Origin of the sequence: Pontibacter indicus, assembly GCF_900156345.1 — a bacterium.
Lineage (GTDB): Bacteria > Bacteroidota > Bacteroidia > Cytophagales > Hymenobacteraceae > Pontibacter > Pontibacter indicus.
In genome coordinates this window covers 230,687-288,357 of sequence record NZ_FTPP01000003.1, presented here as the reverse complement: position 1 = coordinate 288,357, position 57,671 = coordinate 230,687, and the positions used below count along the sequence as shown (strand labels likewise).

The window sequence follows — 57,671 nt, the reverse complement described above, 5'->3', positions numbered from 1 at the left end:
TTTCGATATTGATGAGCAGCTGCTGATATCGGAGTATAACAAAATGCACCTGCAGGAGCGCCAGCAAAAGCAGCAACGCTCTGGCAGTCCGGAGGACCTGGCAGAAGCAGAGGCCTTCGAGGCAGAGCAGGAGGAAATTCAAAAACCAGCCACCGAAGCCGATAGCCTCAAACGCTACGAACGCGAAATTGTGCGCATGCTGCTCAACTACCCTGATAAAGTGCTAGTGGACGGCCAAAATACCTGCCAGTATATGCTAGAGCAGTTGGAGGACGTGGAGTTCCGTACCCCGCTATACGCCCGCCTGATCGAAGTGGTGAAAGAGAAGCTGCAACAGGGCATTATACCTGCGGCAGATGACTTCATCAACTATCCGGATCAGGAAATACGGACCGAAGCCACCAACCTGCTCTCAGACCCTTACGAGCTGTCGCATAACTGGGAAACCCACCAAATCTACGTGCCGCACGAATCGGATCTGCTGCCCTACGGAGCCGAACGCGCCGTGCTGCGCCTGAAGTGGCGCAATGTGCAGCTGCTGATGAAATCCGAGATGGAGAAGCTGCGCCTCGTGACTGACCCGGCGGAGCAGGACCGCGTGCTGCAGATCATCTTCCAACTCAAATCCTTCGAAAAGCAGATCGGCGATTTGCTGGGTATTGTGGTGAATAAGTAGGAAGGAATACTTCTCTATTAGATTGTGTTATGAAATAAGAAGGCAATGCGGTATAAACTTTTTACCTTTGCAGCGCATTTCATAGTATAGACAATCACCTTGCTGATTACCACAGGTATAGCAGGTATACGGATTAACACATGGAAACTAATTCAACAGAGCCAATCAAGCTCGATTCAATAGAGGACGCGATCGAGGACATCCGCCAGGGTAAGATCATTATTGTGGTGGACGATGATGACCGCGAGAATGAGGGCGACTTTATCTGCGCGGCAGAGAAGGTAACGCCTGAGATCATCAACTTCATGGCGACGCACGGCCGCGGACTGATCTGCGCGCCCATTACAGAGGAACGTTGCGAAGAACTGGGCCTTGAACTGATGGTGGGCCGCAACACAGCGCTGCACGCCACGCCATTTACGGTGTCGGTTGACCTGATCGGGCACGGCTGTACCACCGGTATTTCCGCTTCTGACCGCGCCAAAACCATTCAGGCCCTGGTTGACCCTACTACCGATCCGAATTCGCTTGGCAAACCAGGCCACATCTTCCCGCTGAAAGCGAAGAAAGAAGGCGTTCTGCGCCGTCCGGGCCACACAGAGGCGGCCGTTGACCTGGCGCGTCTGGCAGGACTTGCGCCGGCCGGTGTACTGATCGAGATCATGAACGAAGACGGTACGATGGCCCGCCTGCCTGATCTGGTGAAAGTGGCCGAGCGTTTCAACCTGAAGCTGATCTCGATCAAAGACCTGGTGGAGTACCGCCTGAAAAAGGAAAGCCTCATTGACCGCGAAATTGCCGTAGAATTGCCAACCGATTTCGGAAACTTTGATCTGTATGCCTTCACGCAGCGCAGCAACGGTGCCAAGCACCTGGCTCTGGTGAAAGGGGAGTGGAAAGAAGACGAGCCGGTGCTCGTGCGCGTGCACTCATCCTGCGTAACGGGCGATATCTTCGGGTCTTGCCGCTGCGACTGCGGTCCACAGCTGCACGAAGCCATGCGCATGGTAGAGCGCGAGGGCAAAGGCGTGATCGTGTACATGAACCAGGAAGGACGTGGCATCGGTCTGATCAACAAACTGAAAGCCTACAAACTGCAAGAACAAGGCCGCGACACAGTAGAGGCCAACCTGGAGCTGGGCTTTGGCATGGACGACCGCGACTATGGCGTGGGTGCCCAGATTTTGCGTGACCTTGGTGTGACGAAAATGCGCCTGATTACCAACAATCCGAAAAAGCGCGTCGGTCTGATCGGTTACGGACTGGAAGTGGTGGAGAATCTGCCGATCGAGATCGCGCCAAACCCGCACAACCAGAACTATCTGGCTACCAAGCGTGACAAGCTAGGCCACGAAATTTTGAAAAATACGGTAGTGCGCTAAGAAGCCCTACTTAAGATGAACCCCAAAGCCCGTACCACCAGGTACGGGCTTTTTTTTGCACTGTATTATGTCTCTTCTGGATAAATTTTAGTAAACGGACTATCCCACTTTAGATTTATTACGTTAAGAATTGAGTGTAAACTTATGTATAACAATGTGTTAGGTGGGTGTTGGGAATAGGGTTATTTACATTATTTTAATTTAGGCAGATGAGAATACAGTGGACCAAATATTTTCTTTTTACATTATTTATGGCCTTTGCTTGCAGTAGCAGGTCGGGTTGGGCGCAAGCTCAGGAGGCGTTTGATACAGAGCGCTGGCTCTACGGAAAAGTCGTCATGGCTAGTGGCGACAGTCTGGAAGGGGCTGTGATCTATCACCCAGCTGAGGATGTTGTACAAATTGCATCAGAAGACGGTATTGTCAATTCTTTCTCGGCTGTGAACGTCAGTCATTTCATGATAAGTGGGGTGTATAAAGGCAAACCTCAGATTTTCCGGTCCCTACTGTGGAACAGGGGAAGCCTCGAAAGCGACTTTAAGGTACCCGTGTTCTTTGAGCAGATCAATGAGGGAGAGCTGGTACTGATGAAGCGCTATGTCGGGTTGTCGGCAGCGAGCTCGGACCAGAAGTATGCCACCGCTTCGTTGCAGACGAGCTATTTCCCGCATTTCGCCTCGGAAGGCACAGAGTTTCAGGAAATACTGTACATGCTGCTGCCCAACGGCGAAATTGTGCAGCTACGCAAAAACAAAAAGGATCTGCTCAGACTTTGCGGCGCTTATACCGGAAAAGTGAAGCAGTATGCCAAGTCCAATAAACTCGACTTCAAGCGGTCGCAGGACCTGCTCAGTATTGTAAATTATTATAATACACTACTCTAAAGTCGATTTCCCTACAAATCGCGGAAGCGCACCAGCAGGATAGAGGCGAGCACGAGCAGCGCGATGTAAAACAGGGCAGGTAGCACCGCCCAGGCCGGGCTGAGCGCCATGGTAGGGCTGGTGAGGCCGTCTATAAGCTCCTGTCCGGGCGTAGGAGTGAGGCTGCCAAACACTTTCATGGGCATAAAACGGTCAATGCGATCATCAAGCTGGTAGTGTATGATCGGCTCCACTATTTTGGACCAGGCCAGGAAAGCGATGATGGCCAGGCCACTCTTGCGAATCAGAAAGGCAAAGAACATGGCCAGACACATGTAGCCGACAGCCTGCACGAAGAAGTAGGACAGGTAATCGATTTTACCAAAAATAGCTCCTAAGGTGGTGTCTGAACTGTAGAGAAAGCCAAAAAGAAGGCCTACCACAAACAGAAAAGCCGTCCCGATGGCAGCCAGGCCCAGTGTCACGTAAAATTTTGCTAGCACGGCCTCTGTTCGTGAGCGCCCGTCAATCACCTGCTGCCGGAGCGTGCGGTAACTGTACTCGTCAGTGATCAGCACAATAACCAGTATACCTAGCAGGAGGTTGAAAAAGTAGGCGATATAGGAGAAGCGCATCCACAGATTCGGAAATTCATAAAGCGACTTGCCCAGCGACTGCCCGCTAATCGACAGGTTGCTGCTAAAATAGATCAGCAGTACCTGCAGCAGCACATAAATGGCCATAATCACCCAGAAAGTAGGGTATAGGAGTGTCTTTCTGAGTTCGGTTCGAATCAGGTTCATGCGGGCTTATTTTTGGGTGATTTCAAGGAACTGCGCCTCCAGGCTTTTGCGGCGCACCAGAAGCTGCGAGAGCACGATGCCCTGCACAAACATATCGCGGTTGAGGTCGGTGCTGCTATAGCCTTCGGAAAGTGTGAGGCCGATGTAATTTTTCTCCTGCGCAAATCGCACCACATATGGCAATCGCTCCAGCAACTGCAGCACCGGAGCGAGTTCTTCTGCACTGATCAGCAGTTGGTCCTGTGTAGAGAGGATGTCTCCCACCGGACCGTTGGCCTTGAGCTTACCGGACTGCAGCACCGCCACATGCGTGCATACCTTCTCCACCTCATCCAGCAAGTGACTGGCCAGCAAAATGGTTTTACCCTGCGCCGCGATGCGTGTGATCAGATCGCGCACCTCGGCTATACCTTGCGGATCGAGGCCGTTGGTGGGCTCGTCGAGCACGAGCACTTCGGGGTCGTTGAGCATGGCAGCGGCCAGGGCCAGGCGTTGTTTCATGCCAAGTGAAAAGCCCTTAAACGTAGTATGGCTGCGGGTGCCAAGGCCCACCATATCCAGCATCTTGTTGATGTTCCGATGGTCGGCCTGCTTGGTATCGGCCACTACCTGCAGGTTTGCTTTGGCCGTGAGGTAAGGGTAGAAGTTAGGCGTTTCGAGCAGTGCGCCTACCCGGCGTTTGGTCTCACGGCTCACCGACCGCCCAAACCACAGAAAGTTGCCTCCGCTCGGACGGATCACATCCAGCACCATGCCCAAGGTAGTGGTTTTGCCGCTGCCGTTCGGGCCAAGCAAGCCGTAAATGCTGCCCGCCTCCACCTGCATCGTCAGCCGGTCGACGGCCTGCAGGCTTCCGTATTTTTTAGAGAGTTCGTCCAGGTATAAGACTGTTGCCATAGCGGGAAGTCGTTTAGACAAATATAGCTTTTTTCTGATACTGACAAGAAAGGCCGTTTGATCAGGTATAGCGGGGCTGCTTTTCAAGCTAAATAAGCGCGAATCTTGCGGTCTTTTTGTTAAGAACCTTGGTTAAAAAAGGTTCTTCACCCGAATGCTGGGCCTTTGCTGCTTGCTACCAAGATCCTTACAGGATGACAAAAAGAAAATAACCCCCTACTTTCTGGTGAAATCCAGGTTGTAGAAAAAGCTTAGCTGCAAGGTATGGTTGTGCTCAAACACGGTGCCGCTGGCCTTCTGTACGATCTGGTTCAGGTAGCCCAGCTCCAAAGTGGCGGCATCATTGATCTTATACCCCAGGGCGGCATAAGCCCGGTTCTGGTCGAAAATATTGCGCTGGATGTTGTGGCCAAAGCCGATGAAGATTTCATCATAAGCCGCCAGGAAGGGCTCGCCTGCCTCGATGCTGTTCCCGATGAGCGGCAGGGTGGCCTTGAGCATGTAGCGCGCCCGGTTAAGGTAAGTGGTGGTTTCGGCTCCGGCCGGTTTGATCCAGCGCTGCTCCAGCCGGTAGCGATGCGTTAGGCCCACCCGTGCCAGGCTGTTTCGGAGCTGCAGCTGTTGGTAGATGCGGTGCTCCGGAAAAATGCCCGCCGCCGGATAGTCGCCGTAGGGGTGCGTTTCGATGTAGCCGTAGCCCAGCGTGAACATAGCGGCTGGTGTCAGGTCGTAGTTTATACCTGTGCGGATGAGCAGTTGCTGCGGGTCTTTGAGCACGTTGTGACGCCGCCACTGCAGCTCGGTATGGAGGCCCCATTTCGGCGTTATTTTGTGATCGCCGAAGTACATGTACCAGCCATTGTTGTTAAAATCTTTCACACGCTCGCTTTGCGCTTGTGCCGGCGAGCTCAGTCCTAAAACTATAAGCAAGCCCGGCAAAATCCGGAAGAGTATACCTTTGAAGTCCATGCAAACAAAGTTCATCCGCAGAAAGCTTAAATTCAACTTGAATATGTAGCTGTTTTTCGCTATTTAGAAGAGAAAATTGCCTCATGCAGCTAGAAGAAGAAAAATACAGGAAAACGGAGTTGAGTATTTCTGCCGCAAAGGCCAATGTGCAGGTGCTCGCCTTTGTGGTGCCAATCATGTTGGTTTATGGAGCGGCTTACTTGCTCATCTGGCCAGAACAGTTCTCCGCCCGGAATCTGCGGCAGCTCGCGCAAACACACCAACAGCTGCTGATGCTTTCGCCTGTGGTTATGTTGTTGGTATTTGTGCTGGGGGCGGTAGTGCACGAACTTTTGCATGGACTTACCTGGGCCATCTTTTGCCAAAATGGGTTTCAATCGATTAAATACGGCGTGCATTGGAAAGCGCTCACACCTTACTGTCACTGCAAGGAAGTGTTGCCGCTCAGGCACTATGTGACAGGTGGTATGATGCCGGGACTGGTCATGGGGCTACTGCCGGCCATTGTGGGGATAGCCATGGGGCACTTTCTGCTCTTTTTGTTCGGCCTCTTCTTCAGCATTGCTGCCGCCGGCGACCTGCTTATTCTTTGGATGCTGCGCCACCAGCACAGTTCAGACCTCGTGCAAGACCATCCTGACAAAATCGGTTGCTATGTGTTAAGTAAGCAGGTATAGCCTTAGATCGAGGGCTGTTTCGTTAGATCTGCCCGCTTATACCTATACCTATACCTGCACAGTAATAGTAATTCCCTTAATCCCAGTAATCGGAATTGGGTGATTAGTTACTGTAGGAAAATCAAGCCTTTTCACTATATTTAAGATATGGCTCTCTGGAGCCTTAAGCATCACACTATGAAATATAAGAAACTACTGGGTAGCGGCCTGACCCTGGCGGCGCTGCTTTGCGGTACGCTGCAAGCTTCGGCACAGGACTACAAGCAACTGCACGAAAAGGCGATTGTGGTTGACACACACAACGACGTGCTGATTTCGGTGCTGGAAGGCCTGCGACTGGAAGACGACTTGCGAGGCAAAACGCACTCGGATCTGACCCGCTTTAAAGAGGGTGGGGTGGATGTGCAGGTGTTCTCTGTCTGGAGCGACGAAACGTACGGGAAGGGCAAAGGCTTTAAATTCGCCAACCTGCAAATCGACTCGCTCGAAGCGATTGTGAAGCGCAATCCCGACAAGATGATGCTCGCCCGAACGCCTGCTGACATAGAGCAGGCCGTTGCGCAAAACAAAATGGCGACCATGATTGGGGTAGAGGGAGGCCACATGATGGAAAGCAATCTGAAGTACCTGGAGGCGTTGCACAAACGCGGCACCATCTACATGACCCTGACCTGGAACAACTCCACGCCTTGGGCCACTTCTGCCCTGGATGAAACAAGTGGCAAACTGCCCAAGAACCGCAAGCCAGGGTTAACCCGTTTTGGAAAGCAAGTGGTGCGCAAAATGAATGAACTGGGTATGCTGGTTGACCTGAGCCATGTGGGCGAGCGCACCTTCTGGGATGCCATGGCTACTACCACCAAACCGGTGCTGGTGTCGCACAGCTGCGTGCACCATTTCAACCCGCATTCCCGCAACCTGAAGGATGACCAGATAAAGGCGATTGCCAAAAACGGCGGTGTCATCCATCTTAACTTCTTCTCGGGTTTCCTCGATCCGGAGTATGATAACCGGATGAAGGCTTTCCGGGAGAGACACAAGGCCGAAGTTGATTCGCTCCGCAAGGCAGGTAAAAATTCCATTGAAATATACGACTGGGCACAAGCGAACTTCCCGGAGGAGGCTGCCCAGCTGCGTCCGCCGCTTTCCCTGCTGATGGACCACCTCGACCACATTGTGAAGCTCGTAGGCGTAGACCACGTAGGCCTCGGTTCCGACTTCGACGGTATCACTTCGACTCCCCAGCAGCTCGACAGCGTAGCCGACATGCCCATCATCACCCGCGAACTGCTTGCTAGAGGGTATAGCGAAGAAGATATTAAGAAAATCCTGGGAGAGAACTTCCTGCGCGTGCTCCGCGCGAATGTGGCTTCTTAAGCAGGTGTAACCACATAGCAACCCATCCCTTAGGGCCCCTAGACCAGCGGTTTAGGGGCCTTTTTGCTTTCAGCGCCACTTCTAATGTTGGATTTCTATCCCTTTTGAGGTAGCAACACCGGGTGTCCAAGACTGTTCCGTTTTTGGGTACCTGAAGTGATGCGTAACCGCCTGGTTGTAAATAAGATGTACATATATTTTACATCTTGCGGAGCCTTGGTTTGATTGTTAAGTTTAAGCAAAAAAAGGAGGAACGACATGGACACCAAGATCAGTATCCTGTTCTACGGCAGGAAAGCCAAGACCACGAAAGACAAGCGTTTGACCATCTACCTGCGCGTCACGCTGCAGGGCCGGCGGCTGGAGCTGAGCACCTCCCGCTACGTCTCGCCCGCCCGATGGTCAGCCGAGGCGGGCAAAGTGAAGGGCCGCTCAGCCTTGGCCCGCAGCGTGAACGCTTACCTGGATACCCTCCGGGCGAAGGCCTATGGGCACCACCGGGAACTGCTCGAGGAAAGCAGGCTCGTGACCGTGGAGGCGTTTAAGGAGAAGTGGATGGGGGTGGAGGAGAAGCCGGTGCTGCTGCTGGAAGTCTTCCGCACGCACAACGAGCAGATGGCCCAGCTGGTGGGCAGGGACTACGCTCCGGGCACGCTGGAGCGCTACGCCACCTCCCTGCAGCACACGCGGGACTTCATCCGGTGGAAGTACGGCTTGGAGGACATGGACGTCAGGAAGCTCTCCTATCAGTTTATCACCGACTACGAGTTCTGGTTCAAGACCGAGCGAAACTGCGCCCACAACACCACCATAAAGTACCTGGCCAACTTCAAGAAGGTCATCCACCTGTGCCTCAAAAACGGCTGGCTGGAGCGCGACCCCTTCCTGTGCTACAAGATGAGCATGCGGGAGGTGATTCGGGAGCATCTCACCAAGGCCGAGCTGCAGCGGATGACGGATAAGGAGTTCGCCACCGACCGGCTGGCGCAGGTGCGGGACGTGTTCCTCTTCAGCTGCTACACGGGCCTTGCCTATGTGGACGTGCAGCAGCTCAGGCGGGCGGATATCCAAACGGGAGTGGACGGGGAGCAGTGGATTTTTAAGAACAGGCAGAAGAAGGACACCCCTTCCCGCATTCCGCTCCTGCCGACGGCCCTCACTATTCTGGAGCGTTACCGGGATCACCCGCAGTGTTTGTATGAGGACAGGTTGCTGCCTGTGCCGAGCAACCAGAAGATGAACCCCTGCCTGAAGGAAATAGCAGACGTGTGCGGGATTGAAAAGCCTGTCACCTTCCACACCGCCCGCCACACTTTTGCCACCACTGTCATGCTCTCCGAGGGAGTGCCCCTCGAACTTGTCAGCCAAATGCCGGGGTATTGCAGCCTGAAGACCAACCCGCATTATGCCAGGGGCCTGGACCGGAAGGTGAGCCAGGACATGCAGCAGCTCCGGGAAAAGTTGCGGTTGATGGGGCGGTGAGTAGCCGCTCCGTGAAAGCATCCAGGCTGCAGCGCGGCTACAGGTAGGGCATCCCCTCATCAGCGGGCAGCCACTGCTTCCACGTTGACATTTCCTCCGCTACGGCAGATGGTGACGGATACCCGGTGCTTGTAGCGGACACATCCGTGTCTGCCTGCCAGGCACCCGGGTTTTTTGTGCCACTTGCTTGTCAATATACCTTTTGCGCTACCTACTCGATAGGTACCACCCTGTAAATCGTACCCGGACTCTCTACCGCTACATAAATAAATCCATCCGGCCCCATCTTCACATCCCGCACACGGCCAATGTTCTTCAGTAACTTCTCTTCACTTACAATCTTATTTCCATTCATTTTAAGTTTGCTCAGGAACTGGAATCGGAGCGATCCCACCAATAGGTCGCCTTCCCAGCCTTTGTAGCGGTTGCCTGTCACGAAAGCCATACCGGATGGCGCGATGGAAGGAACCCAGTACCAGAGCGGTTGCTCCATACCTTCTTTTTTAGTCAGTTCGGTGAGGACGGTGCCGTTGTAGTTGATGCCGTAGGAGATGACCGGCCAGCCGTAGTTCTTGCCGCGCTCGGCGATATTCACTTCATCACCACCGCGCGGGCCATGCTCGTTCGTCCAGATGGCGCCGGTGCTTGGGTGGATGGTCATGCCCTGGATGTTGCGGTTTCCGATAGTCCAGATAGAGGCGACGGCGTTTTTTTCGTTCACAAACGGGTTGTCGGTAGGGATAGTGCCGTCGTCTTTGATGCGGTGTACTTTGCCGGGGGCTCTTTCGATAGTCTGGGCATTTTCGTGGTGCTGACCACGGTCGCCTACTGATAGGTATAGCATGCCATCACGACCAAACTCCAGGCGCGAGCCGTAGTGGTGACGTGTGCGTGCCCAGGGCTGCGCCTCGAAGATCACTTTCTGGTCGGTTAATTTGTTGCCTTCCAGTTTAGCGCGCATCACGGCTGTGGTCGATAAAGTTTGGTCCCCTTCTTTTTTGAAAGCAGAGTAGGAGAGGTAGATCAGGTTGTTCTTCGTAAAGTCAGGGTGAAGTTCTACGTCCAGCAGACCGCCCTGTCCCTGTGCCAGCACCTCCGGGGCACCGGCTATTTTCTGCAGCTGACGGCTTCCCTTCGGCAAACGATAAAAAGCTCCGTTGCGGTCGGTGACGAGCATATCGCCGTTGGGCATGAAAGCCATGCCCCAGGGCACTTCCATACCTGTCGCCACGGTGTCGAGGCGATAGCGCAGGGATTCGGAGGTATAGACAGCGGCTGTTTTGACTTCCTCGCTGAAGTCATATTGCTTCACGTTCTGTATGCCTTCCTGAATGTAGGCGACCAGTGCAGTGATTTCCTGGTCCGAAAAGGTTTGCCCGAAGGCCGGCATACCTTCATCCGGGTAGCCGTGTTTGATGGCGGCAAAAAGATTTTCAGGAGTGTTGCCATGCTTCCATTTGCGATCGGTAAAGGCCTCGAGCTTTTCGCCGTGGCAGCCGGAGCAGTAGCTGGCGTAGTTGGTGCGGGCTTTCTCCAGTTGGGCTTCGCTGAGGGCTACTTCCTGAACGGAGTTCTGGGCGATGGTCTGCGTGTTGGTGTCTGTATTGCTCGTGCTTGAACTGGAGCCGGTGCAGCCGTTCAGCGTGATCAGGGCTAGGCCAAGCAGGGGGAGCAGGTTCTGTGCTTTTAACATAGTATAGGTATGGTTCAGTCTTGCGGCTTTACGTGGACTGTAGAATTGTGTATACAAATATAGGCGACTTGAATTATTTATACCTTCTAAAAAGCAAAAGCCACCCGATAAAGGTGGCTTTTGCTTTTTAGAATAGCTTATAAAGGCAGCTTCACATCCTGCATCAGTCGGCCTACCGGGTATAAATTGTGGGTAGGCTCGTAGTGCGGGGAGTTCCGGTACACAAAATCCAGCTGGGCGCGGGCATTTTTGGCAAACTCCGGGTCTTTCTTTTTACGCTCTTCCAACTGCTTGCGCAACTCCGGCTTCTGCTTCAGAATGTCAGCGGCCAGGTCTTCGAACACATAGCTCGAGAAGTATTCTTTCTGCATCAGGATGCTGTCGAAGAAGTTCCAGTTGAAGTAGGAGTCCACTGCCTGCGGCTCCAGGGCCTCTACCAAAAAGCGGTTGGCCTCCTGATTCAGGTATACCACGTAGTCGCCTTTCAGAAACTGACGCGGCATGGTGCGCGTCTCCACCTGCGTGGCAGAGTGCAGGTAATGGCCCTCGTAGGCACGCGGCGATGTTTTGTAGTCGGTGATGTAGTAGCTATCGAGTGTGATGGTGGTGTCGCGCTTGAGCTGGCGCATCTCCACCTTGTTCAGCTTGAGCCGGTCGATCACCTCGCGCCAGGCCTGCGGAATGATGTAGGCTACCGGCTTTTCTACCGTTACAGTTGGGGTATAGGTGTTGTAGTAGTTGATGTTGGTCGAGTAGGGGGCCTTGCGGTCGTAGTAGAGGCGCTCTAGTCCGCTTACCTCGCTTGGCTTATACTTAGCGGCATAGCCCAGGAAGGGGATCTGCTCTACTTTTGTCGTGTCCAGTTGCCAGTCCAGTGCAAAGGTTTTCTGGGTCAGGGTTTCCTGCTTGGCCTTGGCACGTACCTCACCAATCTCTTTGGCGTCGCGGCTCACGGTGCTGATCATGTGCTCCATCAGCTTGTAAGTAGACTGTACGCGCTGGTCGAAAGGCTTGAGCATGTGCGTTTCCGGCACAAAACCGATGGTGTTGTACAGCGCCGTATATCCGGTCGCGTAGCGTGGCGACTCCATGAAGCCCAGTATGCCTTTTTCCGGCGTCTCGCCAATGGTGTTCATGTAAGGTACCATTGGGAATTTGTCCTTCTTCATGCCTTCATACAAAGTAGGCAGCATTTTGCCTTGCAGGTAGCCGGCCAGCGTCGGGTTCAGCTTGTTGTGCTGCGTGGCAATGAGTGTCATCACGTGCTGGTAGTCGGCGCCGTTGGAGGTATGGTTATCCATGAACACATCCGGATCCCAATCGCGGTAGATGAGGTGGAAAGCCTGCGCGTTTTTGGAATCGGTCTTGAGGTAGTCGCGGTTCAGGTCGAGGTTGCGGGCATTGCCGCGGAAGCCATACGTCTCCGGACCGTTCTGGTTGGTGCGGGTATGGCTGTTGCGGTTGAGCGCTCCTCCAATGTTGTATACCGGAATCACGGCCAGCACCACATTATCCAGTTGTTTGCGCTTACTTTTGTCCTGCATGTAGTCGCGGAGAAGCAGCATGGTGGCGTCTATACCTTCCGGCTCGCCCGGGTGGATGCCGTTCTGAATCAGCAGCACGCGCTTATCCTTTTGTTTGATCGATTTCGGGTCAAAATCCTTGTCGGTAGAAACGATGACCAGGTGCAGCAAGCGGCCAGAATCGGTATAGCCGTAAGGCACCATTTTGACTTCGTCATAGGCCGCGTCGAGCTTGCGGTACCAGTCGATGGCCTCGTCGTAAGTGGCGGTCTGGTTCTTGTTGCCTTTCTCGTAGGGCGTTTTGAGATCTGTTTTGTCAGGTGTTCCGGTAGCCAGCAGCGCGGCTAAAAGCAGGGTGGTTAGCATGTGTGGTGTCTACAATTGTTCTTGCAGAGCAATGTTAACCATTTATGCTTAGAAATGGAATTAGAAAAGTGTCAGGACTTCGATTTTATGGGGCGTAGGGGCCGTGACTTAAGCCTGCTGTCGGCTAAAGTTATACCTGAAAAGTCTTCCGGTGCTTGTTTGACGGAAAAAGCATTTTGTCAAGGCTATACCTGCCCGGACCAATGAAATAAAGCGAGAAAAAGAGAATGGCCGCCTCCAAAGCGTGTGAATAACCGCTGAAGCCATCGCCGGCAACCTGGTGGCGCAGGGCAGCGACCAGCATGGTGATGACCAGTAAGATAAGGGTCGGGCGAAAGAAGAGGCCCAGCACCAGCAGCGCACCACCCACTGTTTCGGCAAATGCGGCCATAAAGCCCCAGAACTCCGGCATAAAGTCTATTCCCAGCAGCTGCATGTTCGCCCCGATCTTGGCCCAACGCTCAGGCCCGCCGACCATTTTGGGCCAGCCATGCAGGATGAACATAATGCCGATGCCGATGCGGAGCAGCAGCAGACCGGTGTTTTTATAGCTGTAGCGGGTGCGGAGTAATGACATGACAGCAATAATACAAAATCCGCTTAAATATTACAAAAGTCTAATATATTAAAATGCCCTGCACCAAGGTGTTGGCCGGTACCTGACCGGGCTTTAACTGGTGCAGCAGGCTTTGGTCCAGCTGTTTGGTATCCAGGATAAATGACATCCCATGGGTCTCGCTCACCGCCACAAAGCCTGCCTCGCCCAAGCTGGTGTAGGTGATGGGGAAGTGTTGCGCCACCTCGCTGTATTTCGAGCCGACCCCTATCCCCTGGGCCGTTCTGTAGTCGGGGCTGCGGATGCTGATGCGCCATACCTGGCAGTTGGGCTCGCAGACCTGCTCTACCAGCACACCTCCCTCACTTTCAGGAGAGCTAATTACATAGGCCGTGTACTGCTGGCCCTCGAGCTGCAGGGTGGTGTCCCGGATTTGCTGGCCTGCCGGTACCTGGCTGCGCATTTCTTCGATGGGCATGCCGATGCGCACATGGCCCGCCTGGCCTTTGGCAAGCACCAGATCAGCAGGGTCTGTAACAGCCGGTGATGCGTCAGCTTCCATGGGGTCTGACATCGGGCTGCTCTCGGTCGGACTTGCTGTATTGGAGGCCGCTTCATCGCTGTTGGCCTGGTCAGAAAGGCAAGCTGCCATGCCTACCCCCAACAGGATCGCGTACAATATATTCTTGAGCATAAGGTGAGATTAGAGAATCATTATATTCTGTGTAACCCTGTTACGGCAGCCCGGGTTGTCGTATATTAGCACGAAAACGTAATTCGTTTATTTTGTCATACATCAAATTAAAATAATAAAATGGCTAGACCTTTGATCCTGGTTTCGAACGATGACGGTATCACAGCGCCAGGTATACGCACGCTGGTAAAAGTGGCCCAGACGATAGGAGAAGTAGTAGTGGTGGCGCCGGATGGCCCGCAGTCAGGTATGGGACACGCGATCACGATCGGCAACACACTGCGGCTCGACCGCTCCATTGCCTTCGATGACCTGGGTGTAGAATCTTATGAGTGCTCCGGCACGCCCGCCGACTGCGTAAAACTGGCTAAGTTTCATGTGCTCAAGGACCGCAAGCCCGACCTGGTGGTGAGCGGCATCAACCACGGCTCCAACTCCAGCATCAGTGTGCTGTATTCCGGCACTATGTCAGCGGCCATAGAAGCGGCCATCGAGGGACATCCCGCCATCGGCTTCTCGCTCTGCGACTACGGCCACGAAGCCGATTTTTCCCACACCGAAGAGTTTGTGGAGCTGATCATCCGCCAGGCCCTGCAACATGGTATACCTGAGAATACGGCCCTGAATGTGAACCTACCGAAGAAAAGCGACGAGCCGATAAAAGGCGTAAAGGTATGTCGCCAGGCCCACGCCCGCTGGCAGGAGGAGTTCGACGAGCGCCTCGACCCGCGCAACCGCCGCTACTTCTGGCTGACGGGCAGCTTCGTAAACCACGACAGAGGCGAGGATACCGACGAGTGGGCGCTCCTCAACAATTATGTGTCGGTAGTGCCCTGCCAGTTCGATATGACCGCCTACCACGCCATGTCGACTTTGAATGATTGGGATTTGTAAGGTATAGCCAGGTATAGCAAATAACACAGAAAGCCACCCCGATGCAGCATCAGGGTGGCTTTGCTGTTGTAGTGAAAAACCCTTGGGCCACCAGAAGCAGCGCCAGGGACAACCTAATATTTTGTAATTATTAGCCTACTTATACCTTGTCACCACCACATCAGCGTTTTTTAGGTCTTCTGCTGACGGCTTATTGGCACTTCCTTCGATCACAAACAGTACTTTAATCGTTTGCGACACAGGGACTGGCTGTCCGTCTACCTTGCCGGGGTTCCACATACCTTGTGTGTTGCGGATGGTGCCTGTAATGGCATCATGCAGTTCTTTGCCAATGGCTACCGTAAACATGCTCATGACTTTGCCGTCCTCTTTTACGACTAGGTGCACATCTACAAGCCCTTCAAATGAAGCATCAGCCGGGTAGCGTAGGTTTTTGGCCAGATAGCGCTCAAAGGCCCCTTCTTTGAAGGTCGGCTTTACGTCTACTTCATCGATCTTATAGGAGGCTTTGGTATACTTGGTCATGGTCGGCACACCCATCTTTTCGCTGCCCTGACCCGATTCTGAGCTCAGGAACTGTACCGGCAGTACGACTTCGGCGCCGGCAGGCTGACCACTTTTCAGGGCAGGTTCCCATTGGCCGGATGTGGCTTTTACTGCCGACATCGCCGATTCTGACAGTTTGGCTAGGAGGGCTTTGTTCTGCAACTGGAACGTGGAAGCGTCCATGTAGTCGAGTTCAGAGCCCGGGCCGACCATTTTTTTCAGTTTGGTGCCTTCCAGCCGGACGTTGCTCACCTGTCCCTCGCGGTCCACATAGAACTTCACCATCACACGTGCGTTCAGATTCTCTTTTTTGGCTTCGGCTGGCAAGCTCAGGTGGGCCATCATGGCCTGGTGCATGGCTTCGGTGCCGCCTTTAAAGGCAGGCATGCGGTTCGCTACACTGGCTGTGGCGGCGCGATCACTTTCCTTCAGGGCAAACCGGATCGGTAAGGTATAGCGTACGCGCACCACCTCGCCATTCTGGCGGCCCGGGTTCCACTGGCCACTCAACATATTCACGACCCGTATCGCCTCCTCATCTGTTTCTTTGCTCAGCGACTTCACTGTTTTTACATCGCTGATTTTACCGTCGGCTTCAACCACAAATGTCAGCACCGCCAGGCCCTCCAGCCCGTTGCTTTTGGCAATAGCCGGATACTGGATGTTCGTGCCCAGGAATTTCATCATCTCTTTCTCACCGCCCTTGAACTCGGGCATCTGCTCTACATAGGCGTAAGGCTCTTTTCCGGACTTTTTGCTCTGTGCCAGCACATCCGTCTGTAGTCCGAAACTGAGCAAGAGGGCCAGCAGGGGAGCGGCCAGCCAGATTTTGCGTGTGTTTTTGTTTTTCATGAGAGGTGTTTTTAAAGTTTTGTTAGAGGAAAGAAAAGGCAATAGTTATCCTGTGCCGGTTTTCGGGCCGGGTAGATCAGGTATAAAAAAGGGTGAAAATGTTATTTTATGGCAAAGCGAACAGGCAAGGTATAGCGGACAGGTACAGCCACTCCATTTTGTCTTCCCGGCGACCACTGCCCCTGCATTTTCTCCACCACCCGGATGGCTTCCTTATCGAGCGATTCGTGCAATGATTTGACGACTGCGATGTCCTGCAGTCCGCCCTCCTTGTCTACGACGAAGGTCAGCACAACGAGCCCTTCTGTGCCGGCTTCCTGTGCATCTTTTGAATAGCGGATGTTGCGGCCCATGAACTTCATCATTTCCCCCTCGCCGCCTTTAAACTTGGGCATTTGCTCTACATAGGTATAGGGCTTCTCACCCGGAAACTCTTCTTCTGAAGGAGGGATCGTAACCGCCGGTTTCACGTTTTTGAAATCCTCCTTCTTCACGGTGCTGGCTGTTTCGGTAGCTGCGGGCTTCACTATTGCTTCTGCGGCATCCTGCGCTATACCTGCCTGCTGCTGGTTCCCGACCGGTATACCAGCTTTGCGGGCAGGAGCGGTGATGAGCAATTCCGTCAGCGAGGCCGGTTCTTCTACATTGGGTGTGATGTCGGCGCTTACTTTATTGGCCGAGAAAGCGAGGAGCAACAAGAGGATGACAGGCAGTGCCAGGAACAAACGGGTTTTGCTGGCGGGCTGACCGTGCAGCTGCAGCATGCGCAAACGGCGGAACACCTGGGGTTTCTGGAAGTAGCTGCCTACCGGTATGCCGGCCATAAAGAGCGCTTCTTTGGCAAGCAGCGAACTGTACTCCTGCGGCTGGCAGTTGGTCAGTACCTCGGCATCGGCCTGGAACTCGTGCACGTTGCGCAGCTCTTCTTTCATAAGCCACACCAGCGGATTAAACCAGAGTAGTGCCGTCAGGATTTCATAATAAAGCACATCATAGGTATGGCGGAGGCGCACATGGGCTATTTCATGCAAAAGGATCTGCTGCTGTTCCTGCGGGGAAAGGTGCTGCATGTCGCCCAGAAACACATAGTGCAGAAAGGCGAAAGAAGGAGCCTGGTTCTCGGTCTTAAGCACAGTTGCTGCGGAATCTGGCGCGGGTAGGGGACTGGCAGCAGCGGCCATTATTCGGATGCGCACCATCTGTATACCTAGTCTGATGAGTAGAAACAGCCCCACCATACTGTAAAGCAAGAGCATGAGTTGGTTGATGCTAAACAAAGGCGTTTCGGCAGCAGGCGTGGGACCATAGGCGGTCACCTGCACCTCTTGCAATTGGATGGCAGGTATAACATTGGCCGTGGGAAGCACTGTCTGAAAGGAGAAAGGCAACTCCAGCAGCGGAATAATCAGGGCCACCAAAGGAGCCAGCAACAGGTAGATGCGATTGTAGAGCAGGCCAGGCTGGTTGTGCAGCACGAGCCTGTAAAACACGAAGAGCACCAGTAGCACCAGGGCCGATTGTAGCAGGTAATTAACCATTGTTTCCATCTTGTTGGTCCTCCTCTTTAAGATCGTTTTTTACATGGCGCATCAGTTGGTCCAGTTCTTTCACATCCAGGTTGTTGTCCTTGGCGAAGAACGATACAAGCTTTTCGAAAGAGCCCCCGAAGTAGCCGCTCATAAAGTTTTTCAGAAAGAAGCTCTTATACTTGTCCTCGGCCACCAACGGAAAATACTCGTGCGACTTACCAAAGGCGGTATAGCCCACAAAGCCCTTCTTCTCCAGAATGCGCACGATGGTGGACACAGTGTTATAGGCAGGCCTTGGCTCCGGCATCTCCTCCAGGATGTCTTTAACAAATCCTTTCTCGATTTTCCAGAGGATCTGCATGATCTCTTCTTCGGCTTTGGTGAGTTCTTTCATAAGGCTATTTCTGCTTGGTAGGATAAAGATATAACTAATTACTTAGTTTACAAACTAAAAGTTTAGTTTTTGTGAGATTAAATCAAAAAGAGCTCCTGCGAAGGGAGCTCTTTTTGATTTAAATAGGCACTTGCTGCTTAATAACCAGGATTCTGTGTCAACTCAGGATTTACTTCAATCTGCTGCAGTGGGATAGGCCATAGGTTACGGAAGGCTTGTGCGTTACAGAAGCCAAGTATTTCGCAGGTAAGATTGTAACGGCGCAGGTCCATAAAACGCAATCCTTCACCTACAAACTCAAGGCGACGCTGAAGCAGTATTTCACTCAAGGCCGCTCTGTTGGTGAGAACAAGTAGCGGCCGAAGTCCTGCTCTGGTTCTTACCGTGTTGATGTCAGACAGAACCTGTGGTGATACAGGCAGAATGTTGTCGCCACCATTCGCCGTTTGCCTTACGGCAGCCTCTGCTCTGATCAGGTACATTTCAGCCAGGCGGATGATGATTACGTTGTCAGCGTTGTTCACGGCGTCTTCGTATTTCAGCAAACGCCGGCGGCCGGCAGAGCCTTCAACGCGTGCGGTAGCCTCAAAACGGTCGTCGCCGTTGGCTGCTGATGCCTGCAGCGCGTTGTATGTATCCTCGCTCACATAAAACTTCTGGCCCGGTGTGTTCGGGTTGGTGGCCGAGCCTAAGCTGTTCTGATCGTTTGGTGTAAAATCAATTTCGAAGATAGACTCCGTTTTACCGCCCGCTTCGGTGGTGAAGATGCTGGCGAAAGTAGGCATCAGCGCAAAAGCGCCGCTTTCGATCACTTGGCTGGCTTTAGCTTGTGCCTCTGCGTTGTTACCGTTCTGCAAATACACACGTGCTAGCAAGGCAGTGGCGGCAAGACTCGAGGCACGGCGTGGGTCGCCAGACTCTACCATACTCAGCATGTTCTCGGCAGTGGTCAGGTCGGTAATGATCTGCGTATACACTTCCTGCTCAGAAGAGCGTGGCAAATACTGGATGTCCGACAAGCCAGCTGTGGCATTCAGCTCAAGTGGCACACCACCAAAAACTTTCACCAGGTCAAAATAAGCCAGCGCTCTCAGAAAGTGCATTTCACCACTGATGGCATCGCGCTGCTCAGCCGTGATGGTACCTGCCGCAACCAAGCGCTCTGCCTGAGAAATAACGGTGTTGGCACGGTTGATAGCCACGTAGATGGCCCCCCAGAAACTTTCAATCTGCAGGTTAGACGCAGTTAAAGCGCGTCGGGCTGCTTCGGCATCCGTGGTGAACGTACCAACGAACTGCATGTTGTCGGAGTAGATCTCGTGATAAAGGTTATAGCGGAAGCCATAGTAATCTTCGGACTGCAGGGCACTGTAAACGCCAAGCGCTGCCTTGTCCAGTGAGTTGAAATCAGTTACGGCAACATCTGCTTCTACCTGCGTGGTGGGCGCCACTTCCAATCTATCCTCGCAGCCGGTCAGCACACTTAAACCAAGCACTGCGGCCAATATATAGGTATATTTTTTCATCTTACTAATCGGTTTAAGGATTAAAATCCAACATTAATACCAAATGTAATGGTACGGTTCTGCGGCACGGTATAGAAGTCCACACCCAGCGTGGTGTTACTGGTGCCGGCAAAGTTCACTTCCGGGTCGAAGCCAGGATAATCGGTGAACGTAACGAGGTTCTGCGCCTGGGCGTATACGCGCAGCGTTCTCATTTTCAGTCGCTCGCTAAGCGAAGATGGCAAGGTATATCCCAGCACCAGGTTCTTGAGGCGCAGGTATGAGCCATCGTATATGAAGCGTGAAGAGTTGCTACGGCCGTTGTAGTTCGGGTCATCGTAAGTAGCGCGCGGCACGTCCGTTACGTCCCCTTCTTGCTGCCATCTGCCCAACACGTCTTCCACCATGTTATCGTCGTAGCGGCCCAGGTGCATCTGGTACTCACGCGATGGCATGGCAATGTCGTTGCCATATGAGAACTGGAAGAACACGTTCAGGTCGAAACCCTTGAAGCGCACTGTGTTTGTTAAACCACCGATAAAGTCTGGCTGAGCGTTACCGATTACCGTAAAGTCATCGTCAGTAATGATACCGTCGTTGTTGATATCGCGGTAGTTCACGTCACCAGCCAGTGTGCCGTTAAACTCTGTTTTAGAGGCAGGCACCTCATCTTGTCTGCTGTAAATGCCGTCCGCGATCAGACCATAGAACGTGCCGATCGGATAGCCTTCGCGCAGCACGATAGAGTTACCACCAAAACCGTAGAAAATGTCCTGCCCTTCGTAAAGCGAGGTTACCTTGTTGCGGTTGCGGGCAATGTTAAAGTCTGTCGTCCAGTTAAATCCATCGCCAGGGTTAGAGATGTTTACCGTGTTCAGGGCAATCTCGAAGCCTTTGTTCTCTGTTGAGCCCACGTTGAACTGCACACTCGAGAAACCGCTCTGAGTAGGTATAGGACGGGCAAAGAGCAAGTCGTCCGTCTTCTTCACATAGTAGTCAACGGCCAGGTTTACGCGCCCATTCAGGAAGCCGAGGTCAGCACCTACGTTAAATTGCTTGGTGGTTTCCCACTTCAGGTCAGGGTTTGCCAGCTGCGACGGCGCCAAACCAGACAGATCAAGGTAATTGCTGCTACCTGTATAAAGGGGAAGGTATTGGAAATCGCCGATTTCCTGGTTACCGGTTACACCATAGGAGGCACGGAGTTTCAGTTCACTCATATAGTCCAGGCCAGACATGAAGTCTTCTTCGATCAGTCTCCAGCCGGCAGAAACAGAAGGGAAGTAACCATAGCGGTTGTTTTCACCAAAGCGCGAAGAGCCGTCCGCACGGAAGTTCACACCCAACAGGTACCTGTCTCTGAAGGAGTAGTTGACACGGCCAAAGAACGAAACCAGCGAAGACTCGAACTCTGCACCCGTACCGGCGTTTACACGGGCTGCGCTCGATACGTAACGGAAACGCTCACTGGCAAAGCCCTCGCCTGTCACGCTGGTGCTGCGAATCACGTTATCTTCATTGCTGGCACCGATTACAGTTGATATGCTGTGTACTTCGTTGAATGCCTTGTTGTAAGCAAGTGTGGCTTCCAGTAGGCGCTTCGAAACAGTTGTCGTAGCATTGATCGCCTGACCTTCCTGCTCTAAGAAAGTAGCACCCGGGAAGTTAGCTGCACTATAGCGGCGTTCGTCTACATTCAGCACGTCTATACCGCCCTTCACCTGAAAGTCAAGACCAGATATGATCGTGTATTTGGCAAAGGCATTACCCACGGCGCGCAGGTTGCGTGTTTCGTTATCGTTTTCAAGGCCTTCCGCCACCGGGTTGGTGTAGTAGAAGTTCGGATAAGAGTATGTTCTGGTTTCTGCGTCAGAATAGACGGGCCAGAGCGGAGAGGCTGCCAGCGCATTGGCAAACGGGCTGGTAATGGAGTTGTCGCTGATGATACGGTCGCTGTCAGATTGACTGAGTTGGATGCTGGTACCCAACGAGAACTTGTCATTCGCCTGGTGATCCAGGTTCAGGCGGGTGGAGTAGCGCTGATAACGGCTGCCGATTACAACACCTTTCTGATCGAAGTAGTTACCAGACACATAGTAGCGCGTCTTCGGGTCGCCGCCGCTCAACGAAATCTCATAATTCTGGATACCAGCCTTGCGAGAGATTTCATCTACCCAATCTGTATCAGATATAGGGAAATCAACTTCACCATAATAGAAGTCAATAAACTCTTCGGGTGTGTACTGTCCTTCCGGTGCATAACCATCATTTATAAAGGCCTCCATCATGATGTCGGTATACTGCTGAGCATTCAGAAGCTTCGGCTTTTTCCAATAGTTCTGTGTACCCGCATACATGTTGAAGTTTACCTGCGTCTGGCGGGCAGAGCCGCGCTTGGTGGTAATGAGCACAACGCCGTTGGCAGCGCGCGAACCGTAGATGGCAGCGGCGGAAGCGTCTTTTAGGATGTCGATAGATTCGATGTCGTTGGGGTTGATGTCAGTAACTGCGTTAACAGACTGACCACCAAAGCCCAACTGCGAGAAGTCACCTGTTGTTAGCGGCACGCCGTCCACTACGTAGAGCGGCTGGTTACTGGCTGAAATGGAGGTTGCACCGCGTACGCGCACGGTAATACCACCGCCTGGCGTACCGGAGTTCTGCGAGATCTGCACACCGGCTGCGCGGCCCTGCAGGGCCTGGTCAACACCCACAACCGGCAGGTTCTGAATATCTTCCGATTTAACTTTGGCAGTGGCACCTGTCACCTCACGGCGCTCCTGCGTGCCGTAACCCACAACCACTACTTCGCTCAGCTGGCGCTCGTCGGCAGCCAGCTGCACATCCACTGTAGAGCGTCCGTTTACAGGAATTTCCTGGCGCTGCATACCTATAAAACTAAATACCAACGTAGCATTTGGTTGAACTGTTAGGGTGTATTCCCCATCCACTCCGGTGGTGACGCCGTTAGATGTGCCCCGTTCCAGCACGGTAACACCCGGTAGCGCGGAGCCATCGCTCGCGGCGGTCACTCTACCGGATACGGTTTGGGTTTGTGCCCAGACACTTCTTACAAGCGCCAGGACCAAAAAGAAGCTCAGTAGTATACTCTTCTTCATAGTAGTTAAATTTGATTTGGAATGAAAACCGATATGGCAAAAAAAGGTTGAATAAATTCAAATGAAGGGTTCATTGATTTACTGAATTAAGATAAATAATATTGAAATAATCATATGGTGTATGTTGCAAAAGCATATACGGTAAATGGCACAAAATAGCCGTACCGGGTGTGTCAGTTGTTAAACAAAATATCCTGTGATGATATTAGAATGTGCGTTATGTAAGTGTGAGAACAGCTTTTATACCATGTGTTCTGATGATCTATGTTGTTGATTTTTAGTCCATCTCCAGCATCGTCACACTCAAGAAACCGCTGCCTTCGTGGATGGCCGTCTTCCAGCCCAGGTCCTGCAGGTACCAGCGTATAAAGTTGTTAAGCAGGCCGTGCCCCACCAGAATGACGGGCGGTTTTTGTTCTGCCTGCTCTGCCAGAAAAGAGGCTGCCTCCCGTGCCCGCTGCTTCGCCTGCCTGAACGTTTCTATTCCCCTGTTGTTAAGCCCCATCATCCAAAGCATCCTGGCACTTAGGAGCCAGAGCCGGATGGGGAGCCGCAGCAAAGGCAATGAAAAGATCCGACGCTCAAACTCCCGGAACTCGTGCCTCACCACCAACTCGACCTCCTCACCGAAAATCTGGCGGGCTGTGAGTTGCGACCTCACCAGGGTGCTGCAGTATACCTGCCGGACCTCCCGGTAGGGGATGGCCTCGTGCTCCAGGACAAACTGCTCTACCTCTGCCGCGTCGTAATCATTGATGTAGTTGCTTGCAGCAGCCTTGTTAAAGTAACCCTTCTTCGGTACTACCGGCCGCGCATGGCGGATCAGGAAAATGCGTTTTTTCGTACGGCTGTACTCTGGTGCTCCTTTCAAAATAAGGCTCGCGTGGTTCAAAGTGTTATACGCAAGGTGCCAACCTACGATGCCTGCAGCTCGCCTGGCGGGCAGGATTAGTTCAGCATTTGGGAGCATAGGATACACGGCCGTCGAAAAAACGCAATAAAACCGTAGATCACATTAACGGAATCCGTCTTACACGCGTAATAGAGTGCAAGCCGTTGTACACTGGCAAACCGGCCACAGGCCCACCTTTATACCTGGCCGGTACGCTTACCAATTTCTAGACCTGTCTCCAAGCGCCGTTTTGCAAACCGACGGAGATGGTTTATTGGCCCGAACCAAAACATGATGTATCACATACTTCACCAGAAAAGATAATGAGAACACCCCTTTACCCATCGACGATCCTGATGACTGCCGATACGGTTGGCAGCGTATGGACTTATGCACTGGAACTAACAAGAGCCATGGCGACCCAAGGCACCAATGTGGCGCTGGCCACCATGGGCGAGCCTATGAGCGAAGAGCAGCGCGCCCAGGCGGAGAGCATCCCCAACCTCACGGTATATGAAAGCGAGTACAAACTGGAGTGGATGGACAATCCCTGGGAAGACGTAAAGAAGGCCGGCGAATGGCTGCTACAACTGCGCGACCAGGTACAGCCCGACCTGATCCACCTCAACCACCTGAGCTACGGTAGCCTGGACTGGGGCAAGCCTGTGCTAACGGTGATTCACTCGTGCGTACTGTCGTGGTGGCGTGCCGTTAAGCAGGAGGAGGCACCAAAAAAATGGAACAAGTACCGCGAAATGGTGCGCAAGGGGCTGCAAGCAGCCGACACAGTAGTGGCCCCTACGCAGGCCATGATGCACCAGGCCGAGGAGTTGTATGGTCCGTTCAAACACAGCGCAGTGGTATACAATGGGCGCGGGCAGCAGTACTTCCAGTTCGGACGCAAAGAGCCTTTCGTGTTCAGCCTGGGCAGGGTGTGGGACGAGGCCAAGAACATCCAGATGCTGGCGCACATTGCCTCAGCCCTGCAATGGCCTGTATACATAGCCGGTGAGGGCAGGCATCCGGAAACAGGGGAGGCCATGGAACTGGACAATGTACACTTTCTAGGGCAGCTCACCAACAAAGAGGTAACAGACTGGCTATCCAGAGCATCCATTTACGCGCTGCCTGCCAAGTACGAGCCTTTCGGGCTCACAGTGTTGGAAGCAGCCATGTCGGGTTGCGCGCTGGTAGTGGGCAAGACCGAGAGCATGGCCGAAGTGTGGGGCAACGCCGCCCGATACGTGGACCCGTCCAGCGCGGACGAGCTGCGTGACACAATAGAGAATTTGATTGATGATGAGTTTTGCCGCAACATCATGGCCTGCCGTGCCGTGAAACGCTCGCATGGCTATACCGCCGATCAGATGGCCCAGGACTACAGTTATCTGTACGGGCAGCTGATTGAGGCACCGGTTTCGGTCTCTAAATGAAAATCTAAGCTTATCTTTACCAAAAACTGTCTGACAACGACATGAATATCGTTATACTAGGCCTTTCGATCACGACCTCCTGGGGCAACGGCCATGCCACCACTTACCGCAACCTGGTGCGGGCGCTGAATGCCAACGCCCATCGCATCCTGTTTCTGGAAAGAAAGCCAGCGCAGCGTGTGGCAGCCGACCTGGGCGAACCTGACTTCTGCCAGATCGGAACGTACGCCTCGCTGGAACAACTGCAGCAGTACACAGAGCAGGTGCGCGAGGCCGACATGGTGATGGTGGGTTCGAGTCTGGCTGAGGGCAGTGCCATCGCGAAATGGGTGATCGAGACGGCGAAGGGCATCAAAGCCTTCTACGACCTGGACGCCCCGGCTACCCTCACCGAACTGGAAGGTCAGGGCCCTTCCTACCTGCATGCGAGCCTGATTCCCGCCTTCGACCTCTACCTGTCCTGCACAGGCGGTCCGGCGCTAGCCTTGTTTGAGCAGAAATACGGTGCCCGCATGGCACGACCGCTGTATTTTTCAGTTGACCCGGCACTCTACCACCAGGAGTACCGCGAGATCAAATGGGATCTGGGGTATCTGGGCGCTTATTCAGAAGACCGGCAGTCGATCCTTCAGAAACTAATGGTAGATGCGGCAGCACAATGGCCTGAAGGTCGCTTTGCGGTGGCTGGCACCAAGTACCCCGAGGACATGGGTTGGCCCAGCAACATCAGCATGCTCCATCACCTGACTCCGGTTGAGCACCGCGATTTTTTCAACAGCCAGCGCTTTGCCCTGAGCATAGCCCGAGCCGGCACCAGCAGGTTTGGCTATACCCCGAGCATGCGCCTTTTTGAGGCGGCCGCCTGCTGCACACCTGTCATCTCTGACTATTGGGAAGGTATAGAAACGCTTTTCGAGCCTGAGTCTGAGATACTGATTACCAAGAGTGCCTCTGAAACGCTACGCTACCTGCGCGAGATCTGTACGTCTGAGCGGAAGGCCATCGGCATGCGGGCGCGACGTAAGGTGATGGCGCACCACACGGCCACCCACCGCGCACACGAGCTGGAAACCTATGTAGGAGAGCTCATGATCCTGAACATTTCGGATGAAGAACAGCTGGAAACGATCAGCTGATAAGAAAAGCTTTAATTAAGAGAAGCCATACCTTTGCAGAGAAGCAGGTATGGCTCTTTTTTGTGCGGTAGTCAGCCAACTCTGCACGGATAATTTGCATAAAATGACGAAGAAAGGAATAGAGCGCTGGAAGACGCTCAAATCGCAGGTGGTGTTCGATCACAAGTGGTATACCTTAAGGCGCGACCATGTGGAGCTGCCCAATGGCCATCAAATGGACGATTACTTTGTGAGCGTGCGCCCCGATGTGGTACTCACTTTCCCGATCACGGAGGACGGGCACGTGCTCTTCGTGCGCCAGTACAAACACGCTGCCAGCGATATTTTCATTGAGTTGCCGGGCGGTGTGATCGACGCGCACGAAAACGACCCAAAGGAAGCAGCTCGTCGCGAACTGCTCGAGGAGACCGGCTATACCTCTGATGACATGGAGCTGCTCCTGGAAGTGATCGACAACCCGACAAAAGATACAAACAAAATCTACTTCTTCCTGATGCGCAACGCACGCGAAGTGTCCGCGCAAGATCTGGACGAGAGCGAGCACATCGAAGTATTAAAAGTGCCCCTGCAGGAAGTAGGGCAAATGGTGCTTAGCGGCCAGATACATGTGTCAGGCTCAGTGGCCCTTTGCCTGCTGGCCCTCCGCAAGCTGGGACTTTAATTATCTGGACAAAGGAGCTTTTGGCAAAAGACTTTTGGATATAAGGCTCTAAGTTTTAAGGACAGAAGTCATCTATACCTGATCAGCAAATCGGGGCGGGTGCCTGTATGCAGAACACATTCAAGAAGTGACTCTTTCTATCCAGCCTTCCTTTGTCTTTTGTCAAAAAGTCCTTTGTCCAAATCGCTTCGTCCTCAACTTACCTGCCATGCCGTAGCGGCTATGATGTTGGTGCCTTTCCAGTGCAAGGTATAGCCTGCCGTATGTGAGGCGAGGCTGAATTGTGGATGCAGGTCTAGTTCAGTCTGGATCTGGGCGGCAGTCACCTGGCTCGGAGCGGGCTTAAAGCCATTGCGTATGAGCCGGTGCTGCCAGGCGTCCTGCCGTTCGTGGCGCTCCACCCGGTCAATCCCTTCGAAGGCCACTACATTGAGGATCTCCCTCCCAAAAAACTCCTGCTCTATTACGCGTCGCTCGGGCATGTCGGCTGGTAGCAGCGTGTCGAGCACATCAAACACGGTATAGTAGTGGCGCAGCGACTCGCGCAGGCGGGGCAGAAATTCGAGGCGGTTGTGCTCCGAGTCTGGTTCGGTCAGGGTGAGCAATTGCGGACGCAGCGCCCTAATCTGTTGCAGCACCCGGTCGCGCTGGTCAGGTATAGCCACTAGCTCGTCGGCCAGGTGGTGCAGGGTGAGTGCCGCATTCACGATCAAGGTATGGGAAGCGTCAATCTCGAGCGACTGCAGGTTGAAGTCTTCGAGGCGGGTGGCCACGTAGGTATAGCTGAAATCCAGGCCCAGTCGCCCGGCATGCGCTGCCAGGCGCTCGCCCGTTGCCCGAAGCTTGTAAGCCGGGTCGGGGTTGCTGCTATCCGGAATGTCGATGCCGGTGAGGTGGAGCTTAGGGCGATCGCCTGGCAAAGCAGCCAGCAAATCCATGAAATGAAACCACTGCAAACCGCTGCCTATACCCAGGTCGAGCAGGTATACCGAGGGCTTCCCGGCAATGGCAGACAGGATGGAATGGTTGGCGAAGCGATGGCCGAAGCTAACCAATGGCGTGGCGGTCACCAGCACATTGAAGGCTGCGATCATGTCCATTTCCCCGTAGTTGGAGGCATACAAATTGCCAGAGGCGGCCTGCTTGTCCTGCTGACAGCGCAAGATCAGCGCCTTTGCAAAAGCCTGCGCAATGCGGCCTTCTGCATCCGTTTGCTCGGTTGCCTTGATCAGTAAGTCGTGTGCGCTGACTGTCGCCTCTTCCGGCTGCTCCTGCACCTCGTAGCCCAAATCGAGCACTTGTGCCAGTAGCGGTTGTGAGGCGTAAACGCGGGAGGGGTGCAGTAATTCTTGTAGCATTTGTAACAGGTATAGCTGATGTTCGTCTGGGCCTATGGTTAGGCGCAGGGTATGTTGGTCGGCGCGGCGCACCAGAATGTTATTGGCAAGCAGGTATGTGTGTACGTCATCGGCACTGTAGCCACCGGCATCCAGCAGCAGAAAATTGCCTTGTGAAGGCCAGTACTGGACGCCTATTTTATGCAAAGCCTGTTCCAACTTCGTCTTCCCGTCCTGTGTAGCCTGCAGCGTCGTCTGCAGAAAGTGGTCGTCTTCCAGCGCAGCCAGGGCAGCTACCTGGGCCAACTGGTTGACATTGTAAGGTTGTTTCACCTCCAGTAACTGCTCAATCAAGTGGCGCTGCGCGATCATGTACCCGATGCGAACAGAGGCTAGTCCGTAGGCTTTGGAGAAAGTGCGCAGCACAACCAGGTTCGAGTAGCGTGCCAGCAGGGACACAGCATCCGCACAATCTGGAGCGGTGACATATTCGATATACGCCTCGTCAACCACCACGGTAACGTGCGCCGGCAGACTGTCGAGTACTTGCTCTAGTTCAGCGCTTGTCAGGTAGGTGCCGGTCGGGTTATTGGGATTGCAGATAAAGCAAAGTCGCGTGGATGGCCGCAGTTCGCGCTGCAGAGCCTCCAGGTCAATCCGGTAGCCGCTCGTCAGCGGAATTTCGGTGCAGGGAATTCGCAACGCTTGGGCCTCGTGGCAGTACAGCGGGTAGGAGGGGGTGAAAGTCAGCACCTCGCTGCCCTTGTCGTGCCCGCAAAAGCGACGCACCAACAACGAGATCAGTTCGGCCGAGCCGCTTCCCACTACAATTTCGTTTGCCTGCACCCCCAGTTTCCTGGCCAACGCGTGTCGCAGGTCGGCTGCGTCGGGTGTTGGGTAACCGTGCACGCTGCTCAGGGCCTCCTGCATGGCGGCAAGCACCTGTGGGGAGGTCCCAAACAGGTTCTCGTTCGTGGCAGCTTGGTAAGGAGGGCGTTCGTTTTCCATAGGTATAGCAAAGCGGTATATTGGTATTAATTGCAATATAGCAGTTTATAAATGCATATTATATTTGGAATGTGGTCTAAGCATAAAAAAATAATAACAAAATGAAGGTCGGTAAAAATGCGGGCTAAAAGCGAGAAACTAAATACTTGAAAATGTTGTATATACAATAATTGCAAGCGTTATTGCACCTCAATATGAGAATTTTATCACATGAAGCTAGAAGATGAATTAAAGATGCCCAAGTTCAGAAGCCCCTTCCAGAAGGCCTCGCTGAACCTAATGTTTACGGGCGAGTGGATGATGGCGCGCGTCGATGGGCTGCTCAAGCCATACGACATCTCTTCGCAACAGTTCAACGTGCTGCGCATCCTGAGAGGACAGCATGGGAAGCCCCTCAACTTATTCACCATTCAGGAACGTATGCTCAACCGCATGAGCAATGCCACCCGTCTGGTGGAAAAACTGCGTTTGAAAGGGTTGGTGACCCGCGAACTTTGCGAGCAGAACAGGCGCAAGGTGGAGATCGCCATCACGAAGAAAGGAATAGAACTGCTCGATAGCCTCGATCCGCTGATGAAGCAGCTGGAAGAGGACACATTCAAGAGCCTGACCGAAGCAGAGGCGCAGCACCTGAGCGATATACTCGACCAGGTAAGGGACTAATTTGGTCTGGATGTTTTGCAGCTACCAACTTCTGACAGACCTGAGCGTTTAAATGTCAGTAAGCAAAACCGATAGCTATGGAACAGGACCAAACAACATTGTTAAAAGATTATACCATGGAAGAGAAAGGTGCCTATCTGGCTGCCCTGGCTTCTGTGGCCTCTGCCGACGGACACGCCTCGGAGGAAGAACTGGAGTTTCTGCGGGTACTGAGCGAAGCCGCTGAGATGCCGGAGAATGTGGAGCAGGAGGTGATCGATATTGCCAAGAATCCTTCGCAGATTAGCATGCAGCGGGTGCTGGATGTGCTCAAGAAGAGCCAGTTGCGCTTCTCCTTCATCACCGATATCATCAGCTTCGCCAAGGCCGACGGCGCCTATACCCCGGACGAGCAGAAGCGGATACAGGAAATGGCCAACTACATGGGCGTGGACCAGAAGCAATACAGCCTGCTGGAGCAGTTTGTGAACAAGGCCGATGAGGCGCAGCAGCAAGGCGAAGACCCGACCTCACAGTCCTTTATGAGCAAGAACGGCTTTGGCGACATGTTCAAGAATGCGGGAATCTCGCCGCAAATGGTACAGGGTATACTAGGTATAGCAGCTCCCATTGTGCTGGCCCGCCTGATGAGCGGCGGCAAGCGACGTGGTGGCATGATGGGCGGCATGGGAGGTATGGGCGGCGGCCTGTTAGGCGGCTTGCTCGGTGGCATGATGATGGGCCGGGGTGGTCTGATGGGAGGCGGCCGACGCTCCAATAGCGGACTAGGCTCCATGGCCTCGGTGCTGGGTGGCCTGAACGGCAAAAGCCGCTACGGCGGCATGGGTTCCGGTGGACTGGGCGGTCTGCTCGGGGGCTTATTAGGCGGCGGTAAAAGAGGTAGCAGCACGGGGTGGTAAGGTATAGTTGAAGACTGCTCCCCTTTTACAGGTGTAAACAAAGCATAGAGCTGGAGGTGATAAATGCCTCCAGCTTTTTTATGTGTTAGCCTGACCAAACTAACCGCTATACCTTCCTTTTCATTAGTTTTAAGGAACACATACTAAACCCAATGAACACGATGTTGAAAAGCAAACTCTTATACCTCGCGCTAGCCCTGAGCCTAGTTGCCTGCCAGCAACAGCCGCAGCAAACCTCTACAGCCAGCACGCAACAAGTTGAAAACAAGGTATACTACCCAGGCAAGGGCAACAACTGGGAAAAGAGGCAACCGGAGCATGTAGGCATGGACGCTAACCTGTTGCAGCAGGCCGTAGAATGGGCAAAGACGCAGGAGACAACCCAGATGCCCAAAAACTTCTCAACCCAGGAGGAGATCTTCGGGAAACTGCTCGGCCCTATACCTGACGACAGAGCCAGCACCAACGGCATCATCCTGAAGAACGGCTACATTGTGGCAGAATGGGGTGAGACAGAGCGGGTAGATCCGACCTACAGCGTGGCCAAGAGCGTGCTTTCCACGATTCTGGGCATCACCATTGACCGCGGCCTGATCAAAGACATCCAAGACCCGGTAGCGAACTATGTGCAGGACGGTGGCTATGACTCGGAGCAGAACCGGAAGGTGACCTGGGAGCACCATGTGCGGCAGACGAGTGAGTGGGAAGGCGAGCTGTGGGGTAAGAAACATGACTTTGTGGGAAAGAAGGAGTTCGGGAAAGGCGAGCGCAAGCCGCGTGAACTGCAGGAGCCCGGCACTTATTACGAGTACAACGACGTGCGCATCAATCGCTTCGCCCTGTCCATGCTCCGCTTGTGGAAAAAGCCGCTTCCAGAGGTATTTAAAGATGAAGTGATGGACCCGATCGATGCCTCCCATACCTGGAAGTACGTGCCTTACCACAACTCTTATGTGGAGATTGACGGCAAGCGCATGCCCTCGGTGAGCGGCGGTACCCGCTGGGGCGGCGGCCTCTGGATCAGTACCCGCGATGAAGCCCGCTTCGGCTACCTCTTCCTGCGCAACGGCCGCTGGAAAGACAGGCAGATCGTGCCGGAGGAATGGGTGAAGGAAGCGACGACCTCCCGCGGTCCGGTCGGCCCTGACTACGGCTACCTGTGGTGGCTCAACACCGAAGGCAAAGCCTGGCCGAGTGCTCCCACCACCAGCTACGCCGCTTTAGGTGCCGGGCAGAATACCATTTGGGTTGATCCGGAGCATGAACTTGTAATCGTGTGGCGCTGGCACAACGGCAACCCGGATGAGTTGATTAAGCGGGTGCTGGCGGCGGTGAAGGAATAAAACAAAACGCCCCGACTCAGAAGAGTAGGGGCGTTCCTTATCAGGTATACCTAAAATATTAATGGCGGCAAGTGCAGTTCTCACCGGCTATACCTCCCACGCGGGTATCAGTACCTTCGTGCCAGTCAAAAGACGAAGCGTACTTGTTGTTCTCCCACCAGAATTTGCCCGGCTTGCGCTCTTGGTTGCCTACTTCGTTCATCGTGGCGGCGTCAAACAGACGGCCGTTTACCATGGTGTAGCGTACGTGCTCCGAGTTCTGGATATTCTCCAGTGGGTTCTGGTCCAGCACGATCAGGTCGGCCAGTTTACCGGTTTCCAGTGAGCCGATCTCTTTGCCCATGCCCAGGTACTCGGCACCGTTCAGGGTCGCGGCACGCAGGGCTTCCAGGTTACTCATACCACCTTGCTGCAGCATCCACAGTTCCCAGTGGGCGCCCAGGCCTTGCAGCTGTCCGTGCGCACCGAGGTTCACTTTCACGCCGGCGTCGGTCAGGGCCTTGCAGGCTTCCGACGTTTTGAAGTAACCGTTGCGGTACTCCTCGTCCGGCACCTGCATCACAAAGCGCGAGCGGCCGTCAATGACAGAGCGTGGCGTGAATTTCAGGAGTCTTTCCTTCTCCCATACCTTGGTGTTCTGGTACCAGTAGTACTCGCCGCTGGTCGCGCCATAGTTCACCACCAGAGTAGGGGTATAGCCGGTGTTCGAAGCTTTCCATACCTCGATCACGTCTTTGTAAAGCGGTGCGATTGGGATGTTGTGCTCAATGCCGGAGTGACCGTCGAGGATCATGCTCATGTTATGGAAGAAGGTCGAGCCGCCTTCCGGTACCACGGTCATGTCCAGTTCGCGGGCTGCCTGGATCACCTGCTGGCGCTGATCACGGCGCGGCTGGTTGTAGCTCTTCACCGAGAAACCCCCGGCAGCCTGAATGCGGCGCAGGTGCGAACGGGCATCGTCGAGGCTGTTGATCACAGCTTTGAAGTTGCCGTCAGCACCGTACAGGATCGTACCGGTTGAGTAAATGCGCGGGCCCACCATGTGGCCGGCCTTCACAGCCTCCGATTGGCTGAACACCATCTCGGTGGTAGAAGAAGGGTCGTGCGTGGTGGTGACACCGTAAGCCAGGTTGGCCAGGTAAGACCATTGCTGTTTCGGGCTCATGCCGTTGCGGAAGGTACCCAGGTGCGCGTGTACGTCTACCAGACCCGGCATAATGGTCTTGCCGCTGGCATCAATCACTTTGGCGTCTTTCGGCACGGCGATGCCTTTGCCTACTGACACAATGCGGTTGCCGTCTACTACAATCGTACCGCCTTCGATTACTTCATCGCCTTTCATCGTGATGATGCGGGCGTTGGTGAAGGCTACTTTGCCTTGTGGCTTGTCGGTTTTTAGTTCCAGGCCAATTTTTATACCTGTGGTGTCGATGGCAGGCAACTTCTCAGGAGCGCCTTCCAGGAAAGCAAAACGATCTTTCAGGTCGTTGGAGAAATACTCGTCGCCTAGCACCCAATTCACTTTCTTGCTATTGCCTGACCAGTGCACGCTCGTGCCGGCATCTTTGGTGAAGCGGGCGACTGGCATCGCTTTGGTCTCAGCGCTCAGTTCCATGCCAGTACCGTTCGCTGAGAACGGCACCACGTAGCCGTTGAACAGCTCTACGAAAGCCAGCCACTTGTTGTCCGGGCTAGGGTAGAACTGGTCGGTGTAGGTAGAGGTATAGTGCGTGCGCTCTTCTTTGCCGTTCAGGTCCACGCTCTTGAAGACATACTTGCCACCAGCGCCTCCCGTGAAGAAAATACGGTCAGAGCTCGCATTAAAGAGTGGGTTGAAGCCGCTCTTTTGTACTAACGTCGGGTTCTTGCCCTCTGCCGTCATGTAATAAATACCGCGCTCGTTGCCAAAAGCATAACCCATGTGGTTGTTGCCACCGTCTTTGCTGTACACAATCAGCTTGCCGTTCGGCGAGAAAGAAGCATTGGTATAGAAGCCTTTTTCAGAAGTGATTTTGGTTGGCTTCGCATTTTTCTTGCGGATGTCCACTTTCACCAGCGCGCCCAGGTTTTCATCATCCCAGGTAGAGAATACCAGTGTCTTGCCGTCTGGCGAGAAAGTTGGGTAGAACTCGAAGTCCTTGCCGTTGGTCACGCGCTCCGGCTTGCCATTTGGCAGTTCTTTTTTATAGATGTGGCCGGCCGCGTTGAACACGAGCAGCTTGCCGTCAGGCGAAGTCACGGCATGGCGAATGGCCTTGGCCGCGAACTGGTCCGGAGCCATACCTGACTTACTGAAATCGTGGCGCACGGCTTCGGCAATGTGGTGCGTAGCAGTCGCCTCAAACGGGATGTTGGTTACTTTCTGAGAAGCGACATCGATCTTGTTGATCTTGCCGTTTGCCCAGAACACGATGCTCTTGTTGTCAGGCGTCCAGGAGAAGTAAGGGTATACGCCGAAGATCGCCCAGGCTTCCTGCTGGTCTTTGCTCAGCTGGTCGTAGATGGGCCACTGCTCACCTGTTTTGAGGTCGTGTATGAAAAGGACCGACTTGGTACGCACGCGGCGCACGAAAGCCAGCTGTTTGCCATCGCGGGAAAGCACCGGACGAACCGCACCGCCGTTGCCGGTCACCACGTTCTCGATCTCTCCTGTGTTGCGGTCCACGCGGCGGATCACGTAGATCTGGCCGTTCGGGTCTTTGTTGTACTCAAAGGTTGTGCCGCCACTCATGTCTTCAGAGTAGTACACATACCTGCCGTCAGGCGAAACCACGGGCTCACCGGCATCCTGCTGGTCGTTTTTGCGCTTGGTCAGCTGCACACCGTTACCGCCCGATTTGTGGTACATCCACATCTCACCGGCACCCAGCGAACGGGAAGCCGTGAAGTGCTTGCGCGCGATCAGGTACTCCCCGTCAGGCGTCCAAACGGCATTGTTCAGGAGGCGGAAGTTCTCTTTGGTGATTTGCTTGGCATCAGAACCGTCGCGCTTCATCACCCAGATGTTATCGCCGCCGCCTGCATCAGAAGTGAAGGAGATAAACTTGCCATCGGGGCTGAAACGGGGCTGCACCTCGTAGGAACGGCCGCTGCGAAGGAGTTTTGCTTTGCCGCCGGTGATGGGCATGATGTAGATGTCGCCGAGCATGTCGAAGACAATCTCCTTGCCGTCCGGACTCACGTCCACGCTCATCCAAGTGCCTTCGTCGGTTGTTACGGTAACTTCTTTTTGCGGTCCGCGGGCTTCCTCCACGTTCCATTTGTTGTCTTTTTTGTCCTGCGCCGTGGCTGTGCCCATGGGTAAGGCCAGCGCCGCCGCCAGGAACATACTCAGATAGGTATGCTTCTTCATGACAGGGTGTATTCGATTAGATTAGGTTAGATTTTCAAATTTAGGGATTTGAGGGGAGAAATCAGAAAAGGTTTAATACCTAGCTGCAATCAGGGAATTGAGCTATAGCACAGTAAGTAAACAAATCTAATAAAAAGCTGAAGTGGTGACCTTGCCCTGCTCGTCGATGTAGACTTGAAAAAACACCTGTGAATTCACAGACTTGCCCATAAAGCGGGCAGGCTTCCATTGGCCCGAGGCTTTGAGTGCCTGCAACAGGTCGAATTGTAAAGAGCTCAGCTCTTTCAGGGGAGTCCACACTGTAGCTTGCACATCATACACTGCTTGAAACACATGTTTTGCTCGCCGATCAGGTATGAACAATTCCATAATATTCCCCGACGAATCGATCCCTGCTATAAAATTCTCAAAAGTTAAGCGGCTGGTTTGTCTGTATTTTGTGTTATCGATATGGGTAAGTAAGCTATGTAGTTGAATTTTTGGGGAAGGCCCTACATACGTTACTGCAGTTGGGCTCTTGAGTAGCGATTCGTCAAAAATGATATTCCTGTAATCAATCTCATGACCTGAATTTAAGATTTCAAGCTCCTGCTTGGGTATAGCATCAAGAGACTCTGTTGGTTTAGAGTTAGAGCCGTAATAGCTGAAAGTCAAAATGCCATTATATGTGTAGGCGTATATCAGCCACTTTCGGCCCAGCAAAACGCCAAAATCGCAGGAGCTATAACTGCCTGTAATTTCTCCTTCTGCAGGCAACGTGAAAGCAAGTGTTTCTGGTAGGGAGCCCCCTTCTTTAAAGTGTTGCTCTACAGTAAACGAGACTGTGTAGGTAAGGGAGTCTTTAGCGTATACCTTGGAAGTGGCCTGACCAAAAAAAACGTGTTTCGCTTTCAGGAATTCCAGGGCAACAGGAGGCGGGTCTGCATCGCAGGAAAAAGCAGAGAATGGAGCCAGGAAAATGAAAATTAGAAGAAGCCTTATCATTTCTTGTGATTCAGGTCAAGGTATAAGCTAAACATTGATCACCCCACCTCAAATTCCCTCACCAAATCAAAGCTCAGCGGCTTGTTGCGGCTGTGGATCTGCTGCAGAAAATCGTCGAGGTCGTCTTTATACTCGAGGTGGTAGTCCTCGTGCAGGTTCTTGCGGATTAGCTGGATGGTGCGCTGCAGCAGGCGAGCCGTGGCGGTGTAGAAGGCTTTGTAGTAGCTGTCGAACTGGCCGGTGAAGTTGTCGAAGATCAGGCGCAGCAGGTAGAGGTGCAGGTCGATCTCCAGCTTGGCGTCTTTGGTCACGCGCTTGAAACGGGCGATCTCCTTGGCCGACTTGCGCAGCGATTTGGTTAGGGCGCGGCCGAGGTAGCGGCCCGTAGTTCCGATCATCAACTCGTGGATTGTCTCGGCTGTCTGGTCATAAAGTTCCTCCGCTGTGAGTTCGCCCAACTCGATTGACAGCATGTCGTACAATTCCGCATCGCGGCGAGCGGCCTTGAGAATGATGGCTTCCTTTTCTTTGTCGCTCAGCTGCTTGACAGCTTTTTTAAAACCAGTGGAAACGGTGGGCATAAGGTATAGACTTAAGTATAATCCGGCGAAACGGGCGCTGGTGCTATTGGTTGCGAACGCGCTGGCTATACCTGTAAAGCTAGGTAAAATTGGTGTTTGGTTCAAGATGGGCAGACTTGAAGGCAAGAAAAGGCTATAACTGTTGATGAGGCTGTAGATAATCATAAAACTGCCCTCGCTCGCGTCCCGCGAGTGTGAACTATCGGGCGGATTCTAGCCGCTTGGTGAAGTCTTGTGGAGGTATAGGAGTCGACAGTTGCTAAGGGGATATACTTCGCATATGGAAGGGTGAGGAGTATCGTGCACAAGTGGCGGGACGCCACAGGATAGCTCACACTCGCGGGACGCGAGCGAGGGGAAGAGTAGTTGAGAGTGTATAATCCTGTTAATCCGTGGGGGTAGGGGCCCTCTTTAATCCTGAAAATCCTGATTCAGACAGAATAATATCCTACTTCACAGGAATTAAGCCCGCCTTCGGATTGTTTTAACCTATACCTTTTTTGATAGCCGGAGCTATTCGGGAAGAGCTGTTTTATAGCAGTTTCTGCTTCCGTAGCTCCGTAGAAATTCGTAATTTTGCAACATGAATATTGAGACTGAAATTTTACACCAGGACGATGTCGCCCTACTTGAGGAAAGCACCGATCTGCGTAACCTGATCGTATACAACGACGATGTAAACACCTTTGATCACGTAATTACAACGCTCATAAAGGTATGCGGCCATACGGCGGAACAGGCGGAGCAGTGCACGCTGCTGATCCATTATAAAGGCAAGTGCACCGTAAAGGTGGGGTCTTACGAAGAACTGGCAGGTATGTGCACTGCCCTTCACGACAAAGACCTATCTGCCAACATAGAGTAAGCGGAGGGTTTACATGAATTTTCCGTCTAAACTGATTGAAAACGCCGTCGAGGAGTTGGCAAAGCTCCCGGGCGTGGGACGTAAAACGGCTCTTCGGCTGGCCCTGCACATGCTCAAGCAAGAGTCTGAAGAGACTTTTCTGCTGGCCGAGGCGATCGTGAAAATGCGCACCGAGGTGAAGCATTGCAAGCAGTGCCACAACATCTCCGACACAGAGGTATGCGCCATTTGTTCCAATCCGCTACGTGACCGCAGCCTGCTGTGCGTGGTAAGCGACATCCGCGATGTGATCGCGATCGAAAATACCGCGCAATTCAAAGGCCTGTACCATGTGCTGGGTGGTGTGATCTCGCCAATCGAAGGTGTTGGACCATCGGACCTGCACATCGATTCGTTGCTGGAGCGCCTGCCGAACTCCGAGGTAAAGGAGATTCTGCTGGCCATCAGCCCGACCATGGAGGGCGATACCACCGCCTTCTACTTAACCCGCAAACTCCGTGACCACAACGTGCGCATCACGACCATTGCGCGTGGCGTGCCGGTGGGAGGGGAGCTGGAATATACCGACGAAATTACCTTGGGACGCAGCATTGTAGAGCGTACGTCTTACGGCAAGAACTAAAACTTACGGCTTTTGATAGCTGGGAAAGGACATGCGGCTGCATGTCCTTTTTGTTTTCGGAGGTATAGGTATAAATAAAATGGCGCGAACGTCTACGTTCGTGGGGCCTCTGGTCTAGATATAACTATATCTTGCATAGCTTCAGCCTTCCTATACCTTAAGTTAAGCTGTTTTATAGCTTGCCCTGGCCGGGCGGGCCTCACTTTTTGTCTTGACACAAAAAGTAAGCAAAAAAGTCAAGACCCTCCAAACTCGCTGACCGCTCGAACAGTGGAGTGTCATTTAGTGCACCTGGCACCACCTTATGTTTCATTGTCAGCGTGCAAGTTAGCCTTGCTATACCTGCCAGTGGTCTGTGACTACGAAGCTTATACCTGTAAACTGGAAGTGTCAAAACCCTACTCTTGATGGGCGCCAATCGTGCACGAAAATCCTGTTAATCCTTTAATCCTGAAAATCCTGTTTCAGACAGTGAAAGGCACTCGCCCTACAATTTTTGAATAGGAAGTCGGGGGAGCTAAAACAACCCCCACTTCACTGGAAATGTCTTGTATTATATTAACTTTGGGGCTTAATTCAGAATGACATGCAGCACACCGCTTCACATATACTTTCCGACCGGATCACCTCGCTTTCGGAGTCTCAGACCATTGCCATGGCTAAGAAAGGCCGTGAGTTGGCGGCGCAGGGATTCGATATCATCAACCTGAGCTTCGGGGAGCCGGATTTCCAGACACCCCAGTACATCAAAGATGCCGCCAAGCAGGCCATCGACGAAGGCTTTACCTTCTATACCCCGGTGCCGGGCTTTCCTGCCTTGCGCCAGGCCATTGCCGATAAGTTCAAGCGCGACAACAACCTGGACTATGGTCCGGAGAACATCGTGGTGTCGACAGGCGCCAAGCAATCCATTGCCAACGCGGTGATGTGCCTGGTGAACCCGGGCGATGAAGTGATCATCTTTTCGCCTTACTGGGTGTCGTATGAGGAGATCGTGAAGCTGGCGGAAGGGGTGCCGGTGCCGCTGCAGGGCCGTCTGGAGAACGACTTCAAGGTAACGCCGGAGCAGCTGGAAAGCGCCATTACCTCCAATACCAAAGTGGTGATGTACTCCTCACCCTGCAACCCAACCGGTTCGGTGTTCGACGAGGCGGAGTTGCTGGCGCTGGCCAGGGTGCTCGAGAAGCATCCGCAGGTATACGTCATCGCTGACGAGATCTACGAGTACATCAACTTCGGAGGCAAGCACGCCAGTATGGCTGCCTTCGACTTTATCAAAGACCGCGTGATTACCGTGAATGGCTTTTCGAAAGGCTACGCCATGACGGGCTGGCGCGTGGGTTACATCGCCGCGCACAAAGAGATTGCCGCTGCCTGCGATAAAATGCAGAGCCAGATCACATCCGGTACCTGCTCCATCGCCCAGAAGGCGGCCCACGCGGCGCTGCTCGGAGGGAATGAATCAGCACTGGAAATGCGCGACGCCTACCGCCGCCGCCGCGACCTGGTGCTCGAGATCATGCAAGGTATACCAGGCTTTAAAACCAATGTGCCAACCGGCGCTTTCTATATTTTTCCGGATGTGAGCCACTACTTCGGCAAGAGCTACAACGGTACCACCATCAACAGCGCACTGGACCTGAGCCTATACCTGCTGACCGACGCACATGTGGCGCTGGTGAGTGGCGAGGCCTTCGGCGCGCCGCAGTGTATCCGTTTCTCTTACGCCACATCCGATGATAAATTAATCGAGGCGCTCCGCCGCATCAAGGAGAGCCTCGCCAAATTGCAATAATGAAGCAGCTTACCAATTTAGAAGATATTTTCAGCGCGTTTGACCGCCTGACCGTGCTTATTGTGGGGGATGTGATGATCGACTCATACCTGTGGGGCAAGTCGACGCGCATTTCACCGGAGGCCCCCGTGCCGATTGTGAACGTAGTGAAGCGCGAGAAGCGCCTGGGGGGGGCTGCCAACGTGGCCCTGAACGTACAGGCCATGGGTGCGACGCCGCTCCTTTGCTCTGTTATAGGTGATGACCCGGACGGCGGTGATTTCCTGCGCCTGATGGAAGAGCGAGGCCTCTCTACAGAAGGCATCGTGCAGAGTCCGGAGCGGGTGACTACTATCAAGCACCGCATTATAGCGGGTGGGCAGCAATTGCTGCGCGTCGACGCCGAGATCGAGCACAACCTGGCCGACTACGAAGAGCGCCACCTGGAGGAGCATTTTCAAAAGCTGCTCGATCGTGCCGATGTGGTTGTGTTTGAGGACTATGACAAAGGTGTGTTCTCCGAGCAAAACATCGCCCGCTTCATCGAGCTGGCCAACGAGCGGGGTATACCGAACGTGGTGGACCCAAAGAAGAAGAACTTCCTTAGCTATAAAGGCTGCACGCTTTTCAAACCGAACCTGAAAGAACTTAAAGAAGGGCTGAAAGTGGAGTTTGCCGACGAGAACCTGCCTGCTTTTGAAGAGGCTGTAGCCCAACTTCAGAAGCGACTGCAGACACAGCAGGTGCTCGTAACCTTATCAGAGCGTGGCGTGTTCATTGCCGAGGGGGAGGAGAAGACCTACATACCTGCCCATCGCCGTTCCATCTCCGATGTGTCCGGCGCAGGTGATACCGTAATCAGTATTGCGGCGCTGTGCATGGCGCTCCGCACCTCGCTGCCGTTTCTGGCCGGCCTCAGCAACCTGGGCGGCGGACTGGTATGCGAGCAGGTAGGCGTGGTGCCTGTCGATAGAAACCGCTTGTTCCAGGAAGCAAAAGAGAACAGGCTGTACGAGACACATGAACACCGAACAGCTTAACAGGCTCTTATACGGCAGCAAACTGCGGGCATACATGCTGATGCGCCGCACTACCTATACGCTCACGGTGGTGGCGATAGGGCTGCTGCTGTATGCGCACGGTGTCGTCACAGACCCTAAAATCCTCCAGCTTATTTTTTACGGCATTGACGGCATACTTGCCATCTTTGTGCTGATCTACCTGCTGCGGATTCTCTATGGCTTTGAGCGATTGAAATTCCTGCAGCGTACCTGGTTCGAGGGGACCCTGATGGGTATTATCCTGGTCAACCAGGTAGGGACCTATCTGCTAAACTATCCGGTTATCTACAATATTTTTGAGGGGCTGGGGATGCCGCTTTCGGTTGAGGTATACCGTGTGCTGGTGTCGCTCTACATGCTGATGCTGCTGGTGGTGGAACTGCTCGAGACCCGGGTGCACCTCAAAACCCTGCAGGTAAAACCGGCCATCACCTTCCTGATGAGCTTTCTGACGCTCATTGCCATCGGCACGGCCCTGTTTATGCTGCCCAAAATGACCAACGACCCGGCCGGCATGCGATTCATCGATGCACTGTTTATGTCTACCAGCGCCTCGTGCATCACGGGGCTGGCTGTCGTGGATCCGGGCACTTACTTTACCTTTTCGGGGCAGGTGGTGCTGTTAATACTGATTCAGCTGGGCGGACTGGGTGTGATGACCTTTGCCACGTTCTTTGCCACGCTCATGCGGCAGGGTATCGGTATTAAACAGCACGTGGCCATGTACGAGCTGCTTGAGAGTGAGTCGATTTCGTTTACCAAAAGCCTCCTCCGCAAACTGATCATGATGACGCTCTCAATCGAGGCGATCGGGGCCGTGATTATTTTTGCGACGTGGAGCAACGAGGTGGAGTTTGTGGGGCTGGGCAGCAAAATCTTCTTTTCGGTGTTTCATGCCGTGTCAGGTTTCTGCAATGCCGGCCTTTCTCTGTTCCCGGAGGGCCTCTACAGCAATCCGCTGCAGAATGCCTACGTCATGCACCTGACGATTGCGGCGCTCCTTATTCTGGGGGGCATCGGCTTCCCGACTATGCTGGATGTATTTTCACCGGATTCCATGCGTACAAGAATGGCGATGCCCTGGCGCAACTGGAAGCTGATGACGCGTGTGACCGTGTATACCTCGGCTGGGCTACTAGCCTTTGGCACCGTTACCTTCTTTTTGCTGGAGTACTTCAACACACTGTCTAGCCTGAACTTCGCAGAGGCGCTTATTACGTCTTTCTTTCAATCGGCCACAACGCGTTCGGCAGGTTTTCACACCGTGGATGTTTCCAGTATTTCGTCGCCCGCCCTGCTAATCATGATGATCCTGATGTTCATCGGCGCCTCCCCGGGCTCGATGGGCGGCGGTATCAAAACCACGACCTTTACAGTGATTATACTAACCGTTTGGACAACGATAGTCGGAAAGCGTAACATTGAGATCAGCAAGCGCACTATACCACACTCCGTTTCGTATAAAGCCTTTGCGGTTTTTACGTTTGCTGTGGTTTTCAACATCCTCTTCCTGATCATACTCTCCATCACCGACGCCCAGTTTGACATACTGCGGCTGGCCTTTGAGCAGGTGTCGGCATTTGCCACCGTGGGGCTGAGCACAGGTATAACGGCCGGCCTTTCAGATATCGGCAAAACGGTCATAATCCTGTCTATGTATATCGGCAGGGTTGGAACACTCACTTTGGCGCTCGCTATCAGTACACGGGCTTCCTCCACTGCTTATAAATATCCTGATGCGCACCTGGCAGTCGGCTAAGACAGGTGTGGCTGCGTTTACTGCTGCAAGGCTTACCAGAAATGATGTAATGTTTTATGAGTACAGAAAGGCTCAATAGGCTTTTATACGGTAGCAAACTGCAGGCATACGCCCTGATGCGCCGCACTACGTACCTGCTTACCCTGCTTTCGATCACGCTGCTGGTGTACGCCCACGGCATGGCACAGGACCCGGTCGTTGTGCAAAGACTGTTTCATGCCATTGATGGAATTTTTGCGGTCTTTGTACTCATCTACCTGCTCCGGATCCTCTATACCTTTGAGCGGAAGAGGTTTCTCCGCCGGACCTGGTTTGAAGGTGTGCTGATGGCAATCGTCTTCCTAAACCTGGTGGGTACCTACATCCTGCAGCTACCCGTTGTGTATAACCTGTTTGACAGCACCGGCATTATGCTTTCGGTGGAGCTGTACCGGTTGGTGGTTTCTATTTACATGCTGGTGCTGCTGATCATCGAGCTGCTGGAAACCCGGGTTTATTTCAAGGTTTTGCAGCTTAAGCCTACGGTTATTTTCCTGCTGAGCTTTCTGGGCCTGGTGCTGATAGGGGCTGGTCTGCTCATGATGCCGAACATGATCACCTCGCCGGGCAGTATGCGCTTCATCGATGCGCTCTTTATGGCGACCACGGCATCCTGCGTGACAGGTCTGGTGGTGGTGGACCCGGGTACTTACTTTACTTTTTCGGGGCAGTTGGTGCTGCTGATGCTGATACAGCTGGGAGGCTTGGGCATCCTGACCTTCGCTACGTTCTTTGTTTCGCTCATGCGACAGCGGATGGGTATTAAGCAGCACCTGGCCATGTACGAGATCCTGGAAAGCGATACGCTTTTCTCCACCCAAAGTCTGTTGCGCAGCCTGGTCTTGATGACATTCACAATTGAGGGCATTGGAGCGCTTGTGCTTTTCATGACCTGGGGCAACGACGTTGAGTTTGTCAGTCTGGGCAGTAAAATATTCTACTCCATCTTTCACTCTGTCTCGGCCTTTTGTAATGCCGGTATCTCGCTGTTTCCAGAGGGCCTGTATACACTGCCTGTGCGTCATTCATACGTGCTGCACCTGGTTATTGCGTTTTTGATCATTCTGGGAGGCATTGGCTTTCCGACCATCATGGATGTGCTGTCGCCAAAGTCAATGCGGACACGACTCGGTACGCCCTGGAAAAATTGGAAACTGCTTTCCCGCATCACCATCTATACCTCAGCCGCTCTCATCATATTAGGTACAGTCGGTTTCTTTTTGTTGGAGTACTTCAACACACTGGCGCACCTGAACTTTGCTGAAGCCATCGTTACGTCCTTTTTTCAATCGGTGACAACCCGAACGGCGGGCTATAACACCGTCGATATGTCGGCTCTCACCATGCCAACGCTATTGATGTTCATTTTCCTGATGTTTATTGGGGCATCGCCTGGCTCTACGGGGGGAGGTATCAAGACGACCACCTTCCTGATCATCCTACTCACGGTATGGACCACTATCCGAGGCAAGCGCCATGTGGAGATTAGCAATAGAACGATTCCTCACGCTGTGTCTTACAAGGCCTTTTCTGTCTTTGCCTTTGCAGCAATGCTGAACCTCTTTTTCCTGTTTGTCCTCTCCATCACCGACTCGCAGTTCGACATCATGCGCTTAGCCGTCGAACAGGTGTCGGCTTTTGCCACCGTGGGGCTCAGCACAGGTATAACGGCCGGCATATCTGACACTGGGAAAGGCGTGTTGATCCTTTCTATGTTTATTGGGCGTGTCGGTACACTCACGCTGGCCGTCGCGCTAAGCACCCGCGCCACCACCACTGCTTACAAATACCCGGAAACCCAGTTGCCGGTCGGCTAAGAAAGTTAGGAAGTTTAGAAGGTGGAAAGGTAGTAAGGTAAGCGGGCCTTTAGTGCCAAGAAACAAAAGCATTTATAAACAGCGAAGGTCCGCCAAATTTGGCGGACCTTCGCTGTTTCAAATATTAAGTAAGTAGTTGAAAGTTCTAAGTCAGAGTTTAGGTATACGCTTCGCTTCTTAACTTTCTACCTTCTAAACTCTCTAACTTCTCAATGCTCCACTGTACTCCTTCACGGTCTGTATAAAGCATTTTACTTTTTCCGGATCCGTGTCAGGGTATACGCCGTGGCCGAGGTTGGCGATGTGGCGCTGTGGACCGAACTCTTTAAGCATTTTGATCGTCTCGTGCTGGATGGTTTCGAACGAGCTGTAAAGCAGGCATGGGTCCATGTTGCCCTGCAGGGTCTTGTTCGGACCAACCTGTGCTCTGGAGGTCTTGATGTCCATGTTCCAGTCGAGGCCGATGGTTTCGCAGTTCAGTTTGCTGAAATCTTCCAGCGCAAAGAAAGCGCCTTTTGCAAACACAGTCACTGGTACATTGTTGATCGCGTTGCAGATCTCAGTGATATAAGGCAGGGAGAACTCGCGGTAGTGCGCCGGCGTGAGGATACCTGCCCATGAGTCGAATACCTGGATCAGGTTAGCACCGGCTTCTACCTGTGCTTTCAGGTAAGCGATGGTGGTATCGGTGATCATGCGCAGCATTTGGTGCGCCAATACCGGGTTGGTATAGAGCAGCCCGCGTGCGTGCGAGAATGTCTTGGAGCCGCTTCCTTCCACCATGTAGGCCAGGATCGTCCAGGGAGCACCAGCAAAACCGATCAGTGGCACGCGGCCATTCAGGGCTTTCTTGGTCACTTTGATGGCCTCCAGCACATAACCCAGGTGCTCGTGCGGGTCGGCTACGCGCAGGCGTGCCAGGTCAGCCTCGGTGCGGATGGTTTTCGGGAACCACGGACCGCGCTTTTCCACCATTTCGTAGGTGCAGCCCATTGCCTCGGGCACCACCAAGATGTCAGAGAAAATGATGGCGGCATCCACATCGAGGATGTCAACGGGTTGGATGGTCACTTCAGCGGCCAGGTCCGGTGTCTCCACCAGTTCCTTAAATCCACTCAGGCTTTCGCGTACGGCTCTGTATTCAGGTAGGATGCGTCCGGCCTGGCGCATCAGCCACACCGGAGTACGTTCTACGGTTTCCCCTTTGGCGGCTCTTATAAGCAGGTCATTCTTCAGTTGCATGGTACAAAGATACGTTAAAAATACCGACTGTCAGAAGATGATTGTTATCATCAAAAAGACAAGGGCTATACCTGTCGGTTAAAGACGTTTTACTCTTGCTCGTAGTGGAATGTTGGAGTTTGTTTTTGCCTGGCCTCAGTTATGCAGGTATAGCAAACTGCCAGAAGGCTCTTTTGGATCTCCAGATCCGAAAGCAATCTAGTGGGGATGTCCACATCCCCGTGTTCAGATATAGGTATAGGTATATCATATTACAACCATTGTCGCAGGTATAGCAACCTGACTTGTTTCATAGCTTGCCCTGGCCGGGCGGGCCCTACTTTTTGTCTTGACACAAAAAGTAGGCAAAAAAGTCAAGACCCTCCAAACTCGCTGAACGCTCAAACAGTGGAGTGTCATTTGGTGCACCTGGCACAGCTACCTGTTTCATCGCTTCCGGGGCAAGGATGTCTTTCAATGCGTGCCAAGGGGTTGTAACAAGAGCAACGAAGCTTGTGCTTGTAGTTTGGTAGTAGCTAGAATTCCCCTCTTGAGAGGGGCAGGGGTGTGTTCAACCAGTGGGAGTGCCAAACTGCTTCAACTACGAAGCTGTACCTGTGAACAGGTAACTACAGATGGGGGTAGGGGGCTCGACAAAGAAGGGGCAGGGGATGACAATCGTGCACACTCCCCTCAAATTTCGGGCAAGTGCTCTAGGTATAGACTCAGACAAAAAACAGCCCCTGTATACCTGTCACAATGAAGTTCACGCCGATCGAAAGCACGATAAAGCCCATAATGCGTGAGAGCGCCGACAGACCGGCTTTTCCCATGAACTGCAGCAACTGGTGGGAGGAAATCAGGATGAGGTAGGCGACCACGGCCAGGGCAACAATAGCGGCTATCACCAATCCCAGGTCAGCAAGTTGCAGGGCGTCGGAGTAGAGGCTGATGCTCACAGCGATGGCCCCTGGTCCGGAGAGCATGGGCATGGCCAGTGGTGCGAATGAAATATCCTCCTTCTGCAGGCTCTCTTTCATTACGCCCTTCGATACTTTTTTGCCCCGATGTGCCTTGCTGGACAGTAACTCGAAGCCTGCTTTCATGATCATCAGTCCGCCCGCGATGCGGATATCGTGCAGCCGGATGCCAAAAAAGTTGAGCACATATTGGCCCGCCAGGAAAAACACCGCCAGGATGAGCGCCATGTAGATACAGGCCCGAAACGCCTGTTGCTTCTGGTTGGATGGGGTGTCGTCCTGGGTGAGGGTCAGAAAAACGGGCATGGCTCCGAAGGGATTCACCACACTAAAAAGGGCCGAAAAAGTGGCCAGCATCATTTCCATAGCTTGGTAGGGTTGTTTGTAATGGCAAAGCTATGGGCCGAAAATTATGCCTGTGTAAAGACCGTGTTGTGAGATTATTAAGTGTGTTGCCAGAGCAATCAGTTGTGTAACTCAGGAGTGCGGATGAAACACTTGACTGACGTTTAGACCTCAAATCCAGCTTCATTTTTGGCGCCTATACCTGAGTTATTAGGCGTAAAATGGGAAATGCAGGTATAGCTCAGTTGCCCGGTGCTATCTGTTTACTTCACGGATGCGAACCGGCTCCATGCGGTACGGTTACGATAAGAAGAGCGCATAAATTGCCGACACGATGAAGTTCACGCCAATCGAGAGCACGATAAAGCCCATGATGCGCGACAGTGCTGACAGGCCGGCTTTGCCCATAAAGCGTGTCAGCTGTGTCGAGAAGCGGAGGATGACGTAGCTGATCACGGCCAGCAGGATAATGCCGATCAGGATCAGCACCATGTCGAGGTAGGAGAGGGAGGTGGTGAACAGGCCGATGCTCACGGCAATGGCTCCCGGGCCTGAAAGCATCGGCATGGCCAGCGGCGTAAAGGAGATGTCTTCTTTTAGCTGTGCCTCTTCTACCACATCCGGTGACACTTTTTTATTGCTACCGCCCGGTGTGAGGAGGTCAAACCCAGCTTTCATGATCATGAGTCCGCCCGCAATGCGCAGGTCATGGATGCGGATACCGAAGAAGTTGAGCACGTACTGACCCGCCAGGAAGAACACGGCCAGGATACCGACCATGTAGAGGCAGGCCTTGAGCGCCTGTTGGTTGCGCTGAACGGGTGTGTCGTTCTGGGTAAGCGTCAGGAAGACCGGCATGGCCCCGAAAGGGTTCACAACCGAGAAGAGGGCAGAAAGCGTGGCGAGAATGATTTCCATGGGAGCAGTAAACGTAGAACCTCCAATATAGTTTTTAATCAATATATGTGCAAAGCATAAATTAATTTTGTACTGAATGGGGCAACTATTCTTGCTGCCCAGGCGGCCGCTATGCACGCTGTTGCATCAGAATTCGGGTATTTGCCGTAATCGGAGGTACTTCTTTTGTGTTTTATCTTTTGTCTCCACACTTTATCCTTAATTTTGGGTATAAAACAAGCTAAGCAACAATACCATGAAAGGAGAGGTAAAGCTCGGGATACTGGGCGGCGGGCAGCTGGGCCGCATGCTGATTCAGGCCGGGCTCGATTTTAATATTTATACCTTGGTGCTCGATCCGGACGAGAACGCGCCTTGCAAGGATGTGTGCAACGAGTTCTTCGTGGGCAGCTTCCGCGATTTTGACACAGTATATGAATTCGGCAAGAACTGCGACATCCTTACCATCGAGATCGAGCATGTAAATGCCGATGCGTTGGAGAAACTGGAGCAGGAGGGAGTAAAGGTATACCCCGATGCCAAGACTGTGCGCACCATTCAGGATAAAGGCCTGCAAAAGGAGTTTTACAAACAACATGCTATACCTACCGCCGACTTCAGAATTCTGAAAGACGTGGAAGAACTGAAAGCCAACACGGAATTTTTGCCGGCTTTCCAGAAGCTGCGCCGCGAAGGCTACGACGGTCGCGGCGTAACCCGTCTGCAAAGCGAAGCCGATCTGGGCAAGGGCTTCACGGAACCGTCGGTGCTGGAAAAGCTAGTAGATTTCGAGAAGGAGATTTCTGTGATCGTGGCCCGCAACGCCAGCGGACAGGTGACGGCTTTCCCGGTTGTGGAGTTGAGTTTCCATCCGGAGCACAACCTGGTGGACTCTCTTTTCGCGCCAGCCAACGTACCCTACAAACTGCAGCGTCTGGCCATCGAAATCGCCACCCGCGTAATCGAGTCATTCAACATGGTCGGTATACTGGCCGTGGAAATGTTTCTGACCAAAGACGGGCAAATACTGGTGAACGAAGTAGCACCGCGTCCGCACAACAGCGGCCACCATACCATCAAAGCGAACTATACCTCACAGTACGAGCAGCACCTGCGCGCCATCCTCGACCTGCCACTCGGCAGCACCGATATCCAGAGCGCCGCTGTGATGCTCAATCTCTTGGGCGAGCCAGGCTACGACGGAGAAGCAAAGTACGAAGGTCTGCAGGAAGCGTTGGCCGTGCCGGGTGTGTACATTCACCTTTACGGCAAGAAATACACCCGTGCTGCCCGCAAGATGGGCCACATTACCGTGCTGGGCGCAGATCTGCAAGAAGCACAGCAGCGGGCAGAATCAATCAAAAACGTAATCAAAGTAATCGCATAATATGGCTAATGAAACAACAACGCAGCCGCTGGTAGGCATCATCATGGGCAGCCAGTCTGACATGAAAGTGATGGAAGCGGCAGCTGAGATCCTGGAAACCCTGGGCGTGCCTTTTGAGATCACGATCGTATCGGCGCACCGCACCCCGCACCGCATGTTTGAATACGCTGAGCAGGCCCGCAAAAAAGGCTTGAAGGTGATTATCGCCGGAGCCGGTGGCGCCGCGCACCTGCCCGGTATGGTTGCCTCCATCACGACCCTGCCTGTAATCGGCGTGCCTGTTAAGTCAAGCAACTCCATTGATGGTTGGGACTCAGTACTCTCGATCCTACAGATGCCGGGCGGCGTACCGGTAGCTACTGTTGCCCTCGATGGCGCCCTGAATGCAGGTATACTGGCCGCGCAAATCATCGGTACCTCCAATGCTGCCGTGGCCGACAAGCTGGAGAAGTACAAGGTTGGTCTGAAAGACAAGGTGATGCGTTCAGTAGAGGAACTGAGAAGAGGGGATAGAGATTTGGATTAAGGTATAGCTTTATGGAACAAAGAAGGCCCGCAGCTTCACAACTGCGGGCCGTTCTGCTTTCAGGGGTGTCTAATTTAGGGTAGTAATTGCTGGATTGTATAACGGACTGTACAGGAGTACGTTAAGGTTTCTTTCAGTTATAAACATAGGCTGTATAAAATCTGTTGTAGACCTATGGAGACGTCCGCACAAACGCGGTTAAAGCTTTAATAACCTACTTAGGAAAATACTGATGTACGTTTAATATCGCGGAATAAATATCCCTTTGCTATCTCTTACTAAATAATGTAATGTTTTTACCATTTAATTAGATTGTTTCACTAAATATATCCTTAGTTGACCGAGTAAGAGATTCGTAGAGACGTAAAAGTTAGGAAATTACAGCTAGCCCTACTTTGAAGAAAAGTGTAGTAACTTCCCACAAAGTCTCCGAACCAATCAGAGCGTCTGAACCTGGTTCTTTACTTGTTCTTTTCAGGCGCGTCATAAACCGCCTGAGAGGTTCCTTCAGTTATGGTACCCCCGAGTTTTTTGCCGGCGCAAACACCTATGCTCGTTTGCTACAATCGAAGTATGTAATAAAAGATTACATTACAAGACCCAAGTATAAATCCATAGACTATAGACAGGAGTTCCAGCAGGAACTGACTTTTGTACTACCATTTGCATACTGGCATTTCCTAAATGGAACTTTAGCCAACACCATATCCTCGAAATACACGAATGAACTCTACTTTTTTAGCGAACAACACGAAGAACGGTATAATAAACGGGTTTGGCGGTCTCAACAGGAGAGTTTTAATATACCTAATATGTACCATTGCCGGGATGTACATTTCGAAAAATGGGCACAGGTTCCATTGAAAGAGCACTATAGGAATTCATTATTTACCTACCAGAAGCCTCTGCTTATCATTGCTAATAAGTATAATAATGAGTGGGGACAAGGCCCGATCAACTACTTCGGTATAGGTACATTGGACCGGATTTTAAATAAGTATAGACATAAGTATCAGATTGTATACAATCGACCCGGCGCAAACTATATCGTGATGGATAACAGCGATATCTACGAGCTAAATGAAGAGGAGCACATTAGAGAAAATTTTCCGGATGTGCTGCTGGCTGAAGACCTATACCTGAAGCACAGGGAGCAGGTAAATAATTACAATCACTTTCAATTAATGCTGTACGCTAATTGTGAGCGCTTTTTGTCTGTACACGGAGGCACCGCAGCCTTGGCAAGTTATTTCGGCGGAAAGAACATCATACTTTCAAAGCGCGGCCATGAGCACAGATATAACGAGTTCCAGACCATATTCCCGGCCCTGTCTGGGGCAGAAATCTACCATGCAAGAAACAATGGCGATGTATTGGACTTATTAGAAAGGCATTACTAAGTTGAATCCAAGATCATTGTTACATGGATTTAAGGCCTGCTGATAGTCATTTTCGCTACAATTTTAGCAGCTTTGAGACAAATTGTAGTGTCTATATGCATCTTAAATATTTGCCTGAGATTGGCCAAAACATAGTCCTTATTTCTGTACTTTTTCCATAGAACCTGTGTGACTCCAAGTCCGTAATGTGCGAAATTTTTCTTTGCCTTTTTAAGGATCTGCTGGCGATGTTCTGGTGGCAGGTGCTGTTGAATCAGTTGAAAAACATAGGCTGTGTCTGCCAGATATTCCCCGGTTAAGAACTTTACTCCTGAAATGGAACTGGTATGCTTGCGGTATTCCGCCAGGATTGCCGAGGTATAAGCAACAGGATAATGTTTGGCGATTCGGGCCCACATTTCCCAGTCTTCGCCATAGGTAACTGCGTAGAACGAACCGAGTTTCTCGTAAACCTCTCGTTTTACGGTAATCGTGGCATACTGAATATGCTGTCTTTCTGCAATGTGCAATAAGAAGTCTTTGAACAGGCCGCTTTTCTCTACATCATTGGTGATGTGAGGTCTCAGAAGATTGTTGTTTTCGTCGATGTGGTGGTAACGGCAAAAGGCGGCACCGGCTTCAGGATGGGCTTCAAATAGACGCTGTATCGCTTGGTAATAACCTGGCTTCACTCTATCATCGCCGTGGAGTATGTGAACAAAGTGCCCTTGCGCCCGATTGATGCAAGTTTCGAAGTTTCGCAAGCTGCCCATGTTTTGCTGCTGTCTGAAATATCCGATCCTGCCTTTTCCTATTACTCTGACGATATTTGCTACATCGGCATCAATACTGGCGTCATCCACCACCTCTATCTGCATCTGCTCCTGCGGAATATTCTGCGCCAATACGCTTTCCAGGGTATACTTCAGGAATTCAGCGCAATTGTAAACAGGTATCATCACTGACCAAAGAGGACGTTTGGTTATGGGAGGTAGCGGTTTAATGACTGGAGGGGAGGAAGGTATACGTTCCATAGGAGTAAAAGCTTAGTCGATAGGTATAGCCAGTTTTATTCTAGTGCCGTGTCATTTTAGCCACGTTTTCAAAAAGCCCTCAAACTCCTGGCCTGTCCAGTTATCTACTAGAAACCTGCCCAGGAGCATGGAATGGGAAGTTGGTTTTACCAAATCGCCATTTGTCGTCACAGCAGCAGCTATGTTTTCGCTAACTACCACGCTAAAGGTGTCATTGTTATAGCGTCCGTAGGGGTACGCGAACAGCGTCACTTTCCTGCCAGTTGCCTTTTCCAGAAAATGCCTGTTATCACGTATTTCCTTCGTCTGGGCCTGCAAGCTGAGACCAGTAAGATCCGGGTGTGATACAGTATGTGCCCCTATCTCGCAATAGCGGCTTTGACTGAGACACTGCAGTTGCTCTAGGCCCATGCTGAGATATGAGCGGCGAACTTTAGGCTGATCGATCCCTGCCCAGTTTCTCAGGTACTGTAAGCACTTTTGTTGCTCATACTGTGCAAGCGGGCGCAATGCCTGCCAAATTTTTAGATAGAGCTCGCATCGTAGCGTAGGAGGTTCGTTCACGTAAGCCTTCCACTGGTTTTGTCGTTGCTGTAAAGCTGTAGTCAGGCGGCTTTCCGGCCCTAGGTCATATGCTAGCATCGTGCTGCCCATCTCCAATTTCAGGTTCTTTGGCAGCTCTTCTGTCTGTAGTATGATATTTTCCAGCTCATCCCACCAGAATTCCACTTGTTGACCAATGGTAGCTGAAGTGACGAAAAAAGTGGCTGGTAGCTGGTATTTTTCCAAAAGCGGCTTTGCAGCCAGGTAGTTGTCGGCATACCCATCGTCGAAGGTGATCGCGACACTGTTCTTCTTTAGCTTCTTGTTTTTGAGGTCCTCCGCCAGTTCTGAAAGGGGGATTACCCGCCAGTTCCTGCTCAAAATCTGTAAGTGCTCCTCAAAGTGGGTTGGACTCACTGCCAACCGCCAGATGTCAGTCTCCAATGCAGCCACACGGTGGTACATGAGCACAATGGCTTTAGGCTCTTTTCGGTGTTTAAGGCTATATATGAGGTCTCTGATCAATGAGGTATAGCTTTAGTTGCTTTCACGGTAATTGTCACCTGAAAGTGCGGGTCGTTAAAATCGAGTTGGGTATGGGATAGCTCAGGAAGACCCATGCCATACAAGAAAGCGCTTGCCGTAAGTACATTGCCGTATGGGTATACCTCTGCATTGCTTCCAGGGAACGTCTCCTCCATTAGCCGCTTCATAGACTTGTCGGTAAATGACCAGTACCATACATCTTCCCACTCGCCATGGTCAATTGGCGTGATGCCTGGCACGGTGAGGAGCAGTGTACCGCCTGGCTTAAGTATGCGGTGGCAGGTATGGAGTGCGTCCTTAAAGTTGTAAATCAGGTGCAGGGTCTGTGTCAAAATGATACAGTCGAATGCATTATCGGGTATGTGAGGAGCATTACTGATATCGCCTATGATGGTAGCGTGTGGGTTCGAATCATTTACATGCAGAATATCACTCTTTGTAATCCTATCACTTCCATAGAACATGGTATAGGAGTTATCTCCGATTTCCAAAACTCTGCCCCGCACACTAAGAGACTCGTTGCTTAAAAAGTTTTCGATGTAATAGCGGTCTACAGGCCCGCCCCTGTCGTATCCGAACTGCGTGCTAAAAGGAACTGACTGATGGAAATCGCCCAGTTTTACTTTTCCGAACGGGGGCGTACCTTCTGCAGGTAGAAGTGATATCAGCTTTTTCCTGACTCTACCGGAAGGAATCTTTTTGATAACATGCTTAGTGAAAGTGATCAGCACAGAACTAAGCATTTGTGAGTTTGAAGCCGTGCCATTCAGGTTTTTCAGCAGAGTATAGTAGTCAGTGGCCGAAAATTTACTGTTGCCCTGTATGTTAGCATACAATTCCTGCACATAGTATTGCTTCCAGTTTCTTAGTCCCTCAGTGTATGCAGATTTTTCAGCGCTGTTTCTTAAATGAGGCTCCTGACTCTCCAACACCCTGATAGCGGTGTTCAGCATAAGCGGTATGTTGTGAGAGGAATTTTTCTTGTGAAAACGATAAGCAGCTATTTTGTGTGGATGGTGCAGCACTAGGTATTTTCTGGCTATCTTAAGGTATAGGTCATATTCCTCACAGCCCCTTATAGACGAATCGAATTTGAACTCGTCGAACACCCACCTTCTATACATGACAGCAGCATGCATACCGATGTAATTTCCTTTTAGCAAGTTTAAGTAGTGGTGCGCAGGTACTGTTTTGACAACCGGCACTATGTCCCCGCTTTGAACAAAGACTTTGTCGTGGCTTCCCGATACAAAGGCCAGTTGCTCGTTTTTAGCCAGATAGCTGTAATTGATAGCGAGCGCATCATCGTAGAGGTAGTCATCAGCATCCAAGAACACGACACACTCGCCTTTGAAATGCTGAAGTCCTACATTTCTGGCAGCCGAAGGGCCTTGGTTGTGCTGATAAAAATAACGTACCCCTGTGTTGCGTAAGGCTACTGTTTTGGTGTCATCCGTCGAGCCATCATCTATTACTATAATTTCTGTGTTTTCGTAGGTTTGCCTGAAAACGCTGTCGAGAGCATCCTGGAGCAGGTGGCCTAAGTTATAACAGGGTATGATAACTGATATCAGCGGGTTGTGCATGGCGGGTGATGACTGTTTGCTATTGGATGGCGACCTCTTTCTGCTTAAGTAAAAAAGGAAAATTGGGACGTACAACGCCCCACCATTTGTCAAAGTAATTAATGCCTCCTCTATAATCTTCTACATCGAAAGAGAGGCACTCTTCAAAGTAATACAACTGTATGGATACGTCCCTGGCAATATGCAGACTGATGTAATAGGAACCATCGTTTAGAAAATTGCCTGTTATGTTACACTCACCTTCTACTATACCTTTTTGACAATGGGTGGCTGGTGAAAGCAAATCGAAAATACAATCCCCACTGTACGAGAACAAGACTAGGCTAACCCTAATATTCACATCATCCGATAGATTCCAGAACCTGAATTTCACCGTGAGGGGGGTTCGTACATCGATAATCCCATCGGAATATTCTGTATGTGGAACGAGCTCAACGTACTCAAAGCGTATGTGATCATTTCCGGGAGCTTCGCTGATAGTAGGCCATTGCTGTTTAAGTTGGAACTTCTGCATACTGGCGATATACTTGTTAATGACGACTGAAGAAGGACCTATTTCCTTCATAACGCCCTTATCTAACCAGATCGCCCTGTCGCAGAGGGTGTTGATGGCTTGCATGTTATGGCTCACAAAGAGAATCGTTCGGCCTTCCGACTGGGAAACCTCCTTCATTTTACCCAGGCACTTTTTCTGAAAGTCCGCATCACCAACCGCCAACACCTCATCTACAATTAGTATATCCGGCTCCAAATGTGCAGCTACTGCAAATGCCAGGCGCACATACATACCCGACGAATAGCGCTTGACGGGTGTTTCAATAAACTCCTCTATACCTGAAAAGGCCACTATCTCGTCAAACTTGGCTGTTACTTCGGGTTTGCTCATCCCCAGTATGTAACCACTTATGTAAATGTTTTCCCGCCCTGTCAACTCTTTGTTGAAACCTGTTCCCACCTCAAGGAGGCTGCTGACAGTGCCACGACCTTTTATGGTTCCACTTGTCGGCTTCACGATGCGGGAAATGATTTTTAGTAGTGTTGACTTGCCGGATCCGTTACTGCCAATAATACCCAGCGATTCACCTTGCATCACATCGAAACTAATATCACGCAATGCCCAGATTTGGTCCTGCCCACCATTTATAGAGGTGCATCTATCCAATTGGAAAAAAGGGTCCTTTTTGCGCAGAATGTAGTGGTTCCACCATTGCTGCAGGTCCTGCCTGAAGGAGCCTGTTCCTATCGTGCCTAGGCGGTATAGCTTGGAGATATTCTCTACCTGTATGGTTTTAGCTGTCATGCCGGTTATACAACGTCGATAAGTTTATCTCCTTGCTTGTTGAACAAAAGCAAAGATGCGGTGAACAGTAACGCCGCGAAGACGAGGCTATACCCCAATTGCCAGAGCGAAACGGTTCCTTCGCCAAGCAAGGAAAGGCGGAACACTTCAAATAAAGGAGACAAGGGGTTTAAAGTGACGACCCAGCGTACTTTTTCAGGAACAGCAGACAGCGGATAAATGACGGGGGTGATATACATAAACAGCCGAATACCCAGACCAATCACATAGCTGAAGTCGCGGTATTTCGCAGTGAGCACAGAAAAGAACAATCCCATTGCCATGGCCAGTACTGCTGTTGTTATAACAGCTACCGGAAGCCAGAGAATGCCTATACCTACAGGCAGGGCCAAGTCCTCAAACAACCAGAAATAAGCCACCAGCAGCAACAGCAGAAAGAGCTGTATGCCGAAGTTATAAAGCTGGGTGCTGATAACTGACAGGGGCATGATGATGCGCGGGAAGTATACCTTGCTGAAAAGGTGCGCATTGTCTTTAAACGTTGAAGCTGTGCCCGAGAAACTATCGCTGAAGAAGCTCCAGAGAATAATGCCTGCGAAGTAAAACAGAGCAGGAGGGAGCGTTCCAGTAGGTATACCGATGAACTTGTTGAACACCAATATGTAGGTTAACAAGGTCAGCAAGGGCGGAAAAAGAATCCAGAAGGGGCCTAACACCGTCTGCTGATATTTTAGCAGGAAATTTCGCTTTACCAGGCCTATAAGCAAGTGACGGAAAGTCCACATTTCCTTCAGAGATGCTCCCCAGTAACTTGTTTTGCTGGAAATCTCCCATTCCCACGCAGTTTTTGTTTCGGTCATAAGGGTAATGGAGCTAGCAGGGCTGTTATGCTGAGAGAGCGAGC

Annotated in this window: 47 protein-coding genes (1 of these 47 cut by a window edge); 22 read left to right on the top strand and 25 right to left on the bottom strand. The window is 52.2% G+C overall.

Annotated features, from left to right (window positions below; genetic code table 11):
- The 3 genes from dnaG to B0B12_RS15960 all read left to right on the top strand — a co-directional run.
- On the top strand, positions 1 to 676 hold the end of the coding sequence (gene dnaG, locus B0B12_RS15970) for a DNA primase (RefSeq protein ID WP_076670914.1). The gene continues 1,253 nt to the left of window position 1, outside the view; the window shows 676 of its 1,929 coding nt (coding positions 1,254-1,929); its start codon lies beyond the left edge, outside the window; it ends in the stop codon at positions 674 to 676.
- Positions 677 to 816: 140 nt separating this feature from the next.
- Positions 817 to 2,058: a bifunctional 3,4-dihydroxy-2-butanone-4-phosphate synthase/GTP cyclohydrolase II gene (locus tag B0B12_RS15965; RefSeq protein ID WP_076670912.1), complete on the top strand. Its 1,242-nt coding sequence runs from the start codon at positions 817 to 819 to the stop codon at positions 2,056 to 2,058.
- 251 nt (positions 2,059 to 2,309) lie between these two features.
- Entirely contained in the window at positions 2,310 to 2,942 is a 633-nt protein-coding gene (locus tag B0B12_RS15960) for a hypothetical protein (RefSeq protein ID WP_076670910.1), read from the top strand.
- Between the two features lie 11 nt (positions 2,943 to 2,953).
- Here B0B12_RS15960 and B0B12_RS15955 read toward each other — a convergent pair whose 3' ends face one another.
- The 3 genes from B0B12_RS15955 to B0B12_RS15945 all read right to left on the bottom strand — a co-directional run bounded on the left by B0B12_RS15955 (position 2,954) and on the right by B0B12_RS15945 (position 5,605).
- Positions 2,954 to 3,724, bottom strand: coding sequence for an ABC transporter permease (locus B0B12_RS15955; protein ID WP_076670908.1), 771 nt, complete (start codon positions 3,722 to 3,724; stop codon positions 2,954 to 2,956).
- Positions 3,725 to 3,730: 6 nt separating this feature from the next.
- Entirely contained in the window at positions 3,731 to 4,621 is an 891-nt protein-coding gene (locus B0B12_RS15950) for an ABC transporter ATP-binding protein (protein WP_076670906.1), read from the bottom strand.
- A gap of 216 nt (positions 4,622 to 4,837) precedes the next feature.
- Positions 4,838 to 5,605, bottom strand: coding sequence for a DUF2490 domain-containing protein (locus B0B12_RS15945; RefSeq protein WP_083704256.1), 768 nt, complete (start codon positions 5,603 to 5,605; stop codon positions 4,838 to 4,840).
- A gap of 68 nt (positions 5,606 to 5,673) precedes the next feature.
- Between B0B12_RS15945 and B0B12_RS15940 the strand changes: the two genes are divergently transcribed.
- From B0B12_RS15940 to B0B12_RS15930, 3 genes are all read left to right on the top strand, one after another.
- On the top strand, positions 5,674 to 6,267 hold the full coding sequence (locus B0B12_RS15940; protein WP_076670905.1) for a DUF3267 domain-containing protein: 594 nt from the start codon (positions 5,674 to 5,676) through the stop codon (positions 6,265 to 6,267).
- Positions 6,268 to 6,444: 177 nt separating this feature from the next.
- The gene (locus tag B0B12_RS15935) at positions 6,445 to 7,644 is read left to right on the top strand and encodes a dipeptidase (protein ID WP_076670903.1); all 1,200 of its coding nucleotides are present in this window, start codon (positions 6,445 to 6,447) and stop codon (positions 7,642 to 7,644) included.
- 258 nt (positions 7,645 to 7,902) lie between these two features.
- Positions 7,903 to 9,126, top strand: a complete 1,224-nt coding sequence (locus tag B0B12_RS15930; RefSeq protein ID WP_076670901.1) for a site-specific integrase — start codon at positions 7,903 to 7,905, stop codon at positions 9,124 to 9,126.
- A 211-nt stretch (positions 9,127 to 9,337) separates the two neighbouring features.
- Here B0B12_RS15930 and B0B12_RS15925 read toward each other — a convergent pair whose 3' ends face one another.
- The 4 genes from B0B12_RS15925 to B0B12_RS15910 all read right to left on the bottom strand — a co-directional run bounded on the left by B0B12_RS15925 (position 9,338) and on the right by B0B12_RS15910 (position 13,958).
- A complete protein-coding gene (locus tag B0B12_RS15925) occupies positions 9,338 to 10,819 on the bottom strand; it encodes a PQQ-dependent sugar dehydrogenase (RefSeq protein WP_076670899.1) in 1,482 nt (493 codons plus the stop codon).
- Between the two features lie 137 nt (positions 10,820 to 10,956).
- The gene (locus B0B12_RS15920) at positions 10,957 to 12,708 is read right to left on the bottom strand and encodes a M14 family zinc carboxypeptidase (RefSeq protein WP_076670898.1); all 1,752 of its coding nucleotides are present in this window, start codon (positions 12,706 to 12,708) and stop codon (positions 10,957 to 10,959) included.
- Between the two features lie 130 nt (positions 12,709 to 12,838).
- Entirely contained in the window at positions 12,839 to 13,285 is a 447-nt protein-coding gene (locus B0B12_RS15915) for a DoxX family protein (protein ID WP_076670897.1), read from the bottom strand.
- Positions 13,286 to 13,325: 40 nt separating this feature from the next.
- Positions 13,326 to 13,958 carry a mechanosensitive ion channel protein MscS gene (locus B0B12_RS15910; RefSeq protein ID WP_076670896.1) on the bottom strand — a complete coding sequence of 211 codons (633 nt, stop codon included), beginning with the start codon at positions 13,956 to 13,958 and terminating at the stop codon, positions 13,326 to 13,328.
- A gap of 120 nt (positions 13,959 to 14,078) precedes the next feature.
- Between B0B12_RS15910 and surE the strand changes: the two genes are divergently transcribed.
- Positions 14,079 to 14,852 (top strand): 5'/3'-nucleotidase SurE, encoded by a 774-nt coding sequence (surE, locus tag B0B12_RS15905; protein ID WP_076670895.1) that lies wholly within the window; start codon positions 14,079 to 14,081, stop codon positions 14,850 to 14,852.
- A gap of 135 nt (positions 14,853 to 14,987) precedes the next feature.
- On the opposite strand, the gene B0B12_RS15900 is transcribed toward surE, so the two are convergent.
- The 6 genes from B0B12_RS15900 to B0B12_RS15875 form a co-directional block, all read right to left on the bottom strand.
- Positions 14,988 to 16,250 (bottom strand): TonB family protein, encoded by a 1,263-nt coding sequence (locus tag B0B12_RS15900; protein WP_076670894.1) that lies wholly within the window; start codon positions 16,248 to 16,250, stop codon positions 14,988 to 14,990.
- Positions 16,251 to 16,351: 101 nt separating this feature from the next.
- Positions 16,352 to 17,797, bottom strand: a complete 1,446-nt coding sequence (locus B0B12_RS15895; protein ID WP_076670892.1) for a M56 family metallopeptidase — start codon at positions 17,795 to 17,797, stop codon at positions 16,352 to 16,354.
- Positions 17,781 to 18,173 (bottom strand): BlaI/MecI/CopY family transcriptional regulator, encoded by a 393-nt coding sequence (locus B0B12_RS15890; protein ID WP_076670891.1) that lies wholly within the window; start codon positions 18,171 to 18,173, stop codon positions 17,781 to 17,783. The genes B0B12_RS15895 and B0B12_RS15890 overlap by 17 nt, the downstream gene beginning before the upstream one ends.
- Positions 18,174 to 18,310: 137 nt before the next feature.
- Positions 18,311 to 19,699 carry a RagB/SusD family nutrient uptake outer membrane protein gene (locus tag B0B12_RS15885; RefSeq protein WP_076670889.1) on the bottom strand — a complete coding sequence of 463 codons (1,389 nt, stop codon included), beginning with the start codon at positions 19,697 to 19,699 and terminating at the stop codon, positions 18,311 to 18,313.
- Positions 19,700 to 19,719: 20 nt separating this feature from the next.
- Positions 19,720 to 22,797 carry a SusC/RagA family TonB-linked outer membrane protein gene (locus B0B12_RS15880; protein WP_076670887.1) on the bottom strand — a complete coding sequence of 1,026 codons (3,078 nt, stop codon included), beginning with the start codon at positions 22,795 to 22,797 and terminating at the stop codon, positions 19,720 to 19,722.
- Positions 22,798 to 23,074: 277 nt separating this feature from the next.
- Positions 23,075 to 23,668, bottom strand: coding sequence for a histidine phosphatase family protein (locus tag B0B12_RS15875; RefSeq protein WP_076670885.1), 594 nt, complete (start codon positions 23,666 to 23,668; stop codon positions 23,075 to 23,077).
- Between the two features lie 344 nt (positions 23,669 to 24,012).
- On the opposite strand from B0B12_RS15875, the gene B0B12_RS15870 reads away from it, so the two are divergent.
- The 3 genes from B0B12_RS15870 to B0B12_RS15860 all read left to right on the top strand — a co-directional run bounded on the left by B0B12_RS15870 (position 24,013) and on the right by B0B12_RS15860 (position 26,919).
- On the top strand, positions 24,013 to 25,122 hold the full coding sequence (locus tag B0B12_RS15870) for a glycosyltransferase (RefSeq protein WP_244554738.1): 1,110 nt from the start codon (positions 24,013 to 24,015) through the stop codon (positions 25,120 to 25,122).
- A 41-nt stretch (positions 25,123 to 25,163) separates the two neighbouring features.
- Positions 25,164 to 26,258 (top strand): CgeB family protein, encoded by a 1,095-nt coding sequence (locus B0B12_RS15865; protein WP_076670881.1) that lies wholly within the window; start codon positions 25,164 to 25,166, stop codon positions 26,256 to 26,258.
- A gap of 103 nt (positions 26,259 to 26,361) precedes the next feature.
- On the top strand, positions 26,362 to 26,919 hold the full coding sequence (locus B0B12_RS15860; protein ID WP_076670868.1) for an NUDIX hydrolase: 558 nt from the start codon (positions 26,362 to 26,364) through the stop codon (positions 26,917 to 26,919).
- Between the two features lie 194 nt (positions 26,920 to 27,113).
- On the opposite strand, the gene hisC is transcribed toward B0B12_RS15860, so the two are convergent.
- Entirely contained in the window at positions 27,114 to 29,264 is a 2,151-nt protein-coding gene (hisC, locus tag B0B12_RS15855) for a histidinol-phosphate transaminase (protein WP_076670866.1), read from the bottom strand.
- A gap of 210 nt (positions 29,265 to 29,474) precedes the next feature.
- Here hisC and B0B12_RS15850 point away from each other — a divergent pair, with 210 nt between their 5' ends.
- The 3 genes from B0B12_RS15850 (at position 29,475) to B0B12_RS15840 (ending at position 32,169) form a co-directional block, all read left to right on the top strand.
- Entirely contained in the window at positions 29,475 to 29,927 is a 453-nt protein-coding gene (locus tag B0B12_RS15850) for a MarR family winged helix-turn-helix transcriptional regulator (protein ID WP_076670864.1), read from the top strand.
- A gap of 77 nt (positions 29,928 to 30,004) precedes the next feature.
- Complete coding sequence (locus B0B12_RS15845) at positions 30,005 to 30,826, top strand: tellurite resistance TerB family protein (protein ID WP_076670862.1); 822 nt, start codon at positions 30,005 to 30,007, stop codon at positions 30,824 to 30,826.
- A 161-nt stretch (positions 30,827 to 30,987) separates the two neighbouring features.
- Complete coding sequence (locus B0B12_RS15840) at positions 30,988 to 32,169, top strand: serine hydrolase domain-containing protein (RefSeq protein WP_076671325.1); 1,182 nt, start codon at positions 30,988 to 30,990, stop codon at positions 32,167 to 32,169.
- 58 nt (positions 32,170 to 32,227) lie between these two features.
- Here the strand turns inward: B0B12_RS15840 and B0B12_RS15835 are convergent, their stop codons facing one another.
- From B0B12_RS15835 to B0B12_RS15825, 3 genes are all read right to left on the bottom strand, one after another.
- Positions 32,228 to 35,521, bottom strand: coding sequence for an amidohydrolase family protein (locus tag B0B12_RS15835; RefSeq protein WP_244554737.1), 3,294 nt, complete (start codon positions 35,519 to 35,521; stop codon positions 32,228 to 32,230).
- Positions 35,522 to 35,647: 126 nt separating this feature from the next.
- Positions 35,648 to 36,505, bottom strand: coding sequence for a hypothetical protein (locus B0B12_RS15830; protein WP_076670860.1), 858 nt, complete (start codon positions 36,503 to 36,505; stop codon positions 35,648 to 35,650).
- A gap of 38 nt (positions 36,506 to 36,543) precedes the next feature.
- Complete coding sequence (locus B0B12_RS15825; protein WP_076670858.1) at positions 36,544 to 37,086, bottom strand: hypothetical protein; 543 nt, start codon at positions 37,084 to 37,086, stop codon at positions 36,544 to 36,546.
- A gap of 583 nt (positions 37,087 to 37,669) precedes the next feature.
- Here B0B12_RS15825 and B0B12_RS15820 point away from each other — a divergent pair.
- The 6 genes from B0B12_RS15820 to B0B12_RS15795 all read left to right on the top strand — a co-directional run bounded on the left by B0B12_RS15820 (position 37,670) and on the right by B0B12_RS15795 (position 45,023).
- Positions 37,670 to 37,951 carry an ATP-dependent Clp protease adaptor ClpS gene (locus B0B12_RS15820; RefSeq protein ID WP_076670856.1) on the top strand — a complete coding sequence of 94 codons (282 nt, stop codon included), beginning with the start codon at positions 37,670 to 37,672 and terminating at the stop codon, positions 37,949 to 37,951.
- A 13-nt stretch (positions 37,952 to 37,964) separates the two neighbouring features.
- Entirely contained in the window at positions 37,965 to 38,573 is a 609-nt protein-coding gene (gene recR, locus B0B12_RS15815) for a recombination mediator RecR (RefSeq protein WP_076670854.1), read from the top strand.
- A gap of 586 nt (positions 38,574 to 39,159) precedes the next feature.
- The gene (locus tag B0B12_RS15810; RefSeq protein ID WP_076670852.1) at positions 39,160 to 40,368 is read left to right on the top strand and encodes a pyridoxal phosphate-dependent aminotransferase; all 1,209 of its coding nucleotides are present in this window, start codon (positions 39,160 to 39,162) and stop codon (positions 40,366 to 40,368) included.
- A complete protein-coding gene (locus tag B0B12_RS15805; protein WP_076670850.1) occupies positions 40,368 to 41,387 on the top strand; it encodes a bifunctional heptose 7-phosphate kinase/heptose 1-phosphate adenyltransferase in 1,020 nt (339 codons plus the stop codon). Before B0B12_RS15810 ends, B0B12_RS15805 begins: the two co-directional genes overlap by 1 nt.
- The gene (locus tag B0B12_RS15800; RefSeq protein ID WP_076670848.1) at positions 41,368 to 43,167 is read left to right on the top strand and encodes a TrkH family potassium uptake protein; all 1,800 of its coding nucleotides are present in this window, start codon (positions 41,368 to 41,370) and stop codon (positions 43,165 to 43,167) included. The genes B0B12_RS15805 and B0B12_RS15800 overlap by 20 nt, the downstream gene beginning before the upstream one ends.
- 56 nt (positions 43,168 to 43,223) lie before the next feature.
- Positions 43,224 to 45,023 carry a TrkH family potassium uptake protein gene (locus B0B12_RS15795; protein ID WP_076670846.1) on the top strand — a complete coding sequence of 600 codons (1,800 nt, stop codon included), beginning with the start codon at positions 43,224 to 43,226 and terminating at the stop codon, positions 45,021 to 45,023.
- A 201-nt stretch (positions 45,024 to 45,224) separates the two neighbouring features.
- Here B0B12_RS15795 and hemE read toward each other — a convergent pair whose 3' ends face one another.
- From hemE to B0B12_RS15780, 3 genes are all read right to left on the bottom strand, one after another.
- Positions 45,225 to 46,265, bottom strand: a complete 1,041-nt coding sequence (gene hemE, locus B0B12_RS15790; RefSeq protein ID WP_076670845.1) for a uroporphyrinogen decarboxylase — start codon at positions 46,263 to 46,265, stop codon at positions 45,225 to 45,227.
- A 704-nt stretch (positions 46,266 to 46,969) separates the two neighbouring features.
- Complete coding sequence (locus B0B12_RS15785) at positions 46,970 to 47,590, bottom strand: MarC family NAAT transporter (protein ID WP_076670843.1); 621 nt, start codon at positions 47,588 to 47,590, stop codon at positions 46,970 to 46,972.
- Positions 47,591 to 47,869: 279 nt separating this feature from the next.
- A complete protein-coding gene (locus tag B0B12_RS15780) occupies positions 47,870 to 48,487 on the bottom strand; it encodes a MarC family NAAT transporter (RefSeq protein ID WP_076670841.1) in 618 nt (205 codons plus the stop codon).
- Between the two features lie 235 nt (positions 48,488 to 48,722).
- Here B0B12_RS15780 and B0B12_RS15775 point away from each other — a divergent pair, with 235 nt between their 5' ends.
- The 3 genes from B0B12_RS15775 (at position 48,723) to B0B12_RS15765 (ending at position 51,779) form a co-directional block, all read left to right on the top strand.
- Positions 48,723 to 49,853: a 5-(carboxyamino)imidazole ribonucleotide synthase gene (locus tag B0B12_RS15775; RefSeq protein ID WP_076670839.1), complete on the top strand. Its 1,131-nt coding sequence runs from the start codon at positions 48,723 to 48,725 to the stop codon at positions 49,851 to 49,853.
- Position 49,854: 1 nt separating this feature from the next.
- Positions 49,855 to 50,379 carry a 5-(carboxyamino)imidazole ribonucleotide mutase gene (purE, locus tag B0B12_RS15770; RefSeq protein ID WP_076670837.1) on the top strand — a complete coding sequence of 175 codons (525 nt, stop codon included), beginning with the start codon at positions 49,855 to 49,857 and terminating at the stop codon, positions 50,377 to 50,379.
- 395 nt (positions 50,380 to 50,774) lie between these two features.
- Positions 50,775 to 51,779: a hypothetical protein gene (locus B0B12_RS15765; RefSeq protein WP_139337823.1), complete on the top strand. Its 1,005-nt coding sequence runs from the start codon at positions 50,775 to 50,777 to the stop codon at positions 51,777 to 51,779.
- 29 nt (positions 51,780 to 51,808) lie between these two features.
- Here B0B12_RS15765 and B0B12_RS15760 read toward each other — a convergent pair whose 3' ends face one another.
- Genes B0B12_RS15760 through B0B12_RS15740 form a run of 5 tightly spaced genes read right to left on the bottom strand, consistent with a single transcriptional unit; the run spans position 51,809 to position 57,627 of the window.
- Positions 51,809 to 52,792, bottom strand: coding sequence for a glycosyltransferase family 2 protein (locus B0B12_RS15760; RefSeq protein ID WP_076670835.1), 984 nt, complete (start codon positions 52,790 to 52,792; stop codon positions 51,809 to 51,811).
- Between the two features lie 51 nt (positions 52,793 to 52,843).
- Complete coding sequence (locus B0B12_RS15755) at positions 52,844 to 53,860, bottom strand: polysaccharide deacetylase family protein (RefSeq protein ID WP_076670833.1); 1,017 nt, start codon at positions 53,858 to 53,860, stop codon at positions 52,844 to 52,846.
- Positions 53,857 to 55,467: a glycosyltransferase gene (locus B0B12_RS15750; protein WP_076670831.1), complete on the bottom strand. Its 1,611-nt coding sequence runs from the start codon at positions 55,465 to 55,467 to the stop codon at positions 53,857 to 53,859. The genes B0B12_RS15755 and B0B12_RS15750 overlap by 4 nt, the downstream gene beginning before the upstream one ends.
- A 19-nt stretch (positions 55,468 to 55,486) precedes the next feature.
- A complete protein-coding gene (locus B0B12_RS15745; RefSeq protein WP_076670829.1) occupies positions 55,487 to 56,767 on the bottom strand; it encodes an ABC transporter ATP-binding protein in 1,281 nt (426 codons plus the stop codon).
- 5 nt (positions 56,768 to 56,772) lie between these two features.
- Positions 56,773 to 57,627 (bottom strand): ABC transporter permease, encoded by an 855-nt coding sequence (locus tag B0B12_RS15740; RefSeq protein WP_076670827.1) that lies wholly within the window; start codon positions 57,625 to 57,627, stop codon positions 56,773 to 56,775.
- Positions 57,628 to 57,671: the final 44 nt, after the last annotated feature.

Coding starts and splice junctions, on each gene's coding strand:
- B0B12_RS15915 (WP_076670897.1), bottom strand. CDS start 13,285: ATGTCATTACTCCGCACCCGCTACAGCTATAAAAACACCGGTCTGCTG.
- B0B12_RS15870 (WP_244554738.1), top strand. CDS start 24,013: ATGAGAACACCCCTTTACCCATCGACGATCCTGATGACTGCCGATACG.
- B0B12_RS15835 (WP_244554737.1), bottom strand. CDS start 35,521: ATGAAGAAGCATACCTATCTGAGTATGTTCCTGGCGGCGGCGCTGGCC.
- B0B12_RS15860 (WP_076670868.1), top strand. CDS start 26,362: ATGACGAAGAAAGGAATAGAGCGCTGGAAGACGCTCAAATCGCAGGTG.
- B0B12_RS15935 (WP_076670903.1), top strand. CDS start 6,445: ATGAAATATAAGAAACTACTGGGTAGCGGCCTGACCCTGGCGGCGCTG.
- B0B12_RS15880 (WP_076670887.1), bottom strand. CDS start 22,797: ATGAAGAAGAGTATACTACTGAGCTTCTTTTTGGTCCTGGCGCTTGTA.
- B0B12_RS15825 (WP_076670858.1), bottom strand. CDS start 37,086: ATGCCCACCGTTTCCACTGGTTTTAAAAAAGCTGTCAAGCAGCTGAGC.
- B0B12_RS15895 (WP_076670892.1), bottom strand. CDS start 17,797: ATGGAAACAATGGTTAATTACCTGCTACAATCGGCCCTGGTGCTACTG.
- B0B12_RS15830 (WP_076670860.1), bottom strand. CDS start 36,505: ATGATAAGGCTTCTTCTAATTTTCATTTTCCTGGCTCCATTCTCTGCT.
- B0B12_RS15955 (WP_076670908.1), bottom strand. CDS start 3,724: ATGAACCTGATTCGAACCGAACTCAGAAAGACACTCCTATACCCTACT.
- recR (WP_076670854.1), top strand. CDS start 37,965: ATGAATTTTCCGTCTAAACTGATTGAAAACGCCGTCGAGGAGTTGGCA.
- B0B12_RS15865 (WP_076670881.1), top strand. CDS start 25,164: ATGAATATCGTTATACTAGGCCTTTCGATCACGACCTCCTGGGGCAAC.
- B0B12_RS15960 (WP_076670910.1), top strand. CDS start 2,310: ATGGCCTTTGCTTGCAGTAGCAGGTCGGGTTGGGCGCAAGCTCAGGAG.
- hisC (WP_076670866.1), bottom strand. CDS start 29,264: ATGGAAAACGAACGCCCTCCTTACCAAGCTGCCACGAACGAGAACCTG.
- B0B12_RS15780 (WP_076670841.1), bottom strand. CDS start 48,487: ATGGAAATCATTCTCGCCACGCTTTCTGCCCTCTTCTCGGTTGTGAAC.
- purE (WP_076670837.1), top strand. CDS start 49,855: ATGGCTAATGAAACAACAACGCAGCCGCTGGTAGGCATCATCATGGGC.
- B0B12_RS15850 (WP_076670864.1), top strand. CDS start 29,475: ATGAAGCTAGAAGATGAATTAAAGATGCCCAAGTTCAGAAGCCCCTTC.
- B0B12_RS15910 (WP_076670896.1), bottom strand. CDS start 13,958: ATGCTCAAGAATATATTGTACGCGATCCTGTTGGGGGTAGGCATGGCA.
- B0B12_RS15775 (WP_076670839.1), top strand. CDS start 48,723: ATGAAAGGAGAGGTAAAGCTCGGGATACTGGGCGGCGGGCAGCTGGGC.
- surE (WP_076670895.1), top strand. CDS start 14,079: ATGGCTAGACCTTTGATCCTGGTTTCGAACGATGACGGTATCACAGCG.
- B0B12_RS15785 (WP_076670843.1), bottom strand. CDS start 47,590: ATGGAAATGATGCTGGCCACTTTTTCGGCCCTTTTTAGTGTGGTGAAT.
- B0B12_RS15805 (WP_076670850.1), top strand. CDS start 40,368: ATGAAGCAGCTTACCAATTTAGAAGATATTTTCAGCGCGTTTGACCGC.
- B0B12_RS15925 (WP_076670899.1), bottom strand. CDS start 10,819: ATGTTAAAAGCACAGAACCTGCTCCCCCTGCTTGGCCTAGCCCTGATC.
- B0B12_RS15800 (WP_076670848.1), top strand. CDS start 41,368: ATGAACACCGAACAGCTTAACAGGCTCTTATACGGCAGCAAACTGCGG.
- B0B12_RS15945 (WP_083704256.1), bottom strand. CDS start 5,605: ATGAACTTTGTTTGCATGGACTTCAAAGGTATACTCTTCCGGATTTTG.
- B0B12_RS15760 (WP_076670835.1), bottom strand. CDS start 52,792: ATGGAACGTATACCTTCCTCCCCTCCAGTCATTAAACCGCTACCTCCC.
- hemE (WP_076670845.1), bottom strand. CDS start 46,265: ATGCAACTGAAGAATGACCTGCTTATAAGAGCCGCCAAAGGGGAAACC.
- B0B12_RS15890 (WP_076670891.1), bottom strand. CDS start 18,173: ATGAAAGAACTCACCAAAGCCGAAGAAGAGATCATGCAGATCCTCTGG.
- B0B12_RS15900 (WP_076670894.1), bottom strand. CDS start 16,250: ATGAAAAACAAAAACACACGCAAAATCTGGCTGGCCGCTCCCCTGCTG.
- B0B12_RS15930 (WP_076670901.1), top strand. CDS start 7,903: ATGGACACCAAGATCAGTATCCTGTTCTACGGCAGGAAAGCCAAGACC.
- B0B12_RS15885 (WP_076670889.1), bottom strand. CDS start 19,699: ATGAAAAAATATACCTATATATTGGCCGCAGTGCTTGGTTTAAGTGTG.
- B0B12_RS15840 (WP_076671325.1), top strand. CDS start 30,988: ATGTTGAAAAGCAAACTCTTATACCTCGCGCTAGCCCTGAGCCTAGTT.
- B0B12_RS15745 (WP_076670829.1), bottom strand. CDS start 56,767: ATGACAGCTAAAACCATACAGGTAGAGAATATCTCCAAGCTATACCGC.
- B0B12_RS15940 (WP_076670905.1), top strand. CDS start 5,674: ATGCAGCTAGAAGAAGAAAAATACAGGAAAACGGAGTTGAGTATTTCT.
- B0B12_RS15950 (WP_076670906.1), bottom strand. CDS start 4,621: ATGGCAACAGTCTTATACCTGGACGAACTCTCTAAAAAATACGGAAGC.
- B0B12_RS15810 (WP_076670852.1), top strand. CDS start 39,160: ATGCAGCACACCGCTTCACATATACTTTCCGACCGGATCACCTCGCTT.
- B0B12_RS15820 (WP_076670856.1), top strand. CDS start 37,670: ATGAATATTGAGACTGAAATTTTACACCAGGACGATGTCGCCCTACTT.
- B0B12_RS15845 (WP_076670862.1), top strand. CDS start 30,005: ATGGAACAGGACCAAACAACATTGTTAAAAGATTATACCATGGAAGAG.
- B0B12_RS15965 (WP_076670912.1), top strand. CDS start 817: ATGGAAACTAATTCAACAGAGCCAATCAAGCTCGATTCAATAGAGGAC.
- B0B12_RS15740 (WP_076670827.1), bottom strand. CDS start 57,627: ATGACCGAAACAAAAACTGCGTGGGAATGGGAGATTTCCAGCAAAACA.
- B0B12_RS15750 (WP_076670831.1), bottom strand. CDS start 55,467: ATGCACAACCCGCTGATATCAGTTATCATACCCTGTTATAACTTAGGC.
- B0B12_RS15920 (WP_076670898.1), bottom strand. CDS start 12,708: ATGCTAACCACCCTGCTTTTAGCCGCGCTGCTGGCTACCGGAACACCT.
- B0B12_RS15795 (WP_076670846.1), top strand. CDS start 43,224: ATGAGTACAGAAAGGCTCAATAGGCTTTTATACGGTAGCAAACTGCAG.